The sequence below is a fragment of the Arenibaculum pallidiluteum genome, from assembly GCF_017355985.1.
GTDB lineage: Bacteria > Pseudomonadota > Alphaproteobacteria > Azospirillales > Azospirillaceae > Arenibaculum > Arenibaculum pallidiluteum.
Genome location: NZ_JAFIQU010000018.1, coordinates 49,289 through 105,003, shown reverse-complemented (window position 1 = coordinate 105,003; position 55,715 = coordinate 49,289). Strand labels below are relative to the sequence as shown.

Genomic DNA, 55,715 nt, shown 5'->3' with positions numbered 1-55,715 from the left:
GACATCCCCTCGGTTCTGAACGCCTACATGGCCGAGCATCCCGGCATGCGCATCGAATACGGGCGCGAGCTGGCCGTCGACCTGAAGATGGTCCGCGCCGCGGGCGACCGCGTCGCCGAGGCGCTGGCCCGCGCAGGCGACGCCGTCCCGCGCCACGAGACGCTGCTGGTGGTGGTCGGCCGCGGCTCGTCCGATCCGGACGCGAACTCCAACGTCTCCAAGGTCGCCCGGCTGCTGTGGGAGGGCATGGGCTTCGGCTGGGCCGAGACCGCCTATTCCGGCGTCACCTTCCCGCTGGTCGAGCCGGCGCTGGAGCACGCGGCCCGGCTCGGCTACCGCCGGATCGTCGTGTTCCCGTACTTCCTGTTCACGGGCATCCTGGTCCGCCGGATCTACGACTACACGGATGCGGTGGCGGCCCGCCATCCCGGCATCGAGTTCGTGAAGGCGCCCTACCTGAACGACCATCCGCTGGTGCTGGAGACCTTCGCCGACCGCGCGCGCGAGATCCTCGAGGGCGGCGGCAACATGAATTGCCAGATGTGCAAGTACCGGGAACAGGCCCTGGGCTTCGAGGCCGAGGTCGGCCTGCGCCAAGAGAGCCACCACCACCACGTCGAGGGCATCGGCACCGGTGCCCGCCACCACGACCATTCCCACGGCCACGGTCACCAGCATGGACATGACCATGGGCACGACCATTCCCATGACCATGACCATGATCACCACCATCACCACCACGGTGGTGATCACGGGCACCACCACGGCCATGATCACCACCATGGCCACGGGCACCACCATGGCCACGGGCACCACCATGAGCATGGCCACACCCATGGTCACACCCACGCGCATCATCCCTATCCCCATGCGGACCATCCGCTCGGCCCGCGCAGCATGACCGGGTCCGGCACGCGCCGCTGACCCTTGGGCTGCCCCATGGACTACCTGCGCGATCCAGCGGCGATCTACCGGCAGAGCTTCGCGACCATCGCGGCCGAGGCGGCGTTGGACCGCCTGCCGCCGGGCCTCGTTCCCATGGCGACGCGCCTGATCCACGCCTGCGGCATGACCGACCTGGTGGACGACCTTGCCTGGTCCCCCGACGTGGCGGAGGTGGCCACGGCCGCGCTGGCCGCCGGCGCGCCGGTGCTGGCCGATGCACGCATGGTCGCCTCGGGGATCATGGCGGCCCGCATGCCGGCGGGAAACGCGGTGCTGTGTCCCCTGGACGACCCGGCGGTGCCGGATCTCGCAGCCCGGCTCGGCACGACGCGTTCGGCCGCTGCGGTCGAGCTCTGGCTGCCGCGCCTCGCTGGCGCGGTGGTCGCGATCGGCAATGCCCCCACCGCCCTGTTCCGGCTGCTGGAGCTGCTCGACGGCGGCGCGCCGCGGCCCGCCGCGATCCTGGCCTTCCCGGTCGGCTTCGTGGGCGCGGCGGAATCCAAGCAGGAGCTGGCCCGAGACCCGCGTGGCGTCCCCTTCGCGACGGTGCTCGGCCGGCGCGGCGGCAGCGCCCTCGCCGCCGCCGCCGTGAACGCGCTGCTGGTGGGAGCCGCGGCGTGACCGCGCCTTGGCTTTCCATCGTCGGGATCGGCGAGGATGGGCTTGCGGGCCTGTCGGCCGCCGGCCGCGCGCAGATCGATGCAGCCGAGGTGCTGGTGGGCGGCGCGCGCCATCTGGCGATGGTGCCGGAGGACGGGCGGACCCGCCTGGCATGGCCCTCGCCCCTGTCGGCGCTGCTGGACGGGATCCTGGCTCTGCGCGGGAAACGGGTCTGCGTGCTGGCCTCGGGCGACCCCATGGATTACGGCGTGGGCGCGACGCTGCTGCGCCGCGTGTCCGCCGAGGAATGCCTGGTCGTGCCGGCCCCCGGCGCCTTTGCCCTGGCCTGTGCGCGGCTGGGCTGGCCACGGGCCGAGACCACGGCGCTGAGCCTGCACGGCCGGCCGGCGGCCCTGCTGCACCCGCACCTGCAGCCGGGGGCGCGCCTTCTGCTTTTGTGCACGGACGGCACGACCCCCGCCGCGGCGGCCGCGCTGATGCGCGCCCGCGGCTACGGGCCGAGCCGCCTGACCGTGCTGGAACGGCTGGGCGGCCCGGCCGAAGCGCGGGTCGAGGGGACGGCGGCAGACTGGCCCGCCGACCGCCGCTGCGACGACCTCGCGACGCTGGCGGTCGAATGCCGGCCCGAACCGGGGGCGCCGCTGCTGCCGCGGGTCCCGGGCCTGCCCGACGACGCGTTCCGCCACGACGGCCGCATCACCAAGCGGGAGGTACGCGCGGCGACGCTGGCCGCCCTGGCGCCGGTGCCGGGCCAGCTCCTCTGGGATGTCGGCGCGGGCTGCGGCTCGATCGCCATCGAATGGATGCGCAGCGACGCCCGCTGCCGCGCCGTCGCCATCGAGCCGCGGACCGAGCGGCGCGCCCTGATCGCCGCCAATGCCGAGGCGCTGGGCTGCCCGGGGCTGGAGATCGTCCCCGGCACCGCGCCCGCGGCGCTGGAAGGCCTGCCCCCGCCGGATGCCGTCTTCGTCGGGGGCGGCGCCGGCGCGCCCGGGCTCCTGGAGGCCTGCTGGGACGCGCTGCCGCCGGGCGGGCGCCTGGTCGCGAACGCCGTCACCCTGGAGGGCGAGCAGGCGCTCATGTCCTTCTTCGCGGCCCGGGGCGGCGGGCTCGCCCGTCTGTCCGTCAGCCGGGCCGAGCCCGTGGGCGGCTTCATGGGCTGGCGCCCGCTGATGCCGGTCACCCAATACAGCGGAGTGAGGCCGTGAGCGGCACCGTCTACGGCCTCGGCATCGGCCCGGGGGATCCCGAGCTGATCACGCTGAAGGCGCTGCGCCTGTTGCGCGCCGCGCCGGTGCTGGCCTATCCGGCGCCGCTGGGCGGCGAGAGCCTGGCGCGCGCGATCGTCGCCCAGCACCTGCCGGGCACCCAGACGGAGGTGGTCATCGAGGTGCCCATGCGGCCCGACCCCATGCCCGCCCAGGAGGCCTACGACCGCGCCGCCGAGGTCCTCGGCATGCATCTCGACGCCGGCCGGGACGTGGCCGTGCTGTGCGAGGGCGACCCGTTCTTCTACGGATCCTTCATGTACCTGTTCGCCCGCATGGCGGCGCGCCACCCGGTCGAAGTCGTGCCGGGCGTCAGCTCGCTGACCGCCTGCGCGGCTGCCCTGCGCACGCCGCTCGCCGCGCGCAACGACGCGCTGGCGGTGCTGCCGGCGCCGCTGCCCGCCGAGACGCTGCTTGCGCGGCTGCAGGGCTGCGAGGCCGCGGCGATTATCAAGCTCGGCCGCCATTTCGGGAAGGTCCGGGACGTGCTGGAGCAGGCGGGGCTGACGGACCGGGCACGCTATGTGGAGCGGGCGACCATGGCGAACCAGCGCATCCTGCCGCTGGCCGCGGTCGATGCCGCGAGAGTACCCTATTTCGCCATGATCCTTGTCCATCAGCGCGGGGAGCCATGGTCATGAGCCCGCCCATCCTGATCGTCCTGTCGCAGACGGGGCTCGAGACCGCGAGAAGCGCCCAGGCCGTGCTGCCGGGAGCCCAGATCCACGGCCTGGCCGGGCGCGTCTCCGGAGCCGATCTCGGCTTCGAGGCTACGGCAGAGCACCTGCGCGCGCACTTCTCCGCCGGTCGGCCCATTGTGGGCTTCTGCGCCACCGGCGTGCTGATCCGCATCCTGGCGCCGCTGCTGGCGGACAAGCGAGAGGAGCCGCCCGTGGTGGCCGTGGCCGAGGATGGCAGCGCCGTCGTCCCGCTGCTGGGCGGGCATCGCGGAGCCAATGCGCTGGCGGCGCGGATCGCGGACGCGTTCGGGGCCACCGCCGCCGTGACAACGGCCGGCGACCTGCGCTTCGGCATCGCGCTGGACGAGCCGCCGGAAGGCTGGACCATCGCCAACCCCGGCGATGCCAAGGCCTTCATGGCCGAGCTGCTGGCCGGCGCCGCCTGCCGGATCGAGGGCGACGCGCCGTGGCTGGCCGCTTCCGACCTGCCGCTGGACGAGGACGCGGCGCTGTCCCTGTCAGCGACCCTGCGCGCAGAGGCGGGATCGCCCCGGCGACTGGTCTACCACCCGCGGCGCCTGGCGGTCGGCCTCGGATGCGAGCGCGATGCCGACCCCGAGGAGGTGACGGCCCTGATGCGCGCCACCCTGGCCGAGGCGGGCCTGGCCGAAGGGGCGGTGGCGCTGGTCGCCTCGCTGGACCTGAAGGCGGACGAGCCGGCGGTCCACGCCGCCGCGGCCGCCCTTGCCGTCCCGGCGCGCTTCTTCGACGCGGCCCGGCTAGAGCGCGAGGCCCCGCGCCTCGCCACCCCGTCCGAGGCCGTGTTCCGCGAGGTCGGCTGCCATGGCGTCGCCGAGGGCGCGGCCCTGGCCGCGGCGGGACCCGACGGCACCCTTGTGGTCGCCAAGCGCAAGTCCGCGCGTGCGACCTGCGCCGTGGCCCTCGCGCCCGAGCCGATCGACGCCGCGCGTGCCGGTCGCCCGCGCGGGCGCCTCGCCATCGTCGGGATCGGTCCCGGTGCGCCCGCCTGGCGCACGCCGGAGGCCGAGGCCTGGCTCGCCCGCGCAAGCGACCTTGTGGGCTACGGCCTCTATCTCGACCTGCTGGGCCCGGCGGCCGAGGGCAAGCACCGGCACGACCTGCCCCTCGGCGAGGAGGAGGCGCGCGCCCGCTTGGCCCTGGACCTTGCGTCCCAGGGGCGCGACGTGGCGCTGGTGTCCAGCGGCGATGCCGGCATCTATGCCATGGCGACGCTGGTCTTCGAGCTGATGGACCGGGGCGAACGGCCGGAATGGCGCCGCATCGAGGTCGCGGTCACCCCGGGCATCTCGGCGCTCCAGGCGGCTGCGGCACGGGCCGGCGCGCCGCTCGGACACGATTTCTGCACGATCTCGCTTTCCGACCTGCTGACGCCGTGGGAGGTGATCGAGCGCCGGATTCGCGCCGCGGCCGAGGGCGACTTCGTGATCGCCATCTACAACCCGGTGTCGCGCAGGCGCACGGGCCAGCTTCCGGCCCTGCGCGAGATCCTGCTGGCACGGAGGCCGGCGGAAACGCCGGTGATCCTGGCGCGCAACCTGGGCCGCCCCGGCGAGACCGTCCGCGCGACCACCCTCGGGGCGCTGGATCCCGCCGAGGTCGACATGCTGACCCTGGTGGTCGTCGGCTCGTCCGAGACGCGCATGGTGGCGGGCCAGGGCAATGGCAGCGTCGACGGCGGCGCCTGGATCTACACCCCGCGCGGCTATGCCGCGAAGCGTATGCAGGAGCGGCCGTGACCGTCCATTTCATCGGCGCAGGGCCCGGCGCGCCGGACCTGATCACGCTGCGCGGCCGCGACCTGATCGCCCGCTGCCCGGTCTGCCTCTACGCGGGCTCGCTGGTCCCGGCCGAGATCGTCGCCTGCGCGCCGTCCGGCGCGCGGGTCGTCGACACGGCGCCCATGACCCTGGACGAGATCATCGCCGAGATCCAGGCCGCGCATGCCCGCGGGCAGGACGTGGCGCGGGTGCATTCCGGCGATCCCTCGCTCTATGGCGCCATCGGGGAACAGATGCGCCGGCTCGACCGGCTGGGCATCCCCTACGAGATCTGCCCGGGCGTGCCGGCCTATGCCGCCGCCGCGGCAGCGCTGCGGACCGAGCTGACCCTGCCCGAGGTCGCCCAGACCGTGATCCTGACGCGCACCGCCATGCAGTCCTCGCCGATGCCCAACCAGGAGACGCTGGGGGTGCTGGGGGCATCGGGGGCCACGCTGGCGATCCACCTGTCGATCCGCAATCTCGGCCATATCGTCGAGACGCTGTCCCCGCTCTACGGCGCGGACTGCCCGGTTGCGGTGGTCTACCGGGCAAGCTGGCCCGACGAGCAGGTGATCCGCGGAACCCTGGCCGACATCCGGCCCAAGGTGCGCGCCGCCAAGCTGACGCGCACCGCCCTGGTGCTGGTCGGGCGGGTGCTGGAGCCGCAGGACTTCAGGGACAGCGCGCTGTACGACCCCGCCCATGCCCATATCCTGCGGCCGGAACGGCAGAGATCCTAGCCTGCGTTCCGATTTGCCGAGGCGCCGGCGCCGCTGGGACAGGCGCCTCGGCCTGCAATCAGTTGTTCGAGAACGCCCCCGTGCGGTCCGTGCCGAGATCGGCGTAGGTGTCGTCCGATGTATTGGACGCAGACGCTTGGTGACGCTCCATATAGCTGCACCCCGCAACCGCAAAAGTCGCCAGCAGAAGGGCAGCAAAGCGGACGGCGATTGACTTGGCCATATTTGATCCTCCTTCGTTCCCGATCGTCGCAGCCGGCGGAAAAGTCCTTTGCCGGCCTTCCGAAAACGACCTGGGATCGCAACCGAAGATTACCAGAAATCATTCCACGCAACGATGTGTTGCCGGTCCGGCAACGATCGTTTCGGACCCGGATACGTTTCCTGCCGCATGATCCGGGGGTCCGTCAGGCGGATCGGACCCACCCAGAAAGCCAGGCGAGCACCGCCGAAACCGAGGCGACGACAGGGGCCGCAGGCGGATCGGGACGGCGCAGCAGCAGGACCGGAATGCCAAGGCGGCGCGCGGCCACCAGCTTGGCTCGGCCGCCCTCTCCACCGCTGTTCTTCGCGGCGATCACGTCGATGCCGTGCTCGCGCAGCAGCGCCGCCTCGGCCGCCTCGTCGAAGGGGCCGCGCCCGGTGACCACCGCATGGTGGCGCAGCGGCAGGGATGGCGGGCGATCGATTGTCCGGATCAGGAACCAAGCATCGTCCCGCCCTGCGAAGGGGCCGAGCTCCTGACGGCCGACGGCCAGGAAGACGCGCGCGCCGGCCGGGATCGCCGCGGCAAGCTCCGGCATGTCCGGAAGCTCGGTCCAGCGGTCTCCGGGTCCCTGCGTCCAGGCCGGGCGGACCAGCGCCAGCCGCGGCGTCGGACGCAGCCGGCACGCGGTCTCGGCATTGGCGGAGATCCGGGCGGCGAAGGGATGGGTCGCGTCCACCAGCACGTCGATCCCGGCCTCGTCGAGATAGTGCGCCAGCCCCTCGGCCCCGCCGAAGCCGCCGGTCCTGACGGTGCCAGGCAGGGGCGCCGGGGCGCGCGTCCGCCCCGCCAGCGAGCTGACGACCTGCCAGCCCGGCAGCGCCACAGCCGCGTGGGCGAGCGCGACAGCCTCGGCCGTGCCGCCCAGGATCAGGAGGCGCGGCACGGCTAGGCTGCCCGTCCGACGACGGTGCCGGCGCGATCGACGACGAGAACCTCGACCGAGACCGGCGCATCGCCGAGCACGCCCACGGCGGTGGAGCGGGCTCTGAGGGCGATGCGTCCGGCCAGGTCCCAGCCCTCGGCCATGTCCAGGACCTCCTTGGCGGTGTTGGCGGCCGCCGCGCGGGCGACGAGCCCGTCGGGGGCGCCGGCCTCGGCCAGCAGGGCGGACAGCCAGGCGAAATCCACCTGGCTGCGCCCGGAATGGAGGTCGAGGAAGCCCTGGGCGAGCTTTGCCAGCTTCGCGAAGCCGCCGACTATGGTCAGGCGCGGCAGCGGGTGCGCCCGCAGGTATTTCAGCAGCCCACCCGCGAAGTCGCCCATATCCAGCAGCGCGTGGTCCGGGAGCCCGTAGAGCGAGCGCACGGCCGCCTCCGAGGTCGAGCCCGTGCAGGCCGCCACGTGTTCGAGCCCGGCTGCGCGCGCCACGTCGATCCCCCGGTGGATCGAGTGGATCCATGCCGCGCAGGAGAAGGGCACCACGATCCCCGTGGTTCCCAGGATCGAGAGCCCGCCGAGAATGCCGAGCCGAGGATTCCAGGTACGCGCCGCGATCTCCTCGCCGCCGGGAATGGAGACCTCGATCTCCACGTCGCCCGGCGCCCCGTGGGCAGCCGCCAGTTCGGCCACGGCCGCGCGCATCATCTGGCGCGGCACCGGATTGATGGCGGGCTCTCCGGGCGGCACCGGCAGCCCTGCGCGCGTCACCGTACCCACCCCCGCCCCGGCGCGGAAGGTCACGCCCGTTCCCGGCGGCCCGATCCGCACGCAGGCGAGCACCAGCGCCCCATGGGTCACGTCGGGATCGTCGCCGGCGTCCTTGACCACGCCTGCGGTCGCACCATCTGGAGCGAACCCTTCGAAGGCGAGGGCGAATTCGGGCGTCTGGCCGCCGGGCAGCGTGATGGCGACGGGATCGGGGAACCGGCCGGTCAGCAGGGCAGCATAGGCGGCCTTGGCGGCAGCGGTCGCGCAGGCGCCCGTCGTCCAGCCGCGGCGCAGCAGCCCTTCGGGTTTCTCGATCATCGCCCAAGCCTTATAGTGGGGGCCAAGGAAAGCGACAATGATCCCCTCCTCCCCCTCCGTGCCTGCCTCATCCCTGCCCGGCCTATCCCTGCCCGAATTCCTGCCCGGCTGGGTCTGGCTCGCCGGCGCCGGCCCGGGCGATCCCGGCCTGCTGACGCTGCATGCGGCCAACGCCCTCGCGCAGGCCGACACCATCGTCTACGACGCGCTGGTCGGGCCCGAGATCCTCGGGCTGGCCCGGCCGGGCGCCGCGCTGGAATTCGCGGGCAAGCGCGGCGGCAAGCCATCCCCCCGTCAGCCCGACATCTCGGCACGTCTGGTGACCTTGGCGCGCCAGGGCCGGCGCGTGCTGCGGCTGAAGGGCGGCGATCCCTTCGTCTTCGGCCGCGGCGGCGAGGAGGCGCTGACGCTGGTCGAGAACGGCATCCCCTTCCGCGTGATCCCGGGCGTCACGGCTGGCATCGGCGGGCTCGCCTATGCCGGCATCCCGGCCACCCACCGCGACACCAATCACGCCGTCACCTTCCTGACGGGGCACGCCTCGACGGGGCTGGTGCCCGACGGGCTTGACTGGGCCGCCATCGCCCGCGGGTCGCCGGTGATCGTGATGTACATGGCGCTGAAGCATCTGGAGCTGATCGCGGGCCGGCTGATCGAGGGCGGCCGCGACCCGGCCGAGCCCGTGGCGGTGGTCACCGAGGCGAGCCTGCCGACCCAGCGCGTTCTCGAGACGACGCTGGCCGCCTGCGCCGGCGAGGCCGAGGCGGCCGGGCTGAAGCCCCCTGCCATGGTGGTGGTCGGCCCGGTGGTCCGCCTGCGCGCCTCGCTGGACTGGCTGGGCGCCCTCGCCGGACGCGCGCTCGTCCCCGACGCGCTGGGGACGCGACGCCGCGGCGAGGCCGTTTGAGCGCCCCTCCCGCCGCGCGGGGGCTGATCCTCGCCGCCCCTGCCTCCGGCAGCGGCAAGACGGTGCTTACCCTGGCGCTGCTACGCGCATTGCGCAGGGGCGGGCAGGACGTCGCCTCTTGCAAGACCGGCCCGGACTACATCGACCCGCGCTTCCACGAGGCGGCGTCCGGCCGGCCCTGCCCCAACCTCGACCCCTGGGGCATGCGCCCCGGGACCCTCGCCCGCCTGCTGACGGAGGCAGGGCGCGGCACGGGGCTTCTCGTGGTCGAGGGCGCCATGGGCCTGTTCGATGGGGCGGCCGACGGCACCGGCTCGACCGCGGACCTTGCGGCGCTGACGGGCTGGCCCGTGGTTCTGGTGGTCGACGTGCGCGGCCAGTCCCAGTCGGTCGCCGCGGTGGTCGCGGGCTTCCGCGCCTTCCGGCGGGATGTCGATGTCGCAGGCGTCCTGCTGAACCGCGTCGGCAGCCCCGCCCATGAGGCCATGCTGCGTGCGGCGCTGGCGCCGCTCGGCCTGCCGGTGCTCGGTGCCGTGCCGCGCAACGCGGCCCTGGGCCTGCCGGACCGGCACCTGGGGCTCGTCCAGGCGGGGGAGCACCCGGATCTCGGGTCCTTCCTGGATGTCGCGGCCGATATCGTCGCGGCAGCGGTCGACCTCGGCGCGCTGGCCGGGCTGGCGCGCCGGGCCGGCCAGCTACCGATCCCGGCGACACCTCTGCCGCCGCCCGGCCAGCGCGTGGCGCTCGCCCGCGACTTGGCCTTCGCCTTCGCCTATCCGCACCTGATCCAGGGCTGGCGCGCTGCCGGGGCCGAGATCCTGCCCTTCTCACCCCTCGCGGGAGAGGGGCCCGACGCCATGGCCGATGTCGTCTTTCTGCCCGGCGGCTATCCCGAGCTCCATGCCGGTCGGCTCGCCGCGGCCGGCGGGTTCCTGGAGGGGTTGCGCGTCGCGGCGGCCCGTGGGGCGGTGCTGCACGGCGAATGCGGGGGCTACATGGTACTGGGCCGCGGCCTCGTCGATGCGGACGGCGTCCGGCACGCCATGGCCGGCCTGCTACCGCTGGAGACCAGCTTCGCCGAGCGCCGCCTGCATCTGGGATACCGGTCGGCCGTCCAGCGCGGCGCAGGCCCGTTCGGCCCTGCGGGCACGCGCCTGCGCGGGCACGAGTTCCACTACGCGAGGATCCTGTCCGAGGGGCCCGGCGACGCCCTATTTGACGCGTCCGACGCGCGCGGCGACGCCCTGCCCGCGATGGGCCTGCGTTCAGGGCGGGTCACGGGCTCCTTCCTCCACGCCGTCGATCTGGCCTGATCGCGACGGGTCCCGCGGCTCAGCGGGCGGCGACGGGCTCCACGATGGCTTGGCCGGCGGGGCTGGTGGCGATCAGCGGAGCCTCGGCTTCGGGCTCCCGCATGGGTCCGCCGGGGCGCGCGCAGCGCACGGAACGGTTCAGGACCGAATCCAGCAGCCGCTCTGAGACGACCGGCCGCGCCTTCACGCCGATTGCCGCCTGATAGGCCGCGATGGCGCCGCGGGTCATGGGCCCCAGGCGTCCGTCGGAGGCGCCGATGAAGCAGCCGGCGACCCGCAGCCGGTCCTGAAGCACGGGCAGGGCATGGGCCAGCGCCTCGTCGGACATGGGCTGGTCCCACGACCAGAGCGAAGCGCCGGAGCCGAGGCCGCCATGCGGCCCGGCCTGGACTGCGGCCTGGTTACCGGCCTTGGAGCCAGTCTGCGCGAGGGCCGGTGCCGCCACGCCGAGGACGGCCGCCAGCACGATGAGACGGGATCGCAAGTGATCGCTCCTGCGGCAAGAGGATGGGCGCGGCCAAGGCCGCGCCCGAGCTGGATCGCGGCGCTCAGAAGCCGATCACGCCGGTGAACCAGAGAAGCAGGACCACCACGCCGGGAACACCCAGCAGCCACAGCACGATGGGCATGTCCGATCCCTTTCCTTCCACTTGGTCTTCTTCGTGGAACCGCAGGCCGCTGATATCACGGGATTCCCGTTTCAGAATGCCTTTGCGGGCACTCCTTCAACCGGCCGACGTCCTCTACCAGGAAGACAGGTTTTCCTGCCATTTGGTTCCATCGGCGTTCCGACGCTCCGTGAACCCGGCATGGCCGGACGGCGTTCTGCGTTCGGGTGCTGGGAGATCTGAAGGGGACGGAAATGCCTGGCCAGGATGGTGCCTCCGGGACGGTCTCGGAGGCAGAGAGATGCGCGTCCTGATCGTGGGGGCCAGCGGCTTTGTCGGGCGGCACCTCGTGGGGCGCCTGACGGGCGACGGCATCGATGTCGTGGTGGCGGGCCGTTCCCGCGAGCGGCTGCAGCAGATGTTCCCCGGCCTTGCCGTGCAGCCCTGCGACCTCGGCCGTGACACCGCCCAGGACTGGCAGTCGCGTCTTTCGGGCATCGACGCGGTCGTCAACCTGGCCGGGCTGATCCGCGACAGCCGGGGAGCGAGCTTCGAGACCGTACACGAGCATGGCGCCATGGCGCTGTTCGACGGCTGCCTGACCGCGGGGGTGCGGCGGGTCGTCCAGGTCTCCGCGCTCGGGGCCGACGAGACGGGGTTCACGCGCTATCACCGCAGCAAGAAGGCTGCGGACGACCATCTGGCCGCGCTCGATCCGCAGGGACGCCGGATGGACTGGGCGGTCCTGCGCCCGTCGCTGCTGATCGGGCCGGGCGGGCAGACCAAGGAGCTGCTGTCCGCACTCGGTGCGGCCCCCCTGCCGCTGCGCATGGGTCCGGGCACCTGGATGCTGCAGCCGATCCATGTGGACGATCTGGTCGAGGCGATCGCACGGCTGCTCCGGCGGGCCGAACCCTTCGCGCGCCGGGTCGACGTGGTCGGCCCCGAACCCATGTCCACCGATGCCGTCACCCTGGCGCTGCGCCGCTGGCTCGGGCTCCGCCCGGCCCCGTTTCTGCCGCTGCCGCGCTGGGTCCTGGCGCTTGCGGCCTGGGCGGGCGACCGGATCGGGCTCGGCTCCGCCACGCGCGAGAGCCTGGCGATGCTGGAGGCCGGGAACACGGCGCCCGTCGCGCCCTTCGTCCGGGCCTTCGGCTTCGTGCCCAGGGCGCTGCCGGCGGCGCTCGCGCGGCACCCCGCGACCCAGGCCGATCTCTGGGCGGCGCGGCTGCTCTTCGTGCGCGATCCGCTGCGGATCCTGCTGGCGCTGATGTGGATCTGGACGGCGATCGTATCACTGGGACTGTATCCGCTCGCCGAGAGCTACGCCCTGCTGGCGCGGGTGGGGATCACGGGGGCCCTGGCGCCGCTGGCGCTCTACGGGGCAGCGGCGCTGGACCTGGTGCTGGGGCTCGCGCTCCTGATGCGCTGGCGGCCGGCGCTGGTGGGGGCGCTGCAGATCGTCCTGATGCTGGGCTACACGGCGCTGATCACGGCCTTCCTGCCGGAGCTGTGGCTGCATCCCTTCGGGCCGGTGTCCAAGAACCTCGCCGTCGCGGGGGCCACCCTGGCGATGATGGCGCTGGAGGCGGAGCATGGATGAGTATCTGCTGATCAAGACCGTCCACGTCCTGAGCTCGACCCTGCTGTTCGGGACTGGTCTGGGGACGGCCTTCCACGGCCTGATGGCCAACCTGTCGGGAAATCTCGCGGCAACGGCGGTCGTGAACCGCAACGTCGTCCTGGCTGACTGGCTGTTCACCACCCCGGCTGTGCTGGTGCAGCCCGCCACGGGCGTCTGGCTGGCGATGCAGGCGGGCTATCCGCTGACCAGCGGCTGGCTCCTGGTTTCCCTGCTGCTCTACGTGCTCGTGGGGGCCTGCTGGCTGCCGGTGGTCTGGCTCCAGATGCGGCTGCGCCAGATGGCCGAGGCGGCCCTGCGCGATGGCACGGCGCTGCCGCCGCTCTACCGCCGCTACGCCCTGATCTGGTTCACTCTGGGCTGGCCGGCCTTCATCGGCGTGGTCGTCATCTTCTACCTGATGATCGCGAAGCCGGAGCTGGGGTTCTGATCGGCGGGCCGCTCCCAACGGGAGGGTTAGCCCGTCAGGACAGCCGGTGCGGCGTTGCGCGCTACCGCGCACGGGACCAGACTCCGTCACGGGCACTGACGGGAGACGCACCATGCTCGATTTCGTCGCGCAGATCCGCTCGCCGCTGATCGACCGCCTCGAGGCGGTCAGCCGGGCGCGCAGCGTGCCTGTCCCGACGCTCGTCGAGGAAGCGGTCCGGCGGCTCCTGGAGACCGAGGAGCATTGCGAGGCGCTGCATCGCGCCTTCGCGGATTTCGAGCGCAGGAACAAGAAGCCGGCCCAGCCAGGCCCGGCTCAGCCGGACGCGGCGCAGGCGGGCGAGGCCCGTCCGCGCGAGCTGGCGGAGACCTGAGCCGCCGGGAAGGCACGCGAACGGGCACGGCCGAAGGATTTTTTTCGGCCGACCGGATGTTGCGCTCGCGGCGGGCCGCAACTTGCCCTATTGCGTACCGCCCCCGGGGGGAAGGGATGTCCATGGCGGACATCCGCGACCCGGGCCGGATCACGCCATGCACCCGCCTCCCGCCGCCATCGTCCCGCTCGACCGCATCCTTCCCGACGAACCACTTCTGATGATGGGAGCCGGCCCGGTGCCGATCCCGAGCCGGGTGGCAGCGGCCAACTCCCTGGTGATCAACCATCTCGGCGACGCCATGAGCAAGGTCGTCGAGCAGGTCAAGACCATGTCGCGCTACGTCTTCCAGTCGGAATCCCGGCGGATCATGGGCGTCGCGGGACCCGGCTCGGCCGCGATGGAGATGGCGATCTGCAACCTCGTCGAGCCCGGCACGCGCGTTCTCAGCGTGCGCAACGGGCTGTTCAGCTCGCGCTTGGCCGAGATGGCCGGCCGCGTCGGCGGCGAGGTCAGCGTCCTGGCCGTCCCAGCCGTCGAGACCGCCGATCCCGGCGCGATCCATGCGGCGCTGTCCCAGGGGCGGCACGAGGTCATGACCATCGTGCAGGGCGAGACTTCCAACACCGTCTGGAACCGCCACCTGCCGGAGATCGCGGCCATCGCGCGGGAGCACGGCTGCCTGGTGGTGGTCGACGCCGTCTGCACGCTGAGCACGATGCCCATGCAGATGGACGCATGGGGCGTCGATGCCGTGATCACCGGCGGGCAGAAGGGTCTGTCCTCGATCCCGGGCGTCTCGCTGATCGCCTTCTCGGAACGGGCCTGGGAGCATCTCGAGAAGCGCCGGGCGCCCATGGCGCATTGGTGCCTGGACGCCCGCCTGGCGGACCGCTTCTGGAACCAGAAATCCTACCACTACACCGCCCCCGTCTCCGGCCTTCTGGCCCTGCACGAGGCGCTGCGCCTGATCTGCGAGGAGACGCTGCCCGCCCGCTTCCGTCGCCACCGGCTGTGCTCGGCCGCGCTGCAGGCCGGGATCGAAGCGATGGGGCTGACGCTCTATGCGCCGCCGGCGGTCAGGCTCGATTCCGTGGTCGGCATCAACGTGCCTGCCGGGGTCTCCGGCGAGGCCGTGCGCCGCCACATGTCGGACGTCCATCGTGTGGAGATCTCGGGCGCCTTCGGCCTCGACATCCTGCGCATCGGGCAGATGGGCGAGCAGAGCCGGGCCCATCACCTGTTCCGCACACTGCACGCGCTGGGGTCCAGCATGAAGACGGCCGGCGCCCGTATCGACCTGCCGGCCGGCGTCGCCGAGCTGGAGCGCGTGCTGGTCTCCGGCCAGGCGGCGTAGGAGGCGGGAGCCGCCTCCGTCAGGTCGCCCCGCGCCGGGCCCTGCGCAGCTCGCAATGCCGCGCGACGACCTGCCCCAGCGCCATGGCCGCGCCCAGCGCGGCCGCCGATTCCTCGAGCGTCAGGTCGACCCCGCGCGTGTCGATGAACTCGATGCCGAGCAGGTCCAGGTTGACCTCCGCCGTGAACAGCGTGGCGGGGCAGGGAAAATCGTTCTGGCGGGCCATGTGAACCTCCTCGGCTGCACGCTGAGACTAGCGGCCCACACGCCCCGCGGCTGTGCGTTCGGCCACACCGGGCGCGCATGGCCGCATGGAACGGGCAGAGGTATCAAGAGGCAAGGCTCGATCCCGGCGACCCTTCGGCCATCTTGCGGTATATCCGCAACACCTGCGCTCGAGGCAGTTGCCGGTACGCGATCGGGCTGCCCCCGCACCGGACATGCCGCGATGCTGATTTTCCCGACGCCCTCCGGATTTTAACGAACCTTTACGGGTATCCCCTTCATTGCCTTCCGGACGGGGGCGATGCCGATGCTGCGGATCTCCCCCGATCGCTCGGTCGCGTCGCTGTGGGGATGGGATGAAGTTTCGGTTGCGCACGAAAATCGTCGCGGGGATCGCGGCGGTGCTGGTGGTTGGAACTGCGGCGTTCACGGGCGTGTCGCTGTGGCTGTCGCGCGGGGCGGCGCAAGTTTCCGCCATCGCGCTGGTCGCCGAGATCGCCGAGCACGAGGCCGCCCGGGTCGCGTCCGACATCACCACCGCGGTGGAGGCCGCCCGCGGAATCGCGGCGCTGGTGTCCGTCGAGCGCAGCACCGAGGCACCGCGCCGCGCGGTCGTGAACCGCTATCTGGCGGGGCTTGCCGGGGACCATGCCTATGCCGGCGTGTGGATCGACATGGCCGATGGCGGCTTCGACGGGCGCGACGGGGAATTCCTGGACCGCGACGGCGAGATCCTGGGCCTGCCCGCAACCGGGCGCATGAGCCTGCTCTGGCTGCCCTCCGACACTGGACCGCGCGCCGACGACAGCGAGGGCGTGAGCTACGAGGAGGTCCAGGAGAAGGAATACTACAAGGCCGCCGCCAGCGCGCGGAAGGCGGTGGTGACCGAGCCCTATCTCGACGACGTGACCAGGCAGTTGATGACCAGCGCCGCCGTGCCGGTGCTCGAGGGGTCGCGCGTGCTCGGCGTCGCCGGCATCGACCTGTCGCTCTCGGGCCTGACCGACATCGTGCGCTCGGCCAAGCCTTACGGCGACGGCTATGTCGCCGTGCTGTCGGCATCCGGCCGGTACGTCGCGCATCCCGACACCGGGCGCCTGTCGCAGCCCGCCGAGGATCTGCCCGAGCCCGCAAGAAGGGCTGCGGCCGAAGGCCGTGTCTACGAGGGCGAAGTGCCGCTCGCCGGCCGGGCCCATTACCTCAGGGTGTCGCCGATCCGCTTCGGGGACACCGGCACCGTATGGTCCTTCATGGTGGCTGTGCCCGAGGCCAGCATCCTGGCCGATGCCAACCGACAGAGCCTGCTGGCGGCGCTGGTCGGGCTGGGCTGCGTGGCCGTCGGCATGGCGGTGGCCTGGGGCATCGGGACCGGCCTCGCCCGGCCGCTGACCGCGATGAGCGCGGCGATGACGCGCTTGGCCGAGGGCGACCTGGAGACGCCGATCCCGGCGCTCGACCGGCAGGACGAAACGGGAGCCATGGCGCGGGCGGTCGACATCTTCAAGGCGGGGCTCGTCCGGGCGCGCGAGCTCGACCTCGCCCAGAAGGAGGAGTGGCGGGCGCGCGAGGAGCGCGTGGCCACGCTCGCAGCCCTGCAGAAGGACTTCGAGATCAAGGCCGGCGGGCTGTCCGGCGAGCTGGCGGCCTCCGCCCTCCGGCTGAGGACGACGGCCGAGGCGCTGTCCGCCATCGCCGAGCGCACCAATGGCCAGGCGGGATCGGTCGCCGCGACGGCGGAGCGGTCCTCGGGCAACGTGCAGACGGTCGCAGCCACGACCGAGCACCTGTCGGCGTCGATCCGCGACATCGGCCGGCAGGTCGACGAATCCGCGCGGATCGCCGGCGAGGCCGTTGCGGATGTCGAGCGCACCAACGTGACGGTCGAGGCGCTGGCCCAAGGCGCGCAGAAGATCGGCGACGTGGTGACGCTGATCCAGTCCATCGCCGGGCAGACCAATCTGCTGGCGCTGAACGCCACCATCGAGGCGGCCCGTGCCGGTGAGGCCGGCAAGGGCTTCGCCGTCGTCGCGTCCGAGGTGAAGAACCTTGCCAACCAGACGGCGCAAGCCACCGAGGACATCGTCGCCCAGGTCGGAGAGATCCGCGCGGTGACCGAGCAGACCGTCGGGTCGATGCAGGGGATCGGCGAGACCATCACCCGGGTCAGCCGGATCGCCGCCGCCATCGCCGCCGCGATCGAGGAGCAGAGCGCGGCCACCGAGGAGATCGTCCGCAATATCCAGCAGGCCGCGCGCGGATCGCGCGAGGTCAGCGACACCGTGGGCGGCTTCCGTGCCGCGGCTGCGGAGACCGGCGATGCCGCCTCGGACGTGCTGGCCGCCGCCGGCAGCGTCTCGGAACGCTCGAAGGCCCTGACCATCGAGGTCGATGCCTTCCTGGCGGCCGTCCAGCGGGCCTGATCTTCAACGGCCTCACGGCTTACGCCTCGCAGGAGGGGCGGCGCGAGGCGCCGCCCCTCCTGCAGGCCTCCTCGCGGGCCGGACCGCAACGCCATCGCCCGCGATGCGGCGTCGGCTCAGACCGCGGCGCCGTCGAACTCCTGGACTTGCAACCTGGCAAGGTCGACCGCAGGCACGCAGCGCAGATTGACCGCCCGGGTGCTCGATCCATCGGGCGCATTCCCTTCGGCGAAGGGCTGGACGCCGCAGGTCTGGCAGAATCGGTGGTTCAGCCTGTGGGTATTGAACCTGTAGCTCAGAAGAGCATCCTCACCGGAATTCACGATCACGGCCGAGGCCGGGAAGAACGCCAGGAGGAAACCCTTACGACGGCAGTGGGAACAGTTGCAGCTTATTGCGCCACCCGGCAGATCCGCTTCGACCGTAAAAGTCACCGCACCGCAGTGGCAGCTTCCTTCGAAAGACATACCCAACCCCGTCAGTTAGTACCGCAAGAATCCAGGTCGCATCCGGCATCAGACCTCGGCCGCAAGGGCCAGCAGCCGGTCGAGGTCCAGGTGTCCGGCCAGATGATCCGCCAGTTCGTCCAGCACGGCTTCCACCTCGGCCTCGTAGGCGAGCCCGCTCTCGCCGCGGACGCGGATCGCCGATAGGAAGGCGGCGCGGAAGCGGTCCTCGGCGAAGATTCCGTGGACATAGGTTCCCATCACCCGGCCGCAGACCGAGACCGCCCCCTCCGGCCGGCCGTCGAGGTCCAGCAGCGGGCGGGCGAGGCCGGGGCCCCGCGTCCTCCCGATATGCATCTCGTAGCCGCGCACCGGGGTCCCGGTCGCGGGATGGGTCCCCGAGACCTCGGACAGCGTCTTGGCCCCGTGCAGGACCGTGTCGACTTTCAGGAGACCGAGGCCGGCGACGCTTCCGGACGGTCCCTCCGTCCCCTCGGGGTCGTCCAGGCGCTGCCCCAGCATCTGGAACCCGCCGCAGAGCCCCAGAATCCAGCCGCCCCGGCGCCGGTGCGCCTCCAGGTCGATGTCCCAGCCCTGCGCGCGCAGGAAGGCGAGATCGGCGATGGTCGATTTCGAGCCCGGGAGCACCACCAGGTCGGCATCCCCCGGCAGGGCCGATCCCGGCGGCACCATCCGGACCGAGACGTCGGGCTCCAGGCGCAGCGGGTCCAGGTCGTCGAAGTTCGCGATGCGCGCCAGCATGGGCACCGCGACGCGGATCGCGGCGCCGGGCCGCTCGGCGATCCCCGGCAGGGCCAGCGCGTCTTCGGCGGGCAGGCGCGCGGCGGCGGCGAACCAGGGGACGACGCCCAGCGCGGCGAGGCCGGTATGACGGACAACCGCCGCCAGCCCGTCGTCGAACAGGCTGGGATCGCCCCGGAACTTGTTGATCACGAAGCCGCGGATGCGGGCGCGCTCCGCGGGCGGCAGGACGGCGCAGGTACCGACCACCGCCGCGATCACCCCGCCCCGGTCGATGTCCCCGACCAGCACCACCGGGAGATCGGCAGCCTCGGCGAAGCCCATATTGGCGATGTCGCCCGCGCGCAGGTTCACCTCGGACGCGCTGCCGGCGCCTTCGACGATCACCAGGTCGGCCTCGGCCGCGAGCTGGCGGAAGCTCTCCAGAACCGCGGGCATCAGCGTGCCGCGGCGCTGCTGGTACTCGCGCGCCCGCATGGCGCCCAGGACGGCGCCGCGCAGGATCACCTGCGCACCGGTCTCGGTCTGCGGCTTCAGCAGGACCGGGTTCATGTGGACCGTGGGCGCGACGCCGCAGGCGCGGGCCTGCAGCGCCTGGGCGCGGCCGATCTCGCCGCCGCCCGGGACCACCGCCGCGTTGTTCGACATGTTCTGCGGCTTGAACGGCCGCACCCGCAGGCCGCGGCGGGCGAAGGCCCGGCACAGCCCGGCCACCAGCAGCGACTTGCCGACGTCCGAGCCGGTGCCCATCACCATCAGCGCGCGGGTCACGGCGCCCCTCCGGCGGCCGCGATCTGCCGCTCGACCGCGCCAGCGAACTCGTCGGCGCCGGGCCAGCTCACGATCCGGCCCAGCGGCTTCCTGCCGCGGAACAGCAGGAAGGCTGGGATCCCGTGCAGGCCGAAGCGCGTGGCCATGTCGAAATCCTCGTAGACGTTGTCGTGCAGCCAGCGGACCCCGGGCCAGCGGAACCGGTCCGCCGCGGCCAGGATCGCCCGCTTTGCGATGTCGCAGTTGGGGCAGTTCCGTCCCCACAGGAACAGGATCGACAGGGGCTCGGCGCCCGGCCCGGCCCTTCCCTGATCCGCCCCTGGCCCGTCGATGGGCTCAGCCAACGTACCGTCCAGCCCTGCGCTGTCGACGCGCCGCATGGGAAAGCGCTCGAAGAAGTCGGGAACGGCGCTGTCCGCCATGATGCACTCCGCAACGGGGCCCGGTCAGAACTCGATGCCGGCCTGGGCCTTCACGCCGTCCCGGAAGGGATGCTTGACCATCTCCATCTCCGTAACGAGGTCCGCGATCTCGATCAGCTCGTCCTTGGCGTTGCGGCCGGTGACGATCACGTGCTTGCCAGCGGGCCTGTCGCGCAGCGTCTGCAGCACCTCGTCCAATGGCAGGTAGTCGTAGCGCAGGACGATGTTCAGCTCGTCCAGCATCACCATGCGGTGCGCGGGATCGGCGATCAGCGCCCTGGCCTCCTCCCAGGCGGCGCGGGCGGCGGCGATGTCGCGGGCGCGGTCCTGGGTCTCCCAGGTGAAGCCCTCGCCCATGGTGCGGATCGTCACCTGGTCGGCGAAGCGCTCGAGCACCGCGCGCTCGCCGGTCTCCCACTTGCCCTTCACGAACTGCACGATGCCGACCCGCATGCCGTGGCCGATGGCGCGCATCACCATGCCGAAGGCGGCCGTGGACTTCCCCTTGCCCTTGCCGGTATGGACGATCAGCAGGCCCTTCTCGATGGTCTTGGTGGCCAGCATCCGGTCGCGCGCCGCCTTCTTCTTCGCCATCTTCTCGGCGTGTCGGGCGTTGATCTCGTCCTCTGTCATGCCTTCGGTCTTCACGCCGTCTCCCCCCTGGCCAGCCGTTCCAGTTCCTGATGCGCGCGGTTCGAGCGCGGCCGCCACAGGCCGCGGTCCAGCGCCTCGCGCAGCCTTTCCGCCATCTCGCGCAGGGCGGCCGGGTTGACCTCTCCGATCCAGCCCCGCACCGCCTCGTCGCCGAGATAGGCATCGTACACGGCGTCGAAATGGTGGTCGCCCACGCAGCGCGCCGTCGCCGCGAAGGCGAAGAGATAGTCGACCGTCGCCGCCATCTCGAAGGCGCCCTTGTAGCCGTGGCGCATCACGCCGCGGATCCACTTGGGATTCACGACGCGGGCGCGGACGACGCGCGCGATCTCCTCCTGAAGCGTGCGCACGCGCGGGCTCTCGGGGCGCGAATGGTCCGTGTGGAAGATGGCGGGCTGGGTGCCCGACAGGGTGCGCACCGCCGCCGCCAGCCCGCCCTCGAACTGGTAGTAGTCGTCGCTGTCCAGCAGGTCGTGCTCGCGGTTGTCCTGGTTGTGCAGCACCAGCTCGACCGCGCCGAGGCGCCGCTCGAACAGCTCGCGCTCGGACCGGCCCTCGGCGCCGGCCCCATAGGCATAGGCGCCCCAGGCCAGGTAGGCCTCGGCCAAGTCCCGCTCGGTCTGCCAGCCGCGCTCGTCGATCAGGGCCTGCAGCCCCGCGCCATAGGCGCCGGGCTTCGATCCGAAGATTCGGAAACCCGCGCGCCGCGTGGCCTCGGCCGGCTCTATGCCGGATGCCTCCAGCCGTTCCGCGTCCGCGCGCCAGGCGGCGGCCAGCGGGTTGGTCCCGTCCGGCTCGTCCAGGGCGGCCACGGCCCGTGCCGCGGCGTCCAGCAGCTCGACCTGTGCCGGGAAGGCGTCGCGGAAGAAGCCCGAGATGCGCAGCGTCACGTCGACCCGCGGCCGGTCCAGGACCGAGGCCGGCAGGATCTCGAACCCCGTGACCCGGCCGGTGCCCGTGTCCCAGGTCGGGCGCACGCCCATCAGGGCCAGCGCCTGGGCGATGTCGTCGCCCCCCGTACGCATGTTGGCGGTGCCCCAGGCCGAGAGCGCCAGCCGCCGCGGCCAATCGCCGTGCTCCTGCACGTAGCGCTCGACGACGCGGGCGGCGGATTTCCAGCCGAGATGCCAAGCGGTGGGCGTCGGCACGGCGCGGATGTCGACGGAATAGAAGTTGCGCCCCGTCGGCAGCACCTCGGGTCGGCCACGCGTCGGGGCGCCCGAAGGCCCCGGTAGCACGAAGCGGCCGGCGAGCCCGCGCAGCAGCCCGTCGATCTCGGCATCCCCGCAGGCGCGGACGGCCGGGCGCAGCGCCTCCTCGATCCAATCGAGAACCTGCCGCGTCCGCGTCCAGCCCGGCTCGGCCGCCCGTGCGCCCGCGACGAGGTCGCGCGCCAGAAGTTCGATCCGCTCGACGGTGTCGCCCGCGCTGCGCCAGGCCCCGGGGCCCGAGAGGACAGCGGGGCGCGGGCCCGCCCAGGGCTCGGCCATGACCGCGTCCAGGGGATCGAAGCCGAGATCCAGGTCCGCCGCGATGGCCCTGTGGAGCGAGGCGTCGCCCCCCTCGCCCCGGCCCCGGGGCAGGCGCGCGATGGCGACCAGCAGGTCGTCCAGCAGCGCCCCCGCGGGTGCCTGGCCGAAGACGTGCAGCCCGTCCCGGATCTGAAGCTCCTTGAGCTCGCACAGGTGGTTGTCGAGCTTTGCCAGGGCCGAGCCCGCCTCCTCGCCGCGGACGATGCCGCAGTCGCGGTCGAGCCCCGTCGCGGACGAGAGCTCCAGGATGCGCTCGCGCAGCGGGATCAGGCGCCGCGGGTCGACCGAGGCCGCCTCGTAGTACTCGTCAACCAGCGCCTCGAGCTCGCGCAGCGGCCCATAGCTCTCGGCCCGGGTCAGCGGGGGCGTCAGGTGGTCGATCACGACCGCCTGGGCGCGCCGCTTGGCTTGACTGCCCTCGCCGGGGTCGTTGACGATGAAGGGGTAGAGGTGGGGCAGCGGGCCCAGCGCCAGCTCGGGGAAGCAGCTCTCCGACAGCGCCAGCGCCTTGCCAGGCAGCCATTCCAGGTTCCCGTGCTTGCCGAAATGCACGACCGCATGCGCCCCGAAGCCCTCGCGCAGCCAGGTATAGAAGGCGAGATAGGCATGCGGCGGCACCAGGTCGGGATCGTGATAGCTGCGCGCGGGGTCGCGGTCGTAGCCGCGGGCGGGCTGGATCGCGACGACCACGTTGCCGAGACGCAGCGCCGGCAGGCGGAACGCGCCGTCACGGCAGAAGGGATCCGCTGCGGGGTCGCCCCAGCGCTCCATCATGGCCGCCCGCGCGGTCTCCGGCAGCCCGTCCAGGACCCCGCGGTAGGCCTCCAGCGGGAACGTCTCGCGCACGAGCCGCCGGTCCAGCGCCGACAGGTCGTTGGTGACCCCGGCCGACAGCGCATCGATCAGCGCGGCCGAATCCGCCGGTAGGCCCGCGACCGCATAGCCCGCCCCGGCCATGGCGCGCAGCGCCTCCACCACGCCGGCCGGCGTGTCCAGCCCGACGCCGTTGGCGAGGCGCCCGTCGCGGGTCGGATAATTCGCCAGCACCAGGGCGACTCGCCGCTCCCCGGGCGGCGCGCGGCGCAGCCGCGCCCAGCTCGCGGCAAGCTGCGCGACGAAGCGCACCCGGTCGGGCACCGGGCGGTAGCGCAGGATGCGGCTCTGCGTCGGGGCGTGGAGCTCGGTGCCGGCCTTGAAGCTGACGGCGCGCGACAGGATGCGACCGTCGACTTCCGGCAGGGCCACGTTCATGGAGATGTCGCGGGACGACAGCCCCGCATTGCCGCGCTGCCAGGCCGCCTCGTCCCCGCCCGAGAAGACCACCTGCAGCACCGGGCAGTCGGCCTCGTCGAAGGGCGTCGCGCTGCGCGCGGCACCGGGCTGGCCGACGGCGAAGGCCGTGGCATTCAGCACCACCTCGACGCCGGCGCCGGCCAGCAGCTCGGCCACGATCCCGGCCGCCAGGGGCTCCTTAAGGCTTGTGGTGAAGACCGGCAGCGCATCGATGCCCTCGGCGTCGAGCGCACGCACCAGCGCGTCGACCGCTGCCGTGTTCCCCGCCTGGACGAGCGCCCGGTAGAAGACGATGGCCGCCCGGGGCCGACCCTCCGTCCAGCGCGCGCGCAGAGCGTCGAGCGTCGGAGAGTCCTCACCCGGCCAGTAGGCTCCTGCGCGCAGCAGCGGCGCTGGCTCGCGACATTCCGGCGCGCCGCCCAGCAGGAAGGCGGCATAGCGCAGCAGCTCGACCGCATTGCCGACGCCGCCATGCACGCAGTACTGCCACAGCCGGTGCACGGCCTCGGCCGGCAGGGTCGCATGGCGGAACAGCTCGGGATCCGGCTGGTCGTCGCCCGGCAGCACGGCAAGCGCGATGCCCCGGCGCCGGCATGCGGCCGCCACCTGCTCTAGCCCGTAGGGCCAGTACCCGGCCCCGCCGAGCACGCGCAGGATCACCAGCCGCGCCTGCTCGACCACCCGTTCCACATAAAGGTCGACGGACAGGTTGTGGCCGAGCTGCAGCAGCGAGGCGAGGCGCAGCGTGGGCACCCCGGGTCCGAGGCGGTCCATGGCCTCGGCAAGGCAGGCAAGCTCCGTATCCGCCGCCGACAGGAACACGATCTCGGCCGGATCCTGGCCGAGATCGACAGCCTCGCCCTCGGGGACCGCGCCCGCCTGGGCGGCCAGCAGATGCATCTCAGCCCCGGAGCCCGGCCTCGATGGCGGCGCGGTCCAGCCCCTTCAGCCCGATCACGACGAGGCGGCTGCGCCGCTCCTCTGGAGAAGCCCAGGGCCGGTCGAAGTGGCGCTGCACGCGCTCGCCCACCGCCTGCACGACGTGGCGCATGGGCTTGCCCACGACGTCGACGAAGCCCTTGACCCGGAGGATGTCGTGCCGTCCCGCGAGATCCCGGATGCGCGCCTCGACATCGGCGGGATCGGCGACGGGCCCCAGCTCCACCACGAAGCTCTCGAAGTCGTCGTGATCGTGCTCGCCGTCCTCGGCATCGTGATGCGACGGGCGGCTGGCGAGATCCGTCTCCGCCTCGGCGCCCAGCCCCAGCAGCACCAGCGGGTCGACGCGGCCTTGGCTGCTGGTCACCACCTTTACCGCCGGGCGCAGATGGGCCGAGATCTCCAGCGCCACGCGGTCGAGGGTCGCCGCGTCGACGCGATCGGCCTTGTTCAGCACGACCATGTCGGCGCAGAGGAGCTGGTCCTCGAAGACCTCCTCCAGCGGGTCCTCGTGGTCGAGGCTGGGATCGGCCTCGCGCTGAGCCTGCACGGCGGCCGGGTCGGGGGCGAAGCGCCCGTCGGCCACCGCCTCGGCGTCGACGACCGCGACCACGCCATCGACGGTCACGCGGCTGCGGATCTCGGGCCAGGCGAAGGCCTTCACGAGAGGCTTTGGAAGCGCGAGGCCCGAGGTCTCGATCACAATATGGTCGGGCGCGGGCACGCGGGCGAGCAGCGCCTCGATGGTGGGCAGGAAGTCGTCGGCCACGGTGCAGCACAGGCAGCCGTTGGTCAGCTCGACGATGTCCTCCTCGCGGCAGGCCTCGTCGCCGCAGCCGGCCAGCAGCTCGCGGTCGACGCCGAGGTCGCCGAACTCGTTGATCACCAGCGCCAGACGCCGGCCCCGGGCGTTCGCGACGAGGTGGCGGACCAGCGAGGTCTTGCCCGCTCCGAGGAAGCCGGTCACCACGGTTGCGGGGATCTTGCGGGTCACGAAGGCGTCTCCTTGAGGGTCAGGGGAAGGCCGGCGGCCACCAGCCAGACATGGCCGCACCGCGCGGCCAGCTCCTGGTGCAGACGGCCGGCATGGTCGCGGAACTCCCGCGCCATGGCGTTCTCGGGCACGATGCCGAGGCCGACCTCGTTGGACACGAAGACGACGGGACCGCGCAGCGCAGGCACCGCCGCGACCAGCTCGTCGCAGGCGGCGGGCACGGCGCGCCCCTCCACCATCAGGTTGGTGATCCAGAGGGTCAGGCAGTCCACCAGCACCGCCCGGCCGGGGGCAGCCAGGCGCGCGAGCGCGCCGGCGAGGTCCAGCGGCTCCTCGACGGTCGTCCAGCGCGGGCCGCGCCGACCGCGATGCTCGGCGATCCGGGCCTCCATCTCGGCATCCCAGGCACGGCCCGTCGCGAGATAGACCGGCTCCGGGCCCGACGCGACGAGCGTTTCGGCAAAGCGGCTCTTCCCGGAGCGGGCGCCGCCCAGGACGAGGCTGGCGCCCGGAGGAACGCCAGGGGGAAAACGCTGGGGGATCGGCATGGCGGGCGCACTATCGGTGCCGGCGGATGGCGGTGTCAACGTCCCGCGGTCCACTGCGCGGCCGGCGGCGCCCGCTCCGGGACCGGTCCGGGCCCGGGGTCTTGATGAAGGGGGCGGGCCGACATCACATCATGGTGTGGAACGAACAACGCAGGAACGGCAATGACCGGGTATTTCCGCACGGCCATCCTCCTCGCCGGACTGACAGCCCTGTTCCTGGGCGTGGGCTTCCTGATCGGCGGGCGGCAGGGCATGCTGATCGCCCTTCTCTTCGCGATCGGCACCAACGCCTTCGCCTACTGGAACTCGGACAGGGTCGTCCTGGGCATGTACGGCGCGCAGCCGGTCGATGCCCACAGCGCACCCGACCTTTACCGGATGGTCGCGACGCTGGCGGACCGCGCGGGCCTGCCCATGCCGGCCGTCTACCTGATCCACAGTGACCAGCCCAACGCCTTCGCGACCGGCCGCGACCCCGATCACGCCGCGGTGGCCGTGAACACCGGCCTGCTCCAGATGCTGAGCCCGGAGGAGGTCGCCGGCGTCATCGCGCACGAGCTCGCGCACATCCGGAACCGCGACACGCTGGTCATGACCGTGGCGGCGACGCTCGCCGGCGCGCTGTCCATGCTGGCGAATTTCGGGCTGTTCTTCGGCGGCACGCACCGCGACCAGGAAGGGGGCAGCCCGCTGGGCGCGGTCGGCATGGTGCTGGCGGCGATCGTCGCCCCCTTCATGGCGATGATCGTACAGATGGCGATCAGCCGCGCCCGCGAGTTCGAGGCCGACCGCATCGGCGCCGAGATCAGCGGAAGGCCCGACTGGCTGGCGAGCGCACTGCAGCGGATCCAGGCCGGCGTGCAGCGGATTTACGAGCCCGCGGCCGAGCGGCACCCGGCCACGGCGCACATGTTCATCATCAACCCACTGCACGGCGGCAGCTTCCGCGCCCTCCTTTCGTCCCACCCGCCGACCGACGAGCGCGTGGCGCGGCTTCTCGCCATGGCGCCGCAGACCTGGCCACCGGCCGCCGTCCCTGGGCAGCCCGCCGCACGCAGCGGCGGCTTCTCGCGCCCGGCCGGCAGCCCGTGGGGGACGGCGCCGGGCCGAGGGCCATGGGGCTGACCTGGGGGCTTACCCTGTGGCTCACCCTGGAATTGACCTGCAATTCGGCCGCAGTAGTTCCGATCAAGCCGCGGATGCCTGTGCCGTGCCGGCGAGTTGAAGGGCGCGGCGCAGATGCCTTTGGTAGCATAGACCGGCCCGCCTACCCCGCCTGCCCAGCGCGGGCGGTCTTTACTCCCGGCACCAGGGATCACGCACCCCGGTGGTAACCACACTTGGGGCGGGAACTTGTTCGATTTCGCCCACGCGGGATCGAGATCTTCGGTGCGATGATTTGTGCAGAAGTCAGGATTACCATAAACATTTACTTGAGATTTGCAGAAGTCGGAAAGAAATTTCCGGCAATGCGCTGAGTTTTGAACAGGAATGTCGTTGCCATCAACTTACGACGGGTGGATACTGTTTCGTCGGACCGGATCGCTTCCGGGGATCCGGTCGCAACCATGGAGGATTCGATGCCCGTCGAAACTCGCCTTGCCTCGCTCCGAGACAAGCACGCGGCCCTTGACCGGATAATTCGGGAGGAGGAGCAGCGACCCTGGCCGAACGACCAGGAGATCAAGCGCTTGAAGCTCGAGAAGCTGTACGTCAAGGAGCAGATCGACGGTCTGTCCGTGCGGCCGCACATCGCCGCCGAATGAGCATCGCCGGGGATGGGCCGCCCCGGCCCATCCCCGGCCCCCTCCCTTCAGTGCTTTTCGCCCCGCCCGGAGCGCAGACCCCGGTCCTCTCCGCCGTCCTCCGGGCTGTCGTCTTCAGTGTCCCGGTCGTCTGTGTCCCCCTGCTCTGAATCTTCGTCCTCCTCGCCGCTTTCGCGCGACAGGGCCTCCCGCAGCGCCGCCAGCAGCAGCCTGGATGCCGAGCGCCTGCGCGCACCGCGCGCCTCGAGCCCCGCCTCCAGCAATTCGAGCAGGCTCGCATCCGCTCCTCGGGCCGTGGCGGTCCGATAAGCCGCCAGCCGGCGTGCCAGCACCGATGCCTTGAGCCGGGGGCGCCGCGGCGGCGCCTCCACCTTCACGATCCTGGGTGCCCATTCGACGAAGGTGTCCCGCACCGGCTCCTTGACGCCCCAGCGCCGCGCGACGTGCTGCAGGACCTGGGCCTGCCGCTCCGTCAGCCGCCCGTAGCCGACGTAATGGGCAAGGAAGGTCTCGATCCAGGCCCTGTCGTTGGGCGAGCCATAGGCGCTGCGCCGCACCAGCGAGCGGAACAGACCAAAATTGCGCGCAATCGCGCGGAGCGCGCCGCGGCCGCGCAGAAAGCGCCGCCGCAGGGCACGGTGTCCGAGATCGTCTCCGGCGTCCTCGGGATCTGCCCCGCGCTGCTCGGCGTCGAGCAGGGCAAGGCGCAGCGTCTTGATCCGCCAGGCGGGAACGGAGCCCCAGGGCTCGTCCAAGGCCGCCTCAGGCGCCCATGAGGTGGAGCGTCACCTCGCGCTCGTGAGGGCGCGTGCGGTGCTCGAAGAGATAGATGCCCTGCCAGGTCCCCAGCACCATATGCCCGCCGGCGACCGGGATCGAGAGACTGGTGGCCGTCAGCGCGGTCCTGATATGGGCCGGCATGTCGTCCGGCCCCTCGGCCCGATGCTCGTAGAGCGCCGGGTCGTCGGGCACCATCCAGTCCAGGAAGCGCTCCAGGTCGGACCGGACGTCGGGGTCCGCGTTCTCCTGGATCAGCAGCGAGGCCGAGGTGTGGCGGCAGAACAGGGTCAGGAGACCGGTTCCGATCCCCTGCCCGTCCAGCCAGCCGGAAACCTCGCGCGTGATGGCGAGAAGCCCCCTTCCCCTGGTCCGGAAGGAGAGCTCCCCCTGCGCCTGGCGCAGCATCGGACCGGCCTCAGCCGAGCGCCGGGCTCCTGGATTTGGCGCCCGTCCGGCCCTGGCGCCCCTTGGCTCCGGACGTGGCGGCTGGCGCCTTGGCGGTCTTCGCGGCGGACGCGGTCCCCGCGGCGGCCTTGCGCGCCCGCGGCTTGGCCTCAGTCCCGGCGGGGATCTCGGTCGGGGCGTCGCCAGCGGCCGGCTCGACCTTGCGCGCCCCGCGGCGCGGCGCGGCACCCGCGGCGGCCTTGCCGCGCGTGCGGGCCTTGGCCGGCGCCGGTGCCTCGCCGCCGACTGCGGTCTCGGCCCGCAGCTCGGCCGCGGCACGATGCCAATGCTCCTCGTGCCGGCCTTCGGGGCAGCCTTCGCTCATCCAGATATCGTAGGCACGCTGTCTGATCCGCTCGTCGAGCACGCTTGTCATGCCATCCTCACGGGTTAGCCCTGTGTTCAACGGAACCGGACGCGCCCTGTTCCGCGCCGCAGGGGATTCGAGGCAAATATTCCGGCGACGCGGCCCTCCTTGTCGGACGGGAACTTCGGTCGTGTGCAAAACCTACTGCATGATACGGTCCCTTGGCAAAAGCACGAGACGAGTCATGGCGTCCCCCGAGCATCACACGCGCTTCCCGACCGCCGCCGAGGACAAGGAGAGCCACGAGGCCGCCGCGCAGCAGGCCAGCACGCCGCAGACTCTCTCGCCGAGCTACCGGCTGGCCTTCGCGGACCCTGATTTCCTGCTCCGGCGCGAGTTGCGTCCGACCCGCCTGCACCTGGAGCTGCTGAAGGCCGAGCTGCTGCTCCAGGAGGAGAACATCGTCTCCACGATCGTGGTCTTCGGCAGCGCGCGCATCCCCGACCCCGCCACCGCCGCGCAGCGCCTCGCCCTCGCCGAGAAGGCCGCGGCGCAGGCGCCCGGCGACCCCGCCGCGGCCGCCGCGCTGGCGCGGGCGCACCGCATCGCCGCAAACAGTCGCTACTACGAGGTCGCGCGCGAGTTCGCCCGCCTCGTCTCCCTGCACGGCCAGCGGCCGGAAGCGCGGCGCTACGTCGTGGTGACCGGCGGCGGTCCGGGGATCATGGAGGCCGCGAACCGCGGCGCTGGGGATGCCGGGGCCGAGAGCATCGGGCTGGGCATCGTCCTGCCCCACGAGCAGGCGCCCAACGTCTATGTCACCCCGAAGCTGTCCTTCAATTTCCACTACTTCGCGGCCCGGAAGATGCACTTCCTGATCCGCGCCGAGGCGCTGGCCTGCTTCCCCGGCGGCTTCGGCACGCTGGACGAGCTGTTCGAGGCGCTGACCCTGATCCAGACCCGCAAGATCGAACCGATGCCGGTGCTGCTGTTCGGCGAGGCCTGGTGGCGGCGCGTCGTCAACTTCGAGGCGCTGGTCGAGGAGGGCGTGATCGCCGCCGCGGACCTCGGCATCATCCACTTCGTGGAGACCGCCGAGGACGGGCTGAACGCGGTGCTCGACTTCTACCGGGACCGGCCGAGCCCGAACAGCTGGGCCCGGGGCGGGACGCAAGACGGAGCTTGACCCGGCAGCCGGGGACCACGACCCTTGGCAGTCCGGAACGATGGGAGCCGCGGCATGGACGGCCGAAGCAAGGCGGAGATCAACGCGCTCGGCGACCACGCGACCCGCGTGGCCAACAAGGACGCCGAGATCGTGATGGACATGTCGCGGAAGCTGTCCCGCGACATCGCGACGCTGGAGAAGCGGTTCCACGCGGTCCGGATCGAGACCTTTCCCGCCTACAAGGAGGCGCGAGCCGCCTATCTGGACATACAGGGCCTCGTGGACACAATCCAGGAGCGCGGCGCCCGCGTCCCCAAGCTGCTGCCCCCGAACTTCACGCAGTGGGTGCTGCGGGCCAAGCTGAAGGCGCTGTCCATCTTCACCGACATCAGCCACGCCTTCATCTCGGATCCACCCATCACCCTGACGAAATCCTTCGGCGCCTTCGACGTCCTGAAGTCCGAGCACGCCAACTTCTCGGAGGTGCTCGGCTATTTCGACATGATGCTGATGGAGGCGGGGATCGACGACAAGACGTCGGAGATCCTGGATGCGACCCGCACCCGGATTGAGGAGATCCTTCAGATGATCGACCGGCTGCTGGAGACGAGCCCGCCCCCGCTGACCGAGTTCGACTGATCCCACCCGCGGAGGACCGGAGGATGCGCGCCGCATCGTATACCCGCAACGGTCCCGCGCGGGACGTCCTTGAGGTCGGCGAGCTTCCCACGCCCGAACCCGCCGCCGGCGAGGTCCGGGTCCGCCTGCATGCCTCGGGCGTCAACCCGTCGGACGTGAAGGGCCGGATGGGCCGCCCCCTCGCGGGCCCCCGCGTCGTCCCGCACAGCGACGGCGCCGGCATCGTCGAGGCCGTCGGGCCCGGCGTCCCCGCAGGCCGGATCGGCGAGCGCGTCTGGATCTGGAACGGCCAGTGGCAGCGCCCCTTCGGGACCGCTGCCGAGTACATCGTCCTGCCCGCCGACCAGGCGGTGCGGCTGCCCGAGCGCGTCAGCTTCGAGGCGGGGGCCTGCATGGGCATTCCCGCGCTGACGGCGGTGCAGGCCGTGCGGCTGCTGGGTCCCGTCGCCGGCCGCACGATCCTGGTGACCGGCGCCTCCTCGGCGGTCGGGCACTACGTCACGCAGATTGCCGCGCAGGCGGGGGCCCGGGTCCTCGGCACCGTCGGGTCCCCAACCAAGGCCGAGCATGCCCGCGCGGCCGGCGCCGAGGCGACGATCGCCTACAAGACCGAGGACGTGGCGGGCCGGGTGAAGGAGCTGACGCAGGGGCGCGGCGTCGATGGGATCGTCGACATGGACCTGTCGAGCACGGCGAGGCTGTTGCCGGATGGGGTTCTGGCATCCCACGGGCGGCTCGTCTGCTACGGCTCCAACGTTCCCGGCGACGTGACGGTGCCCTTCCGCGACCTGCTGTTCCGCAGCATCGACCTGCGCTTCTTCCTGGTCTACGACCTGACCCCCGAGGACCGGCGCACGGCGCTGGCGAGCCTGAACGCGATGCTGGAGGCCGGATCCCTGGCGCACACGGTGGGGGCCCGCTTCCCGCTGGACGGGATCGTCGACGCCCACGAGGCGGTGGAGGCAGGCAGCGTCCTGGGGAACGTCGTGATCGACCTGACCTGAGACCCGGGCGCCCCTTGCGGCATGCATCCTCCCGGAGGTAGTGTCCGATTACCGCCCACACAGGCGGGCCCTAGGGACGGATGGCACGGAGGCCTGGGCAGCGGTGAGCGGGACGGAGTCGTCGTTCGGGGGCGCTGGGGACGGGGCGCGGCAGCCGGCCGAGGACGCGAATCCGCACCTGCCGGAAGATCCCAACTTCATGACGTCGCTGGCGCGCGGCCTCTCGGTGATCCGCGCCTTTTCGGACCGCGAGCAGAGTCTCAGCATCTCGGACGTGGCGCGCATCACCGGCCTGCCCCGGGCCGCAGCGCGGCGCTGCCTGCTGACGCTGCAGCGGCTGGGCTACGTGGGAACGGACGGCCGGGCCTTCCATCTGACGCCGCAGATCCTTTCGCTGGGCTATTCCTACCTGTCCTCGGCACCGCTCGCGACCACCGTGCACCCTGCCCTGGAGCGGGTGAGCACGCTGCTGCAGGAATCCTCCTCGGCCGGGATCCTGGCCGAAGACGACGTCGTGTACATCGCGCGCTCGGCCACCAAACGGATCATGTCCGTGGCGCTGAACGTCGGCAGCCGGCTGCCCGCCGCGGTGACCTCCATGGGCCGGGTCCTGCTCGCGGCGCTGCCCGCGGCAGAGCTCGACGCCTTCGTCCGCCGCGTCGAGCTGCCGCGCCACACCGAGAGGACGATCACCGACAGAGACGCCCTGCGCGCCGAGATCGAGGCCACGCGCTCGCGGGGCTACGCCCTTGTCGACCAGGAGCTGGAGGTCGGCCTACGCTCCATCGCGGTGCCGCTGCGCAACGCCTCGGGCGCGGTGAGCGCTGCCATCAATGTCAGCACCCAGGCGGGCCGCGTCGGCATCGACGAGATGCTGGAGCGCTATCTGCCGGTGCTGCGCGATGCCGCCGAGGAGATCAGGCCGCTGCTGCGCCTGTGAGACTGGCGTGAAGCCGGCTGCCGATCCGCGCCTCCGGAGACGGAAATCAGCGCAGCAGGTCGAGCAGCGGGTCCGCCTCGGGCCGCGACTGCCATTGGTCGAAGGAGACGACCTCGGCCAGCGGCATGCGCGGCAGCCAGCCCTTCGCCTCCAGCTCGGGCCGCTCCAGGAAGTGCGAGACGTAGCCGACGCAGAGATAGGCGATGGGCTGGATCCCCGCGGGAATGCCGAGCGCGGCGCGCAGGTCGTCGGGCCGCAGGATACTGACCCAGCCGACGCCGACATCCTCGGCCCGCGCCGCCAGCCACAGGTTCTGGACCGCGCAGACGGCGCTGTAGAGATCCATTTCCGGCTGGTGCGTGCGCCCGAGCACCACGGACCCGGTGCGGCTCCGGTCGCAGGTCACGCAGATCCCCAGCGGGGCATCCAGGATTCCCGCGAGCTTCAGGTCCCGGTAGGCGCGCTGGCGCTCGTCCTCGAACATCAGCGCGGCCTCGGCATTGGCCTTGGAGAAGGCGTCGTGCACCTTGGCGCGGACTGATGGGTCGCGCACGAGGATGAAGTCCCAGGGCTGCATGAAGCCGACGGAGGGCGCGTGATGCGCCGCCCTGAGGATGCGCGCCAGAACGGCATCCGGCACAGGGTCCGGCCGGAACTGCGCGCGCACATCACGGCGGGTGAAGATGCACCGGTAGACCGCCTCGCGCTCGGCTTCCGAGAACGCACCCGTGTCGCCGCGCCCGTTCTGATCCGGCCCCGCCGCCATCGCCCCCTCCCTGCCGGGCGCCGCGGGGCGGCATGCCGCCCCGCGGGCCGGTCCTGCTTCTGCGTCAGCCCTACTTCTGCGTGAGAAGGTGCCCGTTCACGAAGCTGAGGTCGACAGTGGAGAGCGGGTCCAGCGCCTTGTCGACCTGGCCCTCGGCCTGCCAGAACTTGGTCTGGCGCACCACATCGTCGACCAGCAGACGTCCCTGCGGGTCGATGAAGGGCAGGCTGACCGCGACCAGCTCGGGCTTCTGCTTGGTCGCCTCGGCGATGATAGCCAGCAGCTCGTCGTAGCCCGGCCCCTTGCCGGGCTGCCCGGTCGTGTCCTTCACGTTGAAGGCGTTGTTGTAGTCGGCCGCGCCGCGCTGGTAGGCCCGCACGAACTTCTCGACTGTCGCGCGCCGCGTGCGGATCGTCTCGGGGCTCGTGAACAGCGCGCCGAGCTGCCAGGGTGTCACGTCGCCGACCCAGCCCAGGATCCTGGCCGATCCCTCCGCCTCGAGCTGGCGGGCCACCGTGACCGGTGCGATCATGCCTTCCACCTGCCCGCCCTTGAAGGCCGCGACCATCTTCGGCACGTCCTGCAGGGGCACCATCTGGATGTCCTTGGTCGAGAAGCCGTACTTCTCGGCCAGCAGGCCAAACATGTAGTGGAAGGTCGACCCAGCGGTGGTGGTTGCGACCCGCTTGCCCTTGAACTGGGCGGGGGTGGTGAAGCCGGCATCGTAGGCCGCCTTCGTCGCGAGATAGGCCGAGAGCTGGTAGCCCGGCTCCTCGCGGCTCTGGGCCGCGACGATCTTCACCGTGCCCTTTGCCGCGAGATTGTAGAAGCCCGCGGTCAGGCCGGTGATGCCGAAATCGGCGTCGCCCGAGGTCACGGCGACCGGCACCTGCTGCGCAGCCGAGAAGGACCGCAGCTCGGCGTTGAGCCCCTCCTGCGAGAAGTAGCCGCGCTTGTGCGCGATGAAGATCGGTGCCGAGGACGAAAGCGGCAGCACCGCCACCGTCACCTTCTCGCCCTGGGCGGAGGCGGGCGCTGGCAGCGCCGACAGCGCGCCCAGGCCAAGGGCCAGCGCCAGGACGGCACGGCGGCCGACGCCAAGGGCGCCATAAAACTGTCTTGTCCGCGGGTTCATGGGGTGGTTCTCCCTGGTGGATGCCGGATTTCCGGCCTTCGTTGGACGGGCCGCCGCCGCGCCCATCGGGACGGCCGCGGCCCGCGATCGGGCGCCGACCGCGTCAGCGCCATTTCAGCAAGGTCTTCTCCAGCAGGGAGAGCGCGGTTCCGATCGCAAGGCCCAGCAGCGACAGGACGAGCACGCCCGCCAGAAGCTGGTCGGTCAGCATCAGATTGCCCGCGTTCAGCACGAAGGCGCCGATCCCGTAGTCCGCGCCGATCATCTCGGCCGAGACCACGAGGATCAGCGCGATCGACGCGCTGATGCGGAACCCGGCGAGAATGCCCGGCATGGCGCCGGGCAGCACCACCTTCCTCAGCACGTCGAGCCAGGGCATGTTGAAGCTCTGTCCCATGCGGATCAGGTTCCGCGGCACGCCGTCGACCGCCGAGTAGGTCGCGATCACCGTGGGGAAGAAGACGCCGAGGCCGATGGTCGCGAACTTCGAGGCCTCGCCGATCCCCAGCCACAGGATGAAGAGCGGCAGCAGCGCGATCTTCGGGATCGGGAACAGCGCCGAGACCGCCGGCAGGCCGATGGCCCGGGCGATGGACCAGATCCCCATGGCGAAGCCGACCAGCACGCCGGCGGCGGTGCCGAGCGTCCAGCCGACGCCGATGCGCATCAGCGAGGCCGCGAGGTTGCGGGCCAGCGAGCCGTCGGCGACCAGTCCCTGGAGGGCCAGCAGGATCGCGCTGGGCGGCGGCAGGAACAGCGGGCTGACGAGGCGCAGGCGGCCGCTGGCCTCCCAGGCGGCGATGGCGATCACGAAGGCAAGGAGGGCCGCCCAGCGCCGGGGCTCCGCCACGAAGCCGCCGCCGCGGAAGCGCACGGGCCGGCTGGCGGACGCCGGAGCCTGGGCAGCGGGCTGGGGCGCCGGCCGGGTCATGGGGCGCGGGGCTTCGGTGGTGTCAGGCATCGACGATCTCCCGGTCGGCGATCCGCGCCTCGGCCTTGATGAGCTCCCACAGCCGATCGTGAACCTCGGCCAGGAAAGCCTGGCCTGCGGCGCCCGCCCGGTCCTCGCGGGGCAGGCCGACCTTCACGATGTCGCGGATGCGCCCGGGCCGGCGGGTCAGGACCACGACCCGGTCGGCGAGGCGCAGCGCCTCGTTCAGATTGTGCGTCACGTAGACCGCCGTGGTCCGGTCCCGCTTCCAGAGATCGAGGAAATCCTCCATCAGCAGGTCGCGGGTCTGGGCGTCGAGCGCCGAGAGCGGCTCGTCGAGCAGCAAGATCGCGGGCCGCGTCGCCAGCGCGCGGGCAATCCCGACACGCTGGCGCATTCCGCCCGAAAGCTGCTTCGGCAGCGCCTTGCGGAACTCCAGGAGGCCCATGCGGCGCAGGCAGTCCTCGACGCGCTCGCGCCGCTCCCCGGTCGGCATGCGCTGATGCTCGAGCACCAGGCCGACATTGTCCTCGACGCTGCGCCAGGGCAGCAGCGAGAAGTCCTGGAAGACGAAGCTGACGGGGTTGAGGCACCCCGGTGGCGGCTCGCCGGCGATGCGCACGGCCTCGCCGCCATGGGGCACGATCCCGCCGAGAATTCCCAGCAGCGTCGACTTGCCACAGCCCGACGGGCCGATCACCACCAGGATCTCGCCCTCGCGGACGTCCAGGTCGATGGAATCGAGGACCAGCAGGTCGCCATAGCGGTGGCTGAGCCCGCGGACGAACAGCTCCATCACCGAGCTCCCGACCGGCGGAGCGCAAACGCTCCGGAAGAGGGGACGGACGGGGTGGACGGCGGACGGCCGGGCATGGGAACTCCTCCCGGTTGAGCCCCTGCGGGCGGGAACGACCGGGCCGGAACCTTATTGGGCGTCACGCGGAGATCCAAAGAACTTCGTTTCGCGGCAGGCATACCCCTGCATCATAGGATATCGGATTCCCCGGGGCGAGTGGCGGTTTCGGCCTTTCGGCCGCCGCGGCGCGCCTCGCCTGCACCATCCGGCCTGCTATGATGTTTCCAGTCCGAGAACGGCGAGGAGCGGGACATGGGCTGGTCGATCCCGATCGGGTCGGTGAAAGGGACGGAGATCCGTATTCACGTGACATTCCTGCTGCTGCTCGCCTGGATCGGCGCCATGCATTACATACAGGGCGGGGCGACGGCCGCGGTCGAGGGCGTCGTCTTCATCTCGCTCCTGTTCATGTCGGTCCTCCTGCATGAATTCGGACATGTCTTCGCGGCGCGGCGCTACGGCGTGCAGACGCCTGACGTGACGCTGCTGCCGATCGGTGGCGTCGCGCGGCTGGAGCGGATCCCTGAGGAACCCCGGCAGGAGCTGGTCGTGGCGCTCGCCGGGCCGGCCGTCAACTTCGTGATCGCCGGCGTCCTGTTCCTGCTGCTGAACGGGCCGCTCCCAGCCGGTAGCGCCGAGGTGCAGAACCCCGGCGTCGACCTGTTGGCGCGGCTGGCAACGGCGAACCTGTTCCTGGCGGTTTTTAACCTGCTGCCGGCCTTCCCCATGGACGGGGGGCGCGTGCTGCGGGCGCTGCTGGCGCAGCGCATGGGCTACGCGCGGGGCACGCGCGTTGCGGCGAATGTCGGGCAGATGCTGGCCTTCGGCCTGGGGCTGCTGGGCCTCTTCGGAAACCCGATCCTGCTGTTCATCGCGCTTTTCGTCTATCTCGGGGCGGCATCGGAGTCCCATGCGGTTCAGCTTCGCGACGCCGCGCGCGGTATGATCACGGCCGATGCCATGGTCACCCGATTCGAGAGCCTGCCCCCGTCCAGCCGGATCGAGGACGCCGTCCAGGCGCTGCTGCGCACGACCCAGCGCGAGTTCCCGGTGGTGGACGGGGCCGAGCGGCTGCGCGGCGTTCTCACGCGCGAGGACATGATCCGCGCCCTGCGCGATCAGGGCGCCCAAACCCCGGTGCTGGAGGCCATGCGCGCCGACATCCCGCAGATCGGGCACAGGCGCACGCTGGACGAGGCGCTGGCCCTGCTGCAGCAGACCGGCGCGCCCGCGCTCGGCGTCACCGACGCGGCCGGGCGTCTGATCGGACTGATCACGCCCGAGAACATCGGCGAGCTGATGATGGTGCATGCGGCCCGCCCGTCGCCGCCTGCGCCCGTGAGCAGCGCCGGATGACCGGCGGCCCGGCCCGCGACGGGGCCCGGCGTGGCGGCGAAGCAGCCGTCTGGCGAAGCGACTGTCAGGCGATGCGGCGGAGGGTTTCCGCCAGCGCCTCCGGCGGGAAAGGCTTCGCGATCAGCCCGTAGGGCCGGATCGCCTGGACCTCGCGGACGACCCAGCCATCCAGGTTGCCGCTGACGAACAGCGACCGGAGCCCGCGCTGCACATAGGCCTGCACGGCGATGTCGACCCCGCTGCCGCCCTTGCCGAGATCGACGTCGACCACCAGGGCGTCGGGCTGCGTCGTCTCGATCAGGGCCTGGGCCTGCCGGACGGCATGTGCCACCCCGCAGACCTCGTGACCGAGATCCTCAACCATCTGACACAGCAGCTCGCAAACCTGCTTGTCATCCTCGATCACCAGAAAGCGCATTCCCCGCCTTCATCCCTCGGTCGGTGCCGCAGGGCAACGCCATATACTTAAAACACGCCATTTTTATCCGAGGTTGCAGCCCACGTCACCCCTCCGCAGCAGGAAAATGGGCGTATGCCGCCTTAGCCTCCTGCCGCTGCCGAGACAGGGGACCCGCGTATTTGTTAGGGCACCAACGGATTAAGATAAACAATCCGAGGCCGGGCCATGGACACCCGCCATCAGGCACCGATGCCGCTCGACGAAACCGCCCGCCTCGAGGCGCTCAGGCGCTACGAAATCCTCGACACTCCGCCCGAGGAGACGCTGGACCGGATCACCGCGCTGGCCTCGCGTCTGTTCGGAATGCCGATCTCCCTCGTCACGCTGCTGGACGAGAACCGGCAATGGTTCAAGTCCCGCCACGGCATCCCCGTGGAATGGACAAGCCGGGACGTCGCCTTCTGCGCGCACGCGATCCTGGGCGAGCAGCCCATGGTGGTGGAGGACGCGGCCAGGGACATCCGCTTCGCCAAGAATCCCCTCGTCACGGGAGAGCTCGGGATCCGCTTCTACGCCGGCGCGCCGCTGCGCACGCCTGAGGGTCATGCGCTCGGCACCGTCTGCGTCATCGACCGGGTACCGCACCACGACTTCGATGAGGCGGACCGCGCCGTCCTGCAGGATCTCGCCGGCCTGGTGATGCTTCACCTGGAAAGCCGCGACGCCCTCCGCGCGCTGCGCCGCGAGATCGAGGATCACCTGCGCACGGGGCGGCAGCTCCAGGCTGCGTTGTCCGAGAAGGACGTGCTGCTGCGCGAGGTCCATCACCGCGTGAAGAACAACATGCAGTCGGTGGTGGCCATGCTGCAGTTCGAGCGTGTGCGGCTCGGGCACCTGACGGAGGCGACCGCCCGGATGGAGGCCATCGAGCAGCGGATCGTGATCCTCGGCAGGATCCACGAGCAGCTCTACGCGTCGGGCCAGCTCGACCGGATCGACCTTTCCGAGCAGCTCCGGCGGCTGGCGGAGGGGCTCTCCGCCCTCGATCTTCATGGCTTCGGCGGCATCGCCGTCGAGGCCGAGCGCCTCGCCTGCGACCTGGATACCGCCGTGCCGCTGGGCCTGATCGCCAACGAGCTGCTGATGAACAGCATCAAGCACGCGGCACCGGTGCACGGCGGCTGGATCCGCGTGACGCTCCAGCGCCGGCCCGAGGCGGACCGGGTCGATCTGGTGGTCGCCGATGGGGGACGGGATGCGGGATCTGACCGGAAACATACGATCCGCGCCGAGAAGGATCGCCGCGAGCCCGGCGTGGCGAAAGCGGCCTGCGGCATCGGAATGACGCTCGTGCGAGCGCTGGCCAGCCAGATCGACGCGAGCGTGGTGGACTGCGGACCGGACTGGAGCACTGCGGGCTGGAGCACGACCGTCTCGATCCCGGCGAACCGCTTCCGGTGACCGCGCAGAACCAGCCGGGCGCGGCTCCGCCACGGCATTGACGCCTCTTGGAGCGTCCAGGGAGTGAGCGCGGACCAGTGGCTTGTCAGGCGGCCGTCTCGGCCAGGATCGCCGACCGCCCGTGCGATTCCACCGAGGCTTCCAGCGACCCGGCGTGGGTGACGACAATCTCGATGAGGCTGGCATAGCGCTTCTTGGCCTCATCGATGTCCGGCATGATTGTAAGCGGCGTGACACGGCGGGCTGGTCCGTCCAGAGCGGCAAAACCGTCAGCGGCAGGGACATGGCTGCCGCCAGGGCCATAAGCAAGGCGGGTGCCGCCTCCCCGCCGCGCTCGAGCCGCTGGATGGTCCGGACGCACACGCCGCTGACCTCAGCCAGTTGGTCCTGCGACCACCCTCGACCGAGCCGTTCCGACCTCAGGCGGGTGTGATTGACGCGAATGGGCATTGCCGAGATCCTCGTGGCGCTGACGGATCCACTCTACTTCCGGGCGTACCCGTCCCACCACGACAGCGACCCGACATCGCGGCGCAGCCGCCCGGGGAACCACCTCCAAAGGCTGTGAGCCCGGACACAGGCGGGCACGCCGTCCCATGGCAGGATCGCCGCCATGACCGAGGCCCCCTCCCGAGATGCATCCACGAGACCATCCCGTCTCACCCTGTCCGCGGCGCTGGCCGCGATGCTCATCGGGCTCCTTCCCATCGATGCGGAAGCCCGCCAGTTCCGCTGGCAGCACAACGGGAGGTGCGACGACCCGCGTTACGAGACCTCCAATGGCGGGCGGGCGAGGCCCGGCACGGACGAATTCGACTGCTCGCGCCATGGCGACGGGCTCAAGCGGTCGGCCGACCGGGGCTACCGCGGCGGCTGGGGAAGCAGTTACGACGAGGACGACGAAGACGATGCCGATCTTGGCACCGTCGCGGCCGTCGTCGGCGGCGTCGCGGTGCTTGGAATCCTCGGATCTCTTCTTGGCGGATCGGATGCTTCCTCTCCGCCAGCCTTCACCCCCAGCCTGGGAATGGGCACTGGAACGGGCCTGGCGGGCGGTGGCACCGCCGGGCAGGGCATCGTATGGAACGACGCGCCGGCCGCGCCCGCGCCCGTCCTGATGGCGGAGGCGGACAGCGCATGCCAGGCGACGGTCGCCCGCGGCATTGCGGAGCGGTTTGGAAACCGGCCCGTTCGCTTCGCCGAGGCGCGCCCCTACGGCGACGGGGAGGAAGGGACGGTCATGGCCGGCTCCGACCGCTTCAGCTACCGCTGCGCGGGCGGAGCGGTGAACGTCTGGTAGCCTCCGGCCAACACGTCGGCCCGGCGACCGCGCCCTCGAATGCGGCGAGCCACCGGGCCAGGGAACCCACCGCCTATTCCGCGACGCGCTCGAATACCAGCGTGCCCAAGGGCGGCAGCACCAGATCGAGCGAGTGCGGCCGCCCGTGCCATTCCGTGGGCTCGGCGATCACGCCTCCGCCGTTGCCGACATCACCCCCGCCATAGGAGCTGGCATCGGTGTTCATGCGCTCGAGATAACGGCCCGGCAGCGGAACTCCGACCCTGTAGCCGTAGCGGGGAACTGGCGTCATGTTGCAGACGACCACGCAGAGCGTCCTGCGCTCCTTGGACCAGCGGCAATAGGCGAAGACGCTGTTGTCGCTGTCGTTGGCCTCGATCCACTCGAAGCCCGCCGGATCGTTGTCGAGCTCGTGGAGCGCCGGAAGCTCGCGATAGAGGCCGTTCAGGTCGCGCACGAGGCGCTGCATGCCGGCATTCAGGGGATCGTCCAGCAGGTGCCAGTCCAGCGACTGGTCGTGGTTCCACTCCCGTTCTTGGCCGAACTCGCCGCCCATGAACAGCAGCTTCTTGCCGGGATGGGTCCACATGAAGCCGTAATAGGCCCGCAGGTTCGCGAATTTCTGCCAGCGGTCGCCCGGCATCTTGCCGATCAGCGATCCCTTGCCGTGCACGACCTCGTCGTGGGACAGCGGCAGCACGAAGTTCTCGGAGAAGGCATAGACCATCCCGAAGGTCATGCCGTGGTGGTGATAGCGGCGGTGGATGGGCTCCTTTGACATGTACTGGAGCGTGTCGTGCATCCAGCCCATGTTCCATTTGAACCCAAAACCGAGCCCGCCGAGATAGACCGGCCGCGAAACGCCCGGCCAGGCCGTCGACTCCTCGGCGACCGTCATGACGCCGGGATGCTGGCCGTAGGCGAGCTCGTTCATGCGCGACAGGAAGGCGATCGCCTCCAGGTTCTCGCGGCCTCCGTACTGGTTGGGGATCCACTCGCCCTCCTTGCGCGAGTAGTCGAGGTAGAGCATGGAGGCGACGGCGTCGACGCGCAGGCCGTCCAGGTGATAGCGGTCCAGCCAGAACAGCCCCGAGCCCAGCAGGAAGTTCTGCACCTCGCGCCGGCCGAAATTGTAGATCAGCGTGTTCCAGTCCTGGTGGAAGCCCTGGCGCGGGTCCGCATGCTCGTAGAGATGCGTCCCGTCGAACAGGCCGAGGCCGTGCGGGTCGGTCGGGAAATGCCCGGGCACCCAGTCCAGCAGCAGGCCAATCCCGGCCGCGTGGCATGCGTCGACGAAGGCCGAGAAATCCTCGGGCGTCCCGAAGCGGCTGGTCGGCGCGTAGAGGCCAATCGGCTGGTAGCCCCACGACCCGTCGAAGGGGAACTCGGTGATGGGCAGCATCTCGATATGAGTGTAGCCCATCTCCTTGACGTAGGGGACGAGCTGCTCGGCCATCTCGCGGTAGGTCAGGAACTGCTCGCCCCGCTCCCCCTTGCGCCGCCACGAGCCCAGGTGGCACTCGTAGATCGACACGGGGACGGAGCGCCAGTCGACGCGGCTTCGGCTTTCGATCCAGTCCCGGTCACGCCAGCCGTGCCGGTCGATGCGGCGGACCACCGAGGCGGTGCGGGGCGGCTGCTCGCTGCTGAAGGCATAGGGATCGGACTTCAACGGCTGCATGTTCCCGCCGGGCCCGCGGATCTCGTACTTGTAGACCTCGCCCTCGCCGATATGAGGGACGAAGATCTCCCACACGCCGACCTCGACGCGTTTGCGCATGGGCAGGCGCCGCCCGTCCCACCCGCTGAACGCGCCGACCACCGAGACCCGCTGCGCGTTGGGCGCCCAGACCGCGAAGGCGACGCCCTCGACGCCGTCATGGATCGTCGGATGGGCGCCGAGCTTCTCGTAGTTCCGGAGATGGGTGCCCTCGGCCAGCAGGTACACGTCGAGCTCGCCCAGGACCGGCGGGAACCGATAGGCGTCCTCGAACTCCTGCATGGAGCCGTCGGTCCACCGGACCCGCAGCCGATAGGGGAAGGGCTCGGTCCGCCCCTCGACGCCGCCCAGGAAGAAGCCCTCGGGGTGCACGCGGTCGAGCTCGGCCACGGCCTCGCCCGAGGAGCCGTCCAGCACCCAGACCCGCCCGGCCGTCGGCAGGAAGGTGCGGACGGTCACGGGGTTGCCCGGGCCGCCGGAATGCATGCCGAGGATCGCGAAGGGGTCGCCGTGCTCCGCCCGCGCGATCGCCTCGATGCCGCCGCGCAGCCAGTCGTCGATCAGGTAGGTGGTCGCGTTCATTCAGCCGCCTCCGCTTCCGCCGAGCTGTGCCGCTCCAGGATGCCGAGCACCCCGCGCAGCGGGATCGAGATCCAGTCGGGCCGGTTCGAGGCCTCGTAGGCGATCTCGTAGCACGCTTTCTCCAGAATGAAGAAATCGAGCACGCGTCGCGCCTGCTCCGGATCCGCGGGATAGCTCGGGCAGCCCTCGATATGCGCCTCGTATCCCCGCAGGAAGGCGCTGGCCGCCTCCTCGCGCCAGGACAGCGCATAGCCGAGAACCTTCTGTGCCATCTCGGGCTGCAGCTCGCCGATCTGCCGCACGGTGGCATAGGCGGCGTAATCGAAGGAGCGCAGCATGCCCGCGACGTCGCGCAGCGGCACGTGCTTGGCCCGCCGCTCGTCCAGCGAGCGCAGCGGCTCGCCCTCAAAGTCCAGCAGGAACCAGTCGGCCTGGACCTTGATCACCTGGCCCAGATGGTAGTCCCCGTGGTGGCGCGTCTTCACCGCGTCGATCCCGCCCTCGAGCAGGCGGTCGAGCAGCGCGAGGCAGGCGCCCCGGCGCGACAGCAGGGTGTCGGCATCGGAGCGCACCTCGGCCGGCAGCCGATCCAGCGCGCCCGAAAGCGCATCGAAGGCGCGTTCGACCTGCGCGCGCGCGGCGTCCTTCCAGCGCCGCAGATCCTCGGTGGTGATCGGCTCCGGCCGGAAGGCCTGGTCGTCGGTGTCGATCGCAAATGCCTTGTGCAGCTCGGCCGTGCGCTGCCCCAGGGTCTGGGCGAGCTCGAAGTAGATGTCCTGGCGGTCGGCGTCCTCGCCCTCCGGCCGCTGCTCGGCTTGGGGGCCGCCGAGTTGGAGCTCGTCCAGCAGCCGGTCCAGCCAGTCGAGCGTGAAGGTCCAGCCGTCGCCCTGGTTGCGCACGAAGCCCTGGAGGATCGCCAGTGCCAGCGGCGTGCCGTCCTCGGCCACCTGCTGGACGGCGCCCAGCAGCGGCGGCACGTTGCGGTAGTCCGCGACCTCGGTCAGGAAGTGGCCGATCTCCACCTCGGGGTGGATGCCGGGCGCGAGGCGGCGATAGATCTTCATCACCACCGCGTCGTCGATCAGCACCGAGCTGTTGGACTGCTCGGCGCCCAGTCGGCGGATGCCGGGGTTCTCGGCCAGCGTCAGCTCGTCCATGCGCCGGGTGCGCAGGATCTCGAGCCCCTGCACCTTGCCGCGGCGCACGGCCTCCAGCACGGCGAAGGAGAAGTCGTCGGACTGGACCGCGTCGTAGAGGCCGCCAAGGCGCGGCCCGCGCCGAACGCGGGCGAGCGTATAGGGCAGCAGCTGCGAGCCTGCCGAGACGACACCCTCGTCCCAGGCGACGGCAAGCGGCAGGAAATAGCTCTGCACGCCGCGCTCGCGCAGGGTCACATCCACCCGCACGAGATAGTAGCCGTCGCCGCCCGAGGGCGAACTGAGCTTCGCGGCGCCGCCCAGGGCCACGGATTCGATCCGCGTGTCCTTGCCCTGGAACCAGCGCTGCTTGGGCAGGTAGGCCGGGAGAACCTCGGCCACGAATTCGTGCATCGTCCGCGCGGAGACGAGATTCTCGCCGCTTCCGGACAGCACCAGGGTCGTCAGGTCGGGCATGGGTTCCGGGATCGTTTCGTGCCAGGACGGCAGGGCCACCTGCGACGTCAGGGCGAACCAATAGAAGCCGTAGGCCGGCAGCGTCAGCAGATAGGGAAGGTCACCGATCGGCGGGAAGGCCGTGCGACCCAGCAGTTCGACCGGCACGCAGCCCTTGGAGCCCGACAGGTCGAGCTCGACCGCCTGGGCGGAACGGGACAGGTTGGCCACGCACAGGATCGTCTCGTCCTCGTGCTCCCGGAGATAGGCCAGGATCTTCCGGTTTCCGGGATAGAGGAACTTGAGGGTGCCGCGGCCGAACGCCTTGCGCTGCTTGCGCACGGCGATCATGCGCTTCATCCAGTTCAGCAGCGACGAGGGGGAGCGCTGCTGGGATTCCACGTTCACCGCCTCGAACCCGTAGATCGGATCCATGATCGGCGGCAGGTACAGCGTCGCAGGGTCGGCGCGCGAGAAGCCGCCGTTGCGGTCGGGCGACCACTGCATGGGCGTGCGCACGCCGTCTCGGTCGCCCAGGAAGACGTTGTCGCCCATGCCGATCTCGTCGCCGTAGTACATCACGGGCGTGCCGGGCATGGAGAAGAGCAGGCTGTTCAGCAGCTCGATTTTGCGCCGGTCGTTGTCCATCAGCGTGGCGAGGCGCCGGCGGATCCCGAGATTGATCCGCATCCGCCGGTCCTTCGCGTAGAAGTTCCAGAGGTAGTCGCGCTCGCGGTCGGTGACCATCTCGAGCGTCAGCTCGTCGTGGTTCCGGAGGAAGACCGCCCATTGCGCGTCCTCCGGGATCTCCGGCGTCTGGCGCATGATGTCGGTGATGGGATGCCGGTCCTCCTGGGCCAACGCCATGTACATGCGCGGCATCAGGGGGAAGTGGAAGGCCATGTTGCACTCGTCGCCGCCCTTCGCGGGGTCGCCGAAATAGGGTAACACGTCCTCGGGCCATTGGTTGGCCTCGGCCAGCAGCATGCGGTCGGAATAGTTCTGGTCGATCTCGGCCCGGATCTTGCGCAGGATGTCGTGGGTTTCCGGCAGGTTCTCGCAGTTCGTGCCCTCGCGCTCGATGAGATAGGGCACGGCGTCGAGCCGCATGCCGTCGACACCCATGTCGAGCCAGTAGCGCAGGACGTTCAGCACCTCGCGCAGGACCCGCGGATTGTCGAAGTTCAGGTCCGGCTGGTGGCTGTAGAAGCGGTGCCAGAAATATGCCTGGGCCTCGGGATCCCAGGTCCAGTTGGACTTCTCGGTGTCCAGGAAGATGATCCGGGTGCCGAGGTACTTCTGGTCGGTATCGGACCAGACGTAGTAGTTGCGCGCGGGCGATCCCGGCTTGGCCCGCCGCGCCTTCTGAAACCAAGGATGCTGGTCCGAGGTGTGGTTGATCACCAGCTCGGTGATCACCCGCAGCCCGCGATCGTGGCATTCCTTCACGAGGGACTTGAAGTCCCTCATGGAGCCGTAGCGCGGGTTGACGTTGCGGTAATCCGCGATGTCATACCCGTCGTCGCGCAGCGGCGAGGGATAGAAGGGCAGCAGCCACAGCGCCGTGACGCCGAGGTCCTGCAGGTAGTCCAGCTTCTGCGTCAGGCCGGCGAAGTCGCCGATCCCGTCGTTGTTGGCATCGAAGAACGCCTTCACGTGAAGCTGGTAGATCAGCGCGTCCTTGTACCAGTGGCGGTCGTTTCGATCGATCATGGGTGGCCGGATCGCTCCCCGGTGACTCTGGTGTACCGACCCTAAACATCCCAATCGGCGATCCGGCACGCCAGCCATCCGAGCTTCATAGGAATGTCTGATCGGCGGGCCTGCCGGCTCAAAGCCTGTCCGGCCGGATCAAGGGCCCGCCACGCCGTCACGCAGCCTGCCCGAAGACATACCCGCCACACCAAACCGCAACAAGCAGTGAAACCGAATCTCATGGCTTTTTATTATTCTGCGAATTATTGCAATTCTCGGCCAATACTCAAGTCAGAAATATAGGCAGAGATTTTGGACTCCACAGCAGCCGCGAATGACGTTACTGAGATTGGAGCGCACCACGCGCCGCGTGGCGACCGGAATACCTGACGCTCAACGCCTGACGCCTCTCGACCTGATGCCTCTCGGCCGTGGCGCGCCGGGCAGCTTTGGAAGCAGGAGGACCCATGGATATCGGGGTTCCGTACCGCGATCTTGGATCGATCGATCTGGAGCCGCTTCTGAGCTACGTGGAGGGTCTGAGCGAGGAGGACTGGAGCCGCAATCCGCTGCGCCAGGAGCTGTTCGCGGACGGGGCGCATTCGGTGACGCAGGCGATCGTGTTCAAGCACGAATGGCATCCCGGGGCCAATTCGGTGCACTACGCCTATGTCGAGGACCTGATCCACGCCTGGGGGCTGCAGAAGGGCATCGACCCGAGCCCGTTCATGCCGCTCGAGCGCGAGGACACGGACCTGGGTCCGGTCTATGCCTATCCCGACTGGTTCGCCCTGCGCGCGGTGGTCGAGCCGGTGGTCGAGCGCGCGATCGCGAAGCTGCGCACGCCGCACGGCGTGGTCACCCGCGTCGCCCTGGTGCGCCTGCAGCCCGGCGGCAAGGTCAAGCCCCATGTCGACGGCCAGCCCATGGCCGCGCGCGCCCACCGCCTGCACATTCCGCTGATCGTGCCGCCCAACGTCGTCTACCTCGTCGGCGAGCGCAAGTTCTCCATGGTCCGCGGCCATGTCTACGACTTCAACAACCGCTGGAAGCACGCCGTCCGCCACGAGGGCAAGAGGCCCCGCGTCAACCTCTTCGTCGACTACTACCCCAACCCCGGACTCGCCATCCGGCCCTTCCACGAGCTCGGACCCATGTTCGCAACGACCAGGGCCAGACGCGTCGGCTGAGCAGACGGCACGAGGGCGCCCCGGAGCTCACGCCCCCGGCCCGAGATCCTCCGCCATCAGCGCCGCGGTCCGCCGGTCGCCCTCCCGCGCAGAGGCGCCAAGCCCCGCGACAACGCCTTCCCGGTCGGCGCGCGGCCGGTTCTGGCCGAGCTTGCGCTTGCCCTCGATCCGAACGATCGGGATCGCGATGCCGACGATGCCCTTGAGCTGGCCGCGCAGGAAATCCTCGGGCGCGTCGGACACCCTCCAGGGCTCCTCCCGTCCGGCCTCGTGCCGCTCCGTCAGCGCCTCGACCACGGCCCGAAGCCGCTCCGGCTCCTCGAAGACCTGCACCGGGCCATAGGCGTGCACCGCCACGTAATTCCAGGTCGGCACCACCCGGCCGGTCTCCCACTTGGTCGCGTACCAGGACGGCGTCACGTAGCCGTCGGGGCCGCCGAATATGGCCAACGCCTCGCCGGCCGCGATTGAGCGGGCCTGGGGGTTTGCGCGGGCGAGATGGCCGTAGAGCGTTCCCAGCGGGCCCGCCGCCGGATCCAGGAGCAGCGGCACGTGGCTCGCCACGAGCCCCTCCGCCCCGCCGCTCACCACCGTCGCGAGGCCGGTCTGCGCGATCACGGCGTGAAGCTCCGGAAGATCCTCGATCCGGAAGGCCGCAGGGACGTACATGCTCGCACCATTCGTCGTTCGGGCGCGATCCTGGGGTCTGCGAGGGGGCGGCGCCAGGGCCATTGGCGTGTGACAGAAAAGGTCCACCAGCTCGCAACTTTCCTTAATCAATTGGGAATCCTTCGCCGCTAAGCTGCTGCCGCCCGACACCGAGACGAGGCTCCCAATGCGCCGTGTCCCCCTGCTCGCCCTCCTGCTCGTCGCTGCCTGCCAGAGCACCGGCACGCCGGGCGCTCCCCCCGTCCAGACGGGAGCGTCCCTCCAGTCTTCCGCCCTCGATCCCGTGGGCGGCGAATGGGAGTCCCTGGCCCGCGCAAACCTGCGCAGCGGCCCCGGCACGGAGCATGCGGTGCTCGGCAAGGTGTTCCCCGGCGACAGGCTGAGGGTCCTCGGCCGCGTGCCCGGCAGCGAGTGGCTGGCCGTCACGCGCGGGACGGAGACGGCCTATATCCGCCAGGACCTCGCACGGGCGGTGGTGCCGATGCAGAGCGCCGCCGCGCCTGCGATGTCCGCGCCCTCCGTGTCGCTGGCGCTCCAGCCGGCTCCGACAGCCAGCGCGTCCATCCCTGCCCCCGCCCCTACCCCTACGCCCGCCCCTGCCTCCTTCGCGCCGGTCCAGCGTCCGGCAGTCCAGCGCACGCCCGCTGCCGGGACGGCGCAGTTCGCCCTGGCCCAGCCGGCGGCCGGCGGGCAGAGGGCGACGGGCCGGCCCGTTCCGTTGTATCCTCGGTAACGCCAGGACTGGTCCGCCGCGACGGGCCTGGCAGCCGACCTGCCGAAACCGCCGAGGGCGCCCATGTCCGTGCACCAGTTCCGCCGACCGACCCCACCCCGCCGTCCGCTGCTGGGTCCAGGCCCCGCGGCCGGGCTGGGCGTCGTGGCGGGCGGGGTCGCGGCCATGCTGCTGGGCCCGGTGCTGGGCGGCCTCTCGATCCTTGCGGGCATGGCCGTTGCGTTCTTCGTCTATCGCGGGCTGAGCGGCCTCCGCTGAGGCGCGACTGTCCGGGGGGCATCCCGGGATTCATCCCTGGGCTCATCCCCTAGGGACGAGCCCCAGCGCCTCGCGCCGGTGCCAGCGAGCGACCATGAGCCCGGCCACCACCGCAAGGCCGATCAGCAGCCCGACCCAGATGCCGATGCCGCCGAGCCCGGCCCCGAAGGCCAGCAGGGCAGCAAGAGGCATGCCGGTCGCCCAGTAGCCCAGCGCGGCGAAGATCATGGGCCGGCGGGTGTCCTGCAGGCCGCGCAGCGCGCCCGCGCCGACCACCTGCGCCCCGTCGAAGACCTGGAACAGCCCGGCGATCCCAAGCAGCGCGGCGGCAAGTGGCGCAACCGCCGCCGAGGCGGGATCAGTGAGGTCCAGGAACACGCCGACGATCGGCTGCGGCGCGCCCAGGAGCAGCAGCGCCATGCAGGTCATGAACCCCATGCCGAGCGCCAGCGCCGTCCAGCCCGCGCGGCCGAGGCCGGCATGGTCGCCACGGCCCGCCGCCAGCCCCACCCGCACGGTGGCGGCCTGCCCCAGCCCCATGGGAACCATGAAGGTGATCGAGGAGACCTGGAGCGCGATCGCGTGCGCCGCCAGGGCGGTCGGCCCGATCAGGCCCATCAGCATGGTGGCGACGTTGAACACCGTCACCTCGAAGCCCATGGCCAAACCGATGGGCAGCCCGACACGCAGAAGCCCTCCGAGCCCGTGCAGATCCGGCCTCAACAGCGCCGCCGCGAGCCGGAAGCGCCGGAACCCGCGGTCCCAGGAGCAGAAGACCAGCAGGCCGACCACCATGAAAGCGTTAGCGATGGTGCTGGACACCCCGGCCCCGACGACGCCCATGGCGGGCACGCCCCAGTGGCCGAACATCAGGACCCAGTTGCTGACGGCATTCAGGACGATCGCCAGCACCGTCACCACCAGGGCCGCGCGCGGACGCTCAAGCGCCGAGAGGAAGGATCGCAGCACCACGAACATCAGCCCGGGCAGGAGCGACCACTGGAGCGCGCGCATGTAGTCCTGCGCCTCGGCCGAGAGGGCGGGGTCCTGGCCGAGGAGCAGCAGGATCGCCTCGGCATGCCAGAGCAACGCCCAGACCGGTAAGGAATAGATCAGGCAGACCAGGAAGCCCTGCCCCGCCGCGCGCCGCACCGCACGCAGGACCCCGGCGCGCCGGCCCACCGCCTGGGCCATGGCGGGCGCCGTCGCCACCGCAAGACCGATGCCGAAAAGAAAGGGCGCATAGAACAGGTTGGCGCCGAGCGTGCCCGCCGCCAGCGCCTGCGGGCCGAGCCAGCCCATCATCACCACGTCGGTGGTGGTGATCGCCATCTGCGCGAGATTCGTGAGGATCAGCGGCCAAGCCAGCGCCAGCATGGCGCGGATCTCGGACGCCCGCGCGCTCGGGGCGGCTGCGGAGGTGGCGATGTCGCTCATACCGCCGTCCTACCAGATCGGGCCCGTCCGCTCGACCGGAGAAGCGTCGTGGCTAGGTTGCGCCGCCGGCATCGCCGAGACCACTGCCGGTGACGGCGGAATCGTCCGGGGGCCCGCCATCGCCCGCGCCGCCGGCCTTGGCCCGCGCCGCCGGTGCGGCCGCGGGCGCGGCCGTGTCGACGCTGACCACCACCGACATGCCAGGGGCGAGCTCCGCCGCCAGGTCCTGGCCGGGATCGATGGCGATGCGCACGGGAACGCGCTGCGCGACCTTTGTGAAGTTCCCGGTCGCGTTGTCGGGCCGGAGCACGCTGAACTCGGACCCCGCCGCCGGCGCGAAACGCTCGATGCGGCCCGTGAGGCCGGCATGCCGGAACGCGTCCACCGTGAAGACGACGGGCTGGCCGACCTTCATGCCGGCGAGCTGCGTCTCCTTGAAGTTGGCGACAACCCAGATCCGGTCCGGCACCAGCGCCATGAGCTGCGTGCCGACCGAGACATACTGCCCCGCCCGGGCTCCGATCTCACCCAGCCGGCCATCGCGCGGCGCAAAGATGCGCGTGTTCTGCAGGTCGATCTCGGCAAGCTGTACGGCCGCCTGGGCCCCCTCGACGGCGGCCTCGAGGGACTGCCGGCCGACGATGACCGCGGCGAGCTCCTGCCGCGCCACCTCGAGCGCCGCCTGGGCCTGGCTGACCGCGGCCCGGGCCTGCTCGAAGGCGGCCCTGCGCTCATCGGCCTCGCTCTGGGTTACCACGCCGCGGCCTACCAGGGATTCGACCCGGTGCCAGCCCGCCTCGGCCGTGCGCAGGGCCGCCTGCGCGCTGTTGATCTGCGCCTCGCTGGAGGCGACGCGCGCCTCGCCCGAGCGGCGCTGCTGCTCCGAGCTCGCCAGCGCCGCCCGCTGCCCGGCAAGGGTCGCCTTGGCCTGGTTCAGCCTCTGGACATAGATGCGGTCGTCCAGGCGCACCAGGAGCTGGCCTGCCTTGACCTGCTGGAAGTCCTGGACGGGGACCTCGGCGACGGTCCCGGCGAGCTGGGGGCTGATCAGCGTGATCTGCCCGCGCACATAGGCGTTGTCCGTGACCGCGACCGCGCTGATGAAGGGCGGCAGGCGCCAGGCGTAGAGGACGAGGAGAACACCGGCGACGCCCAGCGCGAGGGCGAGGATGGTGGCGGTCGAGCGGATGTACTTGGGCATGGCGGCGGGTTCTCGGCGGGTAGCTGTCTTGGGCGCTTTCGTGGGGTCTTCGCGGGAATCAGGATGCGGCAGGCGCCGGCGCAGCGGCCCGGCGCCCCAGCGCCAGGACGGCCATGTGGACGAGCAGGGCCGCCAGGGCTACCGCGGCGATGGCTGCGACCAGCAGGAACATGTCGTTGTAGGCCAGCACGTTCGCCTCCCGCGTCGCCTGCTGGCTCAGCAGCGCCAGCCCCTGGGCCTCGACCTGCGCGCGGTCGGTCAGCACACGGCCATAGACGGCCTGGAGCTGGGCCAAGCGCTGGACCACCAGCGGGTCGGTCAGCGCGACATGCTCCACCAACAGGTTCGAGTGAAACTTCTCCCGCAGGGTGACGATGCTGCCGAACAGGGCGGATCCCAGCAGGCCGCCCATGACCTGCGTGGTCAGGATGATCACGATGAAGTTCAGGATGAAGGCGGGGCCGCGCTTCAGCGCCGACATCAGGCCGCGCGCCATGGCCGGCGGCAGGAAAAGCGCGCCGGCTGCGGCGATCAGAGCCTGGCTCGCATACATCTCCTCGGGCCGGGTCAGGTTCGTCGCCCGGCTGTCCATCAGCGCGCCCGCGATCAGGAGAAGCAGGGCCACGGCATGGATCCAGGGCTCGCGCCCGGGCTTCATCACCGCGGCGCAGGCGAGCCCGCCGGCGACCGTCGCGGCGATGGTCACGGCATAGAGGGTCCCGGTCTGCTCGTAGGACAGGCCGAGCACCTGGAAGAAGCCGACCGCGCCCGTCGGCTCGACCAGCACGATGCGGCAGAGCAGGAGCACGCCCGTCACATGGATGATCTCGCGGCTCGTGAGCCAGCGGACGTCCACCAGCGGGTTGGTGCGGTTCAGCTCGATCGCCGCGGCCGCGGCGACCGCGGCGATGCCCGCGGCCAGGAGGACACCGAGCCAGGGCGCCTCGAGCCACCAGTAGACGCGCCCCATGGCGAGAACGACGGCCGTCAGCCCGAAGCCCGTGAAGATCAGGAGGAAGCTGGCGATGTCGAGCCTTCCGATGACCTTGGCGCGCGGTGGCGGCGCAAGAGGCAGCAGATAGACGGCGGCGAAGCTGAGCAGAGCCATGGCCATCTCGGCGAGATAGAGGCCGTGCCACTGCCCGATCTCCAGCAGCGGAGGGCCGATCAGCCGCGCCAGCGGCAGGCCCAGCGCCGTGTTGGTCAGGGACAGCGACAGGCCCACCGTCAGCTTCCGGGCCGGCGCGAAGGGTTCCAGCATGTAGAGGAAGGCAAGCGTGGAGAGCGGGGCCGCTGCGACGCCGCCCAGGAAGCGCACGAGGATGGCGGATTGCAGGTCATTGGCCAGCAGGTGCAGCGCCGACACGCCCACGAAGGCCGCGATGCCGAGCTCGGCGAAGTTGCGGAGCCCGAACTGGGCGCGGACCTTCACCAGCATGATGGACAGGCTGACATTCGGCGCCATGTAGGCGGCGATCAGCCACGTCGCCTCGCTGGTGGTGGCGCCGAGGGCCCCCTGGATCTGCGGCAGGTTGGCCGAGATCAGGTTCATGAAGAGGCCCTGGGTCAGGGCCAGCAGCAGCGAGGCAAGCATGTAGCAAGCGGCGCGCAGCGGCGGCATGCCCCCGGGCGCCGGGGCCTGGGACTGCTGCTGGACTGGCGCCGGATCTGCGCGCACCAGCGCGTCCGCGGGCATTTCCTTACCGGCCCCTGCCGCGGCCGCGGCCGCGGCTCCGGCCGGCTGCTGCGCTATACCATGCATATATTTAGCACCCTACTGATAGGCACGGTATGTAGCGATGCGGGCGCGGTGCCGCAAGCCTGAGCACGGCCGATGCCGAAAGGCCGGCCAGGCCCGCGCCGCGACGGCCAGGTGGTGGGCAGGGCGCGCTATGCGGCCGCAACGGCCGGCCGGACGCCGGGTATGGCTCCAGTGCGGCGGCTCCGGCGGAGCGGGGTCACGCCATCAGGCCCTCGGCCCGCAGCTCGGCATGTGCGGCATCGAGCCCTGCCTTGAACCGGCCGCACATCTCGGCGATCTCGCCCTCTGTGATGATCAGCGGCGGGGTGAAGGCGATGCGGTCGCCGATGGCCCGGACGATCAGTCCGGCCTCCTGGCACTTGGCCTGGACCAGCAGCCCGACCTTGCGCGCGGGATCGAAGGGGGCACGCGTCCCCTTGTCGGCGACCAGCTCGACGCCGGCGATCAGGCCGACGCCCCGGGCGTCCCCGACGAGGGGATGGGCCTCCAGCGCGTCCAGCCCGCCCTGCATGGCGGGCGCCACGGCGCGGACATGCCCGATGATGTCGCGCTCCTCGTAGATCCTCAGCGTCTCCAGCGCGACGGCGCAGGCCACGGGGTGCCCGCCATAGGTGTAGCCATGGCCGAAGCTGCCGAGCTTGCCGCTCTCGGCCAGCATGGCCTCGTAAATCCGCTCGGAGATCATCAGGGCGGAGATCGGCTGGTACGAGGCGGATAGCGCCTTGGCGCAGGAGATCATGTCCGGCTTCAGGCCGTAGGTCTGGCTGCCCCACATGCTCCCGGTCCTGCCGAAGCCGCAGATCACCTCGTCGGCCACGAAGAGGATCTCGTATCTCCGGAGGATCGGCTGGATCTTCTCGAAGTATGTGGCGGGCGGCGTGATGGCCCCGCCGCCGCCCTGGACGGGCTCCGCGAAGAAGGCCGCGACCGTGTCCGGCCCCTCGGCCAGGATCAGCTTCTCCAGGTTCTCGGCCATGCGGGTGGCGAAGGCCTCCTCGCTCTCGCCGTCCTCGTGGAAGCGGTAGTAGTTCGGGTTGTCGGCATGCCGGAACAGCGGCAGCGGAACGTCGAAGTCCGCGTGCATGTGCGGCTGGCCGGAGACGCTGACCGAGGCGACGGTGTTGCCGTGATAGCCCCGGACGCGGCCGATGATCTTCTTCTTCCCGGGCTTGCCGATGGCGTTGTGATAGTACCAGATCAGCTTGATCGCCGTGTCGTTCGCTTCCGAGCCCGAGCACTGGAACAGCACCTTCGACATGGGCACGGGCGCGATCGACAGCAGCCGCTCGGCCAGGTCGACGGCCGGCGGATGCGCCTTCTGGAAGAAGGTGTGGTAGTAGGGCAGCTCCAGCATCTGCCTGTAGGCGGCATCGGCAAGACGCTTCTCCGAGAAGCCCAGCGACGCGCTCCACAATCCAGCCATGGCTTCCAGGTAGCGGTTCCCGGAATCGTCGTAGACCCAGACGCCCTCGCCCCGCGCGATCAGCGTGCCGCCCTCCTCCCGGTAGGCCTTCAGGTCGGCCTGCTGGTGCAGGAGGAACGCGCGGTCCCGCGCGTCGTAGGAATTGGCGAGCATCAGACCTCTCCGAATTGCCTTGTCTGGGGTGGTGTCTGGGGTGGTGTCTGGGGTGGTGTCTGGGGTGGTGTCTGGGGTGGTGTCTGGGGTGGTGTCTGGGGTGGTGTCTGGGGTGGTGTCTG

General features: G+C 71.0%; 53 protein-coding genes and 1 pseudogene (1 of these 54 cut by a window edge). 25 read left to right on the top strand and 29 right to left on the bottom strand.

Annotation, left to right across the window (positions count from 1 at the left end):
* The 6 genes in view from JUB13_RS25675 to cobM are tightly spaced (at most 15 nt apart) and all read left to right on the top strand, a layout consistent with a single transcriptional unit that may run on beyond the window.
* Nucleotides 1–924, top strand: partial view of a sirohydrochlorin chelatase gene (locus JUB13_RS25675; RefSeq protein ID WP_207484170.1) — the 3' portion only. The gene continues 243 nt to the left of window position 1, outside the view; the window shows 924 of its 1,167 coding nt (coding positions 244–1,167); its start codon lies off the left edge, out of view; its stop codon occupies nt 922–924.
* 15 nt (nt 925–939) lie between these two features.
* Complete coding sequence (locus JUB13_RS25670) at nt 940–1,566, top strand: precorrin-8X methylmutase (RefSeq protein ID WP_207484168.1); 627 nt, start codon at nt 940–942, stop codon at nt 1,564–1,566.
* On the top strand, nt 1,563–2,774 hold the full coding sequence (gene cbiE / locus JUB13_RS31620; protein ID WP_328703020.1) for a precorrin-6y C5,15-methyltransferase (decarboxylating) subunit CbiE: 1,212 nt from the start codon (nt 1,563–1,565) through the stop codon (nt 2,772–2,774). The genes JUB13_RS25670 and cbiE overlap by 4 nt, the downstream gene beginning before the upstream one ends.
* Nucleotides 2,771–3,475, top strand: a complete 705-nt coding sequence (locus JUB13_RS25665; RefSeq protein WP_328703019.1) for a precorrin-2 C(20)-methyltransferase — start codon at nt 2,771–2,773, stop codon at nt 3,473–3,475. Before cbiE ends, JUB13_RS25665 begins: the two co-directional genes overlap by 4 nt.
* Nucleotides 3,472–5,292, top strand: a complete 1,821-nt coding sequence (gene cobJ / locus JUB13_RS25660; protein WP_207484164.1) for a precorrin-3B C(17)-methyltransferase — start codon at nt 3,472–3,474, stop codon at nt 5,290–5,292. Before JUB13_RS25665 ends, cobJ begins: the two co-directional genes overlap by 4 nt.
* Nucleotides 5,289–6,056, top strand: a complete 768-nt coding sequence (gene cobM / locus JUB13_RS25655; RefSeq protein ID WP_207484161.1) for a precorrin-4 C(11)-methyltransferase — start codon at nt 5,289–5,291, stop codon at nt 6,054–6,056. Before cobJ ends, cobM begins: the two co-directional genes overlap by 4 nt.
* Before the next feature lie 58 nt (nt 6,057–6,114).
* Here the strand turns inward: cobM and JUB13_RS25650 are convergent, their stop codons facing one another.
* The 3 genes from JUB13_RS25650 to JUB13_RS25640 form a co-directional block, all read right to left on the bottom strand.
* A complete protein-coding gene (locus JUB13_RS25650; RefSeq protein WP_207484159.1) occupies nt 6,115–6,279 on the bottom strand; it encodes a hypothetical protein in 165 nt (54 codons plus the stop codon).
* A 184-nt stretch (nt 6,280–6,463) separates the two neighbouring features.
* Nucleotides 6,464–7,207 carry a cobalt-precorrin-6A reductase gene (locus JUB13_RS25645; RefSeq protein ID WP_207484157.1) on the bottom strand — a complete coding sequence of 248 codons (744 nt, stop codon included), beginning with the start codon at nt 7,205–7,207 and terminating at the stop codon, nt 6,464–6,466.
* Between the two features lie 2 nt (nt 7,208–7,209).
* Nucleotides 7,210–8,289: a cobalt-precorrin-5B (C(1))-methyltransferase gene (locus JUB13_RS25640; protein ID WP_207484155.1), complete on the bottom strand. Its 1,080-nt coding sequence runs from the start codon at nt 8,287–8,289 to the stop codon at nt 7,210–7,212.
* 37 nt (nt 8,290–8,326) lie between these two features.
* Between JUB13_RS25640 and cobA the strand changes: the two genes are divergently transcribed.
* A complete protein-coding gene (cobA, locus tag JUB13_RS25635) occupies nt 8,327–9,196 on the top strand; it encodes a uroporphyrinogen-III C-methyltransferase (RefSeq protein WP_207484153.1) in 870 nt (289 codons plus the stop codon).
* Nucleotides 9,193–10,509, top strand: coding sequence for a cobyrinate a,c-diamide synthase (locus tag JUB13_RS25630; RefSeq protein ID WP_207484151.1), 1,317 nt, complete (start codon nt 9,193–9,195; stop codon nt 10,507–10,509). The genes cobA and JUB13_RS25630 overlap by 4 nt, the downstream gene beginning before the upstream one ends.
* Before the next feature lie 19 nt (nt 10,510–10,528).
* On the opposite strand, the gene JUB13_RS25625 is transcribed toward JUB13_RS25630, so the two are convergent.
* On the bottom strand, nt 10,529–10,993 hold the full coding sequence (locus JUB13_RS25625) for a peptidoglycan-binding domain-containing protein (protein WP_207484149.1): 465 nt from the start codon (nt 10,991–10,993) through the stop codon (nt 10,529–10,531).
* A gap of 425 nt (nt 10,994–11,418) precedes the next feature.
* Between JUB13_RS25625 and JUB13_RS25620 the strand changes: the two genes are divergently transcribed.
* The 4 genes from JUB13_RS25620 (at nt 11,419) to JUB13_RS25605 (ending at nt 14,919) form a co-directional block, all read left to right on the top strand.
* A complete protein-coding gene (locus JUB13_RS25620) occupies nt 11,419–12,720 on the top strand; it encodes an NAD(P)H-binding protein (protein WP_207484147.1) in 1,302 nt (433 codons plus the stop codon).
* On the top strand, nt 12,713–13,189 hold the full coding sequence (locus JUB13_RS25615; RefSeq protein ID WP_207484145.1) for a DUF2269 family protein: 477 nt from the start codon (nt 12,713–12,715) through the stop codon (nt 13,187–13,189). Before JUB13_RS25620 ends, JUB13_RS25615 begins: the two co-directional genes overlap by 8 nt.
* A gap of 112 nt (nt 13,190–13,301) precedes the next feature.
* Nucleotides 13,302–13,562 (top strand): hypothetical protein, encoded by a 261-nt coding sequence (locus tag JUB13_RS25610; protein WP_207484143.1) that lies wholly within the window; start codon nt 13,302–13,304, stop codon nt 13,560–13,562.
* A gap of 157 nt (nt 13,563–13,719) precedes the next feature.
* Nucleotides 13,720–14,919: a pyridoxal-phosphate-dependent aminotransferase family protein gene (locus tag JUB13_RS25605; protein WP_207484141.1), complete on the top strand. Its 1,200-nt coding sequence runs from the start codon at nt 13,720–13,722 to the stop codon at nt 14,917–14,919.
* A gap of 19 nt (nt 14,920–14,938) precedes the next feature.
* Here JUB13_RS25605 and JUB13_RS25600 read toward each other — a convergent pair whose 3' ends face one another.
* Nucleotides 14,939–15,145 carry a hypothetical protein gene (locus JUB13_RS25600; protein ID WP_207484139.1) on the bottom strand — a complete coding sequence of 69 codons (207 nt, stop codon included), beginning with the start codon at nt 15,143–15,145 and terminating at the stop codon, nt 14,939–14,941.
* 367 nt (nt 15,146–15,512) lie between these two features.
* Between JUB13_RS25600 and JUB13_RS25595 the strand changes: the two genes are divergently transcribed.
* The gene (locus JUB13_RS25595) at nt 15,513–17,564 is read left to right on the top strand and encodes a methyl-accepting chemotaxis protein (RefSeq protein WP_236025222.1); all 2,052 of its coding nucleotides are present in this window, start codon (nt 15,513–15,515) and stop codon (nt 17,562–17,564) included.
* 116 nt (nt 17,565–17,680) lie between these two features.
* Here JUB13_RS25595 and JUB13_RS25590 read toward each other — a convergent pair whose 3' ends face one another.
* The 7 genes from JUB13_RS25590 to cobU are packed head-to-tail and all read right to left on the bottom strand — an operon-like array spanning nt 17,681 to nt 25,925.
* The gene (locus tag JUB13_RS25590; protein ID WP_207484136.1) at nt 17,681–18,031 is read right to left on the bottom strand and encodes a GFA family protein; all 351 of its coding nucleotides are present in this window, start codon (nt 18,029–18,031) and stop codon (nt 17,681–17,683) included.
* A 48-nt stretch (nt 18,032–18,079) separates the two neighbouring features.
* Nucleotides 18,080–19,528: a cobyric acid synthase gene (locus JUB13_RS25585; protein ID WP_207484245.1), complete on the bottom strand. Its 1,449-nt coding sequence runs from the start codon at nt 19,526–19,528 to the stop codon at nt 18,080–18,082.
* 11 nt (nt 19,529–19,539) lie between these two features.
* On the bottom strand, nt 19,540–19,965 hold the full coding sequence (locus JUB13_RS25580) for a thioredoxin family protein (RefSeq protein ID WP_207484134.1): 426 nt from the start codon (nt 19,963–19,965) through the stop codon (nt 19,540–19,542).
* 24 nt (nt 19,966–19,989) lie between these two features.
* A complete protein-coding gene (gene cobO / locus JUB13_RS25575; protein ID WP_207484243.1) occupies nt 19,990–20,598 on the bottom strand; it encodes a cob(I)yrinic acid a,c-diamide adenosyltransferase in 609 nt (202 codons plus the stop codon).
* Between the two features lie 11 nt (nt 20,599–20,609).
* Nucleotides 20,610–24,344, bottom strand: a complete 3,735-nt coding sequence (gene cobN / locus JUB13_RS25570; RefSeq protein WP_207484132.1) for a cobaltochelatase subunit CobN — start codon at nt 24,342–24,344, stop codon at nt 20,610–20,612.
* Between the two features lies 1 nt (nt 24,345).
* Nucleotides 24,346–25,377 carry a cobalamin biosynthesis protein CobW gene (gene cobW, locus JUB13_RS25565; RefSeq protein WP_207484130.1) on the bottom strand — a complete coding sequence of 344 codons (1,032 nt, stop codon included), beginning with the start codon at nt 25,375–25,377 and terminating at the stop codon, nt 24,346–24,348.
* Nucleotides 25,374–25,925, bottom strand: a complete 552-nt coding sequence (cobU, locus tag JUB13_RS25560) for a bifunctional adenosylcobinamide kinase/adenosylcobinamide-phosphate guanylyltransferase (protein WP_207484128.1) — start codon at nt 25,923–25,925, stop codon at nt 25,374–25,376. The genes cobW and cobU overlap by 4 nt, the downstream gene beginning before the upstream one ends.
* A 162-nt stretch (nt 25,926–26,087) precedes the next feature.
* Between cobU and htpX the strand changes: the two genes are divergently transcribed.
* Nucleotides 26,088–27,050, top strand: a complete 963-nt coding sequence (gene htpX, locus JUB13_RS25555; protein WP_207484126.1) for a zinc metalloprotease HtpX — start codon at nt 26,088–26,090, stop codon at nt 27,048–27,050.
* Between the two features lie 455 nt (nt 27,051–27,505).
* Complete coding sequence (locus tag JUB13_RS25550; RefSeq protein ID WP_207484124.1) at nt 27,506–27,691, top strand: YdcH family protein; 186 nt, start codon at nt 27,506–27,508, stop codon at nt 27,689–27,691.
* A 47-nt stretch (nt 27,692–27,738) separates the two neighbouring features.
* On the opposite strand, the gene JUB13_RS25545 is transcribed toward JUB13_RS25550, so the two are convergent.
* The 3 genes from JUB13_RS25545 to JUB13_RS25535 are packed head-to-tail and all read right to left on the bottom strand — an operon-like array spanning nt 27,739 to nt 29,291.
* The gene (locus tag JUB13_RS25545; protein WP_207484123.1) at nt 27,739–28,446 is read right to left on the bottom strand and encodes a hypothetical protein; all 708 of its coding nucleotides are present in this window, start codon (nt 28,444–28,446) and stop codon (nt 27,739–27,741) included.
* A 7-nt stretch (nt 28,447–28,453) separates the two neighbouring features.
* On the bottom strand, nt 28,454–28,876 hold the full coding sequence (locus tag JUB13_RS25540; RefSeq protein ID WP_207484122.1) for a secondary thiamine-phosphate synthase enzyme YjbQ: 423 nt from the start codon (nt 28,874–28,876) through the stop codon (nt 28,454–28,456).
* A gap of 10 nt (nt 28,877–28,886) precedes the next feature.
* Nucleotides 28,887–29,291, bottom strand: coding sequence for a DUF2934 domain-containing protein (locus JUB13_RS25535; protein WP_207484121.1), 405 nt, complete (start codon nt 29,289–29,291; stop codon nt 28,887–28,889).
* 175 nt (nt 29,292–29,466) lie between these two features.
* Between JUB13_RS25535 and JUB13_RS25530 the strand changes: the two genes are divergently transcribed.
* The 4 genes from JUB13_RS25530 (at nt 29,467) to JUB13_RS25515 (ending at nt 32,973) form a co-directional block, all read left to right on the top strand.
* Nucleotides 29,467–30,408: an LOG family protein gene (locus JUB13_RS25530; protein WP_207484120.1), complete on the top strand. Its 942-nt coding sequence runs from the start codon at nt 29,467–29,469 to the stop codon at nt 30,406–30,408.
* Nucleotides 30,409–30,462: 54 nt separating this feature from the next.
* On the top strand, nt 30,463–31,029 hold the full coding sequence (locus JUB13_RS25525) for a hypothetical protein (protein ID WP_236025221.1): 567 nt from the start codon (nt 30,463–30,465) through the stop codon (nt 31,027–31,029).
* 23 nt (nt 31,030–31,052) lie between these two features.
* The gene (locus tag JUB13_RS25520; protein ID WP_207484119.1) at nt 31,053–32,033 is read left to right on the top strand and encodes an NADPH:quinone reductase; all 981 of its coding nucleotides are present in this window, start codon (nt 31,053–31,055) and stop codon (nt 32,031–32,033) included.
* A gap of 103 nt (nt 32,034–32,136) precedes the next feature.
* Nucleotides 32,137–32,973 (top strand): IclR family transcriptional regulator domain-containing protein, encoded by an 837-nt coding sequence (locus tag JUB13_RS25515; RefSeq protein WP_328703018.1) that lies wholly within the window; start codon nt 32,137–32,139, stop codon nt 32,971–32,973.
* 46 nt (nt 32,974–33,019) lie between these two features.
* Here the strand turns inward: JUB13_RS25515 and bluB are convergent, their stop codons facing one another.
* From bluB to JUB13_RS25495, 4 genes are all read right to left on the bottom strand, one after another.
* Nucleotides 33,020–33,739, bottom strand: a complete 720-nt coding sequence (bluB, locus tag JUB13_RS25510) for a 5,6-dimethylbenzimidazole synthase (protein ID WP_207484118.1) — start codon at nt 33,737–33,739, stop codon at nt 33,020–33,022.
* A 70-nt stretch (nt 33,740–33,809) separates the two neighbouring features.
* The gene (locus JUB13_RS25505) at nt 33,810–34,874 is read right to left on the bottom strand and encodes an ABC transporter substrate-binding protein (RefSeq protein ID WP_207484117.1); all 1,065 of its coding nucleotides are present in this window, start codon (nt 34,872–34,874) and stop codon (nt 33,810–33,812) included.
* Between the two features lie 103 nt (nt 34,875–34,977).
* The gene (locus JUB13_RS25500) at nt 34,978–35,835 is read right to left on the bottom strand and encodes an ABC transporter permease (RefSeq protein WP_328703017.1); all 858 of its coding nucleotides are present in this window, start codon (nt 35,833–35,835) and stop codon (nt 34,978–34,980) included.
* Nucleotides 35,828–36,601, bottom strand: coding sequence for an ABC transporter ATP-binding protein (locus JUB13_RS25495; RefSeq protein WP_207484116.1), 774 nt, complete (start codon nt 36,599–36,601; stop codon nt 35,828–35,830). The genes JUB13_RS25500 and JUB13_RS25495 overlap by 8 nt, the downstream gene beginning before the upstream one ends.
* A 312-nt stretch (nt 36,602–36,913) precedes the next feature.
* On the opposite strand from JUB13_RS25495, the gene JUB13_RS25490 reads away from it, so the two are divergent.
* Complete coding sequence (locus tag JUB13_RS25490) at nt 36,914–38,017, top strand: site-2 protease family protein (protein WP_207484115.1); 1,104 nt, start codon at nt 36,914–36,916, stop codon at nt 38,015–38,017.
* Between the two features lie 64 nt (nt 38,018–38,081).
* Here the strand turns inward: JUB13_RS25490 and JUB13_RS25485 are convergent, their stop codons facing one another.
* Nucleotides 38,082–38,435, bottom strand: a complete 354-nt coding sequence (locus JUB13_RS25485; protein ID WP_207484113.1) for a response regulator — start codon at nt 38,433–38,435, stop codon at nt 38,082–38,084.
* 207 nt (nt 38,436–38,642) lie between these two features.
* Between JUB13_RS25485 and JUB13_RS25480 the strand changes: the two genes are divergently transcribed.
* On the top strand, nt 38,643–39,878 hold the full coding sequence (locus JUB13_RS25480; protein ID WP_207484111.1) for a GAF domain-containing protein: 1,236 nt from the start codon (nt 38,643–38,645) through the stop codon (nt 39,876–39,878).
* A gap of 85 nt (nt 39,879–39,963) precedes the next feature.
* On the opposite strand, the gene JUB13_RS31890 is transcribed toward JUB13_RS25480, so the two are convergent.
* Nucleotides 39,964–40,095, bottom strand: coding sequence for a hypothetical protein (locus JUB13_RS31890; RefSeq protein ID WP_268914420.1), 132 nt, complete (start codon nt 40,093–40,095; stop codon nt 39,964–39,966).
* A gap of 59 nt (nt 40,096–40,154) precedes the next feature.
* Nucleotides 40,155–40,328 (bottom strand): annotated as a pseudogene (locus tag JUB13_RS32270) (helix-turn-helix domain-containing protein); the annotation flags it as partial.
* A 163-nt stretch (nt 40,329–40,491) separates the two neighbouring features.
* Here JUB13_RS32270 and JUB13_RS25470 point away from each other — a divergent pair.
* Nucleotides 40,492–41,178: a hypothetical protein gene (locus JUB13_RS25470; RefSeq protein WP_207484109.1), complete on the top strand. Its 687-nt coding sequence runs from the start codon at nt 40,492–40,494 to the stop codon at nt 41,176–41,178.
* A gap of 73 nt (nt 41,179–41,251) precedes the next feature.
* Here JUB13_RS25470 and glgB read toward each other — a convergent pair whose 3' ends face one another.
* Entirely contained in the window at nt 41,252–43,480 is a 2,229-nt protein-coding gene (glgB, locus tag JUB13_RS25465; RefSeq protein ID WP_207484107.1) for a 1,4-alpha-glucan branching protein GlgB, read from the bottom strand.
* Nucleotides 43,477–46,785 carry a maltose alpha-D-glucosyltransferase gene (gene treS / locus JUB13_RS25460; protein WP_207484105.1) on the bottom strand — a complete coding sequence of 1,103 codons (3,309 nt, stop codon included), beginning with the start codon at nt 46,783–46,785 and terminating at the stop codon, nt 43,477–43,479. Before treS ends, glgB begins: the two co-directional genes overlap by 4 nt.
* A 449-nt stretch (nt 46,786–47,234) precedes the next feature.
* Here treS and JUB13_RS25455 point away from each other — a divergent pair, with 449 nt between their 5' ends.
* Complete coding sequence (locus JUB13_RS25455) at nt 47,235–47,957, top strand: aspartyl/asparaginyl beta-hydroxylase domain-containing protein (protein WP_207476992.1); 723 nt, start codon at nt 47,235–47,237, stop codon at nt 47,955–47,957.
* Nucleotides 47,958–47,984: 27 nt separating this feature from the next.
* Here JUB13_RS25455 and JUB13_RS25450 read toward each other — a convergent pair whose 3' ends face one another.
* Nucleotides 47,985–48,626, bottom strand: coding sequence for an FMN-binding negative transcriptional regulator (locus JUB13_RS25450; RefSeq protein ID WP_207484103.1), 642 nt, complete (start codon nt 48,624–48,626; stop codon nt 47,985–47,987).
* A 166-nt stretch (nt 48,627–48,792) separates the two neighbouring features.
* Between JUB13_RS25450 and JUB13_RS25445 the strand changes: the two genes are divergently transcribed.
* Together JUB13_RS25445 and JUB13_RS25440 are read left to right on the top strand one after the other, a co-directional pair.
* Nucleotides 48,793–49,359 carry an SH3 domain-containing protein gene (locus JUB13_RS25445; RefSeq protein ID WP_207484101.1) on the top strand — a complete coding sequence of 189 codons (567 nt, stop codon included), beginning with the start codon at nt 48,793–48,795 and terminating at the stop codon, nt 49,357–49,359.
* Between the two features lie 63 nt (nt 49,360–49,422).
* Complete coding sequence (locus JUB13_RS25440) at nt 49,423–49,617, top strand: hypothetical protein (RefSeq protein WP_207484099.1); 195 nt, start codon at nt 49,423–49,425, stop codon at nt 49,615–49,617.
* A 42-nt stretch (nt 49,618–49,659) separates the two neighbouring features.
* Here the strand turns inward: JUB13_RS25440 and JUB13_RS25435 are convergent, their stop codons facing one another.
* The 4 genes from JUB13_RS25435 to JUB13_RS25420 form a co-directional block, all read right to left on the bottom strand.
* Nucleotides 49,660–51,054: an MATE family efflux transporter gene (locus tag JUB13_RS25435; protein ID WP_207484097.1), complete on the bottom strand. Its 1,395-nt coding sequence runs from the start codon at nt 51,052–51,054 to the stop codon at nt 49,660–49,662.
* A gap of 52 nt (nt 51,055–51,106) precedes the next feature.
* Nucleotides 51,107–52,255, bottom strand: a complete 1,149-nt coding sequence (locus tag JUB13_RS25430) for an HlyD family secretion protein (RefSeq protein WP_207484095.1) — start codon at nt 52,253–52,255, stop codon at nt 51,107–51,109.
* Nucleotides 52,256–52,313: 58 nt separating this feature from the next.
* A complete protein-coding gene (locus tag JUB13_RS25425; protein ID WP_328703016.1) occupies nt 52,314–53,933 on the bottom strand; it encodes an MFS transporter in 1,620 nt (539 codons plus the stop codon).
* Nucleotides 53,934–54,213: 280 nt separating this feature from the next.
* Nucleotides 54,214–55,593 (bottom strand): aspartate aminotransferase family protein, encoded by a 1,380-nt coding sequence (locus JUB13_RS25420; protein ID WP_207484093.1) that lies wholly within the window; start codon nt 55,591–55,593, stop codon nt 54,214–54,216.
* Between the last annotated feature and the right edge of the window lie 122 nt (nt 55,594–55,715).

Coding starts and splice junctions, on each gene's coding strand:
- JUB13_RS25455 (WP_207476992.1), top strand. CDS start 47,235: ATGGATATCGGGGTTCCGTACCGCGATCTTGGATCGATCGATCTGGAG.
- JUB13_RS25605 (WP_207484141.1), top strand. CDS start 13,720: ATGCACCCGCCTCCCGCCGCCATCGTCCCGCTCGACCGCATCCTTCCC.
- JUB13_RS25420 (WP_207484093.1), bottom strand. CDS start 55,593: ATGCTCGCCAATTCCTACGACGCGCGGGACCGCGCGTTCCTCCTGCAC.
- JUB13_RS25590 (WP_207484136.1), bottom strand. CDS start 18,031: ATGTCTTTCGAAGGAAGCTGCCACTGCGGTGCGGTGACTTTTACGGTC.
- treS (WP_207484105.1), bottom strand. CDS start 46,785: ATGATCGATCGAAACGACCGCCACTGGTACAAGGACGCGCTGATCTAC.
- JUB13_RS25670 (WP_207484168.1), top strand. CDS start 940: ATGGACTACCTGCGCGATCCAGCGGCGATCTACCGGCAGAGCTTCGCG.
- JUB13_RS25610 (WP_207484143.1), top strand. CDS start 13,302: ATGCTCGATTTCGTCGCGCAGATCCGCTCGCCGCTGATCGACCGCCTC.
- JUB13_RS25490 (WP_207484115.1), top strand. CDS start 36,914: ATGGGCTGGTCGATCCCGATCGGGTCGGTGAAAGGGACGGAGATCCGT.
- JUB13_RS25505 (WP_207484117.1), bottom strand. CDS start 34,874: ATGAACCCGCGGACAAGACAGTTTTATGGCGCCCTTGGCGTCGGCCGC.
- JUB13_RS25585 (WP_207484245.1), bottom strand. CDS start 19,528: ATGGTGATGGGCACCGGCTCGGACGTCGGCAAGTCGCTGCTGGTGGCC.
- JUB13_RS25525 (WP_236025221.1), top strand. CDS start 30,463: ATGGACGGCCGAAGCAAGGCGGAGATCAACGCGCTCGGCGACCACGCG.
- JUB13_RS25435 (WP_207484097.1), bottom strand. CDS start 51,054: ATGAGCGACATCGCCACCTCCGCAGCCGCCCCGAGCGCGCGGGCGTCC.
- JUB13_RS25580 (WP_207484134.1), bottom strand. CDS start 19,965: ATGGCGGACAGCGCCGTTCCCGACTTCTTCGAGCGCTTTCCCATGCGG.
- JUB13_RS25520 (WP_207484119.1), top strand. CDS start 31,053: ATGCGCGCCGCATCGTATACCCGCAACGGTCCCGCGCGGGACGTCCTT.
- JUB13_RS25640 (WP_207484155.1), bottom strand. CDS start 8,289: ATGATCGAGAAACCCGAAGGGCTGCTGCGCCGCGGCTGGACGACGGGC.
- bluB (WP_207484118.1), bottom strand. CDS start 33,739: ATGGCGGCGGGGCCGGATCAGAACGGGCGCGGCGACACGGGTGCGTTC.
- cobU (WP_207484128.1), bottom strand. CDS start 25,925: ATGCCGATCCCCCAGCGTTTTCCCCCTGGCGTTCCTCCGGGCGCCAGC.
- JUB13_RS25615 (WP_207484145.1), top strand. CDS start 12,713: ATGGATGAGTATCTGCTGATCAAGACCGTCCACGTCCTGAGCTCGACC.
- JUB13_RS25450 (WP_207484103.1), bottom strand. CDS start 48,626: ATGTACGTCCCTGCGGCCTTCCGGATCGAGGATCTTCCGGAGCTTCAC.
- JUB13_RS25540 (WP_207484122.1), bottom strand. CDS start 28,876: ATGCTGCGCCAGGCGCAGGGGGAGCTCTCCTTCCGGACCAGGGGAAGG.
- JUB13_RS25530 (WP_207484120.1), top strand. CDS start 29,467: ATGGCGTCCCCCGAGCATCACACGCGCTTCCCGACCGCCGCCGAGGAC.
- JUB13_RS25480 (WP_207484111.1), top strand. CDS start 38,643: ATGGACACCCGCCATCAGGCACCGATGCCGCTCGACGAAACCGCCCGC.
- JUB13_RS25600 (WP_207484139.1), bottom strand. CDS start 15,145: ATGGCCCGCCAGAACGATTTTCCCTGCCCCGCCACGCTGTTCACGGCG.
- JUB13_RS25500 (WP_328703017.1), bottom strand. CDS start 35,835: ATGCCTGACACCACCGAAGCCCCGCGCCCCATGACCCGGCCGGCGCCC.
- cobO (WP_207484243.1), bottom strand. CDS start 20,598: ATGACAGAGGACGAGATCAACGCCCGACACGCCGAGAAGATGGCGAAG.
- JUB13_RS25470 (WP_207484109.1), top strand. CDS start 40,492: ATGACCGAGGCCCCCTCCCGAGATGCATCCACGAGACCATCCCGTCTC.
- JUB13_RS25430 (WP_207484095.1), bottom strand. CDS start 52,255: ATGCCCAAGTACATCCGCTCGACCGCCACCATCCTCGCCCTCGCGCTG.
- JUB13_RS25620 (WP_207484147.1), top strand. CDS start 11,419: ATGCGCGTCCTGATCGTGGGGGCCAGCGGCTTTGTCGGGCGGCACCTC.
- JUB13_RS25485 (WP_207484113.1), bottom strand. CDS start 38,435: ATGCGCTTTCTGGTGATCGAGGATGACAAGCAGGTTTGCGAGCTGCTG.
- JUB13_RS25445 (WP_207484101.1), top strand. CDS start 48,793: ATGCGCCGTGTCCCCCTGCTCGCCCTCCTGCTCGTCGCTGCCTGCCAG.
- JUB13_RS25495 (WP_207484116.1), bottom strand. CDS start 36,601: ATGGAGCTGTTCGTCCGCGGGCTCAGCCACCGCTATGGCGACCTGCTG.
- glgB (WP_207484107.1), bottom strand. CDS start 43,480: ATGAACGCGACCACCTACCTGATCGACGACTGGCTGCGCGGCGGCATC.
- JUB13_RS25535 (WP_207484121.1), bottom strand. CDS start 29,291: ATGACAAGCGTGCTCGACGAGCGGATCAGACAGCGTGCCTACGATATC.
- JUB13_RS25440 (WP_207484099.1), top strand. CDS start 49,423: ATGTCCGTGCACCAGTTCCGCCGACCGACCCCACCCCGCCGTCCGCTG.
- cobA (WP_207484153.1), top strand. CDS start 8,327: ATGATCCCCTCCTCCCCCTCCGTGCCTGCCTCATCCCTGCCCGGCCTA.
- htpX (WP_207484126.1), top strand. CDS start 26,088: ATGACCGGGTATTTCCGCACGGCCATCCTCCTCGCCGGACTGACAGCC.
- JUB13_RS25650 (WP_207484159.1), bottom strand. CDS start 6,279: ATGGCCAAGTCAATCGCCGTCCGCTTTGCTGCCCTTCTGCTGGCGACT.
- JUB13_RS31890 (WP_268914420.1), bottom strand. CDS start 40,095: ATGCCGGACATCGATGAGGCCAAGAAGCGCTATGCCAGCCTCATCGAG.
- JUB13_RS25550 (WP_207484124.1), top strand. CDS start 27,506: ATGCCCGTCGAAACTCGCCTTGCCTCGCTCCGAGACAAGCACGCGGCC.
- cobN (WP_207484132.1), bottom strand. CDS start 24,344: ATGCATCTGCTGGCCGCCCAGGCGGGCGCGGTCCCCGAGGGCGAGGCT.
- cobJ (WP_207484164.1), top strand. CDS start 3,472: ATGAGCCCGCCCATCCTGATCGTCCTGTCGCAGACGGGGCTCGAGACC.